Source organism: Saccharothrix sp., from assembly GCF_031180885.1.
Lineage (GTDB): Bacteria > Actinomycetota > Actinomycetes > Mycobacteriales > Pseudonocardiaceae > Actinosynnema.
This window is the reverse complement of the sequence record NZ_JAPSLK010000062.1, coordinates 1-46,441: the sequence shown is the minus strand read 5'-3', so window position 1 is coordinate 46,441 and position 46,441 is coordinate 1. Positions and strand designations below refer to the sequence as shown.

The 46,441-nt window shown below is 72.2% G+C and carries 39 protein-coding genes and 2 pseudogenes; 23 read left to right on the top strand and 18 right to left on the bottom strand.

Annotated features, from left to right (window positions below; all coding sequences use genetic code 11):
• Nucleotides 1–3 precede the first annotated feature (3 nt).
• Nucleotides 4–120 (top strand): annotated as a pseudogene (locus RIN75_RS37780) (helix-turn-helix domain-containing protein); the annotation flags it as partial.
• Between the two features lie 47 nt (nt 121–167).
• Nucleotides 168–315, top strand: a pseudogene (locus RIN75_RS37775) (ISL3 family transposase); the annotation flags it as partial.
• An 82-nt stretch (nt 316–397) separates the two neighbouring features.
• Here the strand turns inward: RIN75_RS37775 and RIN75_RS37770 are convergent.
• The 4 genes from RIN75_RS37770 to RIN75_RS37755 form a co-directional block, all read right to left on the bottom strand.
• Nucleotides 398–4,759 (bottom strand): cation-translocating P-type ATPase, encoded by a 4,362-nt coding sequence (locus RIN75_RS37770; protein ID WP_309116904.1) that lies wholly within the window; start codon nt 4,757–4,759, stop codon nt 398–400.
• Nucleotides 4,760–4,939: 180 nt separating this feature from the next.
• Nucleotides 4,940–5,290, bottom strand: coding sequence for a hypothetical protein (locus RIN75_RS37765; RefSeq protein WP_309116903.1), 351 nt, complete (start codon nt 5,288–5,290; stop codon nt 4,940–4,942).
• Between the two features lie 56 nt (nt 5,291–5,346).
• Entirely contained in the window at nt 5,347–5,997 is a 651-nt protein-coding gene (locus RIN75_RS37760) for a peptidylprolyl isomerase (protein ID WP_309116902.1), read from the bottom strand.
• A 95-nt stretch (nt 5,998–6,092) separates the two neighbouring features.
• Nucleotides 6,093–6,284: a hypothetical protein gene (locus RIN75_RS37755; protein ID WP_309116901.1), complete on the bottom strand. Its 192-nt coding sequence runs from the start codon at nt 6,282–6,284 to the stop codon at nt 6,093–6,095.
• Between the two features lie 280 nt (nt 6,285–6,564).
• Between RIN75_RS37755 and RIN75_RS37750 the strand changes: the two genes are divergently transcribed.
• From RIN75_RS37750 to RIN75_RS37740, 3 genes are all read left to right on the top strand, one after another.
• The gene (locus tag RIN75_RS37750) at nt 6,565–6,933 is read left to right on the top strand and encodes a hypothetical protein (protein WP_309116900.1); all 369 of its coding nucleotides are present in this window, start codon (nt 6,565–6,567) and stop codon (nt 6,931–6,933) included.
• An 82-nt stretch (nt 6,934–7,015) separates the two neighbouring features.
• Nucleotides 7,016–8,167: an alkaline phosphatase PhoX gene (locus tag RIN75_RS37745; RefSeq protein WP_309116899.1), complete on the top strand. Its 1,152-nt coding sequence runs from the start codon at nt 7,016–7,018 to the stop codon at nt 8,165–8,167.
• 111 nt (nt 8,168–8,278) lie between these two features.
• On the top strand, nt 8,279–8,818 hold the full coding sequence (locus RIN75_RS37740; RefSeq protein WP_309116898.1) for a hypothetical protein: 540 nt from the start codon (nt 8,279–8,281) through the stop codon (nt 8,816–8,818).
• A gap of 60 nt (nt 8,819–8,878) precedes the next feature.
• On the opposite strand, the gene RIN75_RS37735 is transcribed toward RIN75_RS37740, so the two are convergent.
• From RIN75_RS37735 to RIN75_RS37715, 5 genes are all read right to left on the bottom strand, one after another.
• A complete protein-coding gene (locus RIN75_RS37735; protein ID WP_309116897.1) occupies nt 8,879–10,264 on the bottom strand; it encodes a putative glycoside hydrolase in 1,386 nt (461 codons plus the stop codon).
• 302 nt (nt 10,265–10,566) lie between these two features.
• Entirely contained in the window at nt 10,567–11,187 is a 621-nt protein-coding gene (locus tag RIN75_RS37730; RefSeq protein WP_309116896.1) for a GNAT family N-acetyltransferase, read from the bottom strand.
• 39 nt (nt 11,188–11,226) lie between these two features.
• The gene (locus tag RIN75_RS37725; RefSeq protein WP_309116895.1) at nt 11,227–11,508 is read right to left on the bottom strand and encodes a helix-turn-helix transcriptional regulator; all 282 of its coding nucleotides are present in this window, start codon (nt 11,506–11,508) and stop codon (nt 11,227–11,229) included.
• The gene (locus RIN75_RS37720; protein WP_309116894.1) at nt 11,505–11,639 is read right to left on the bottom strand and encodes a hypothetical protein; all 135 of its coding nucleotides are present in this window, start codon (nt 11,637–11,639) and stop codon (nt 11,505–11,507) included. Before RIN75_RS37720 ends, RIN75_RS37725 begins: the two co-directional genes overlap by 4 nt.
• 61 nt (nt 11,640–11,700) lie before the next feature.
• A complete protein-coding gene (locus tag RIN75_RS37715; RefSeq protein WP_309116893.1) occupies nt 11,701–11,841 on the bottom strand; it encodes a hypothetical protein in 141 nt (46 codons plus the stop codon).
• Between the two features lie 143 nt (nt 11,842–11,984).
• Between RIN75_RS37715 and RIN75_RS37710 the strand changes: the two genes are divergently transcribed.
• The 3 genes from RIN75_RS37710 to RIN75_RS37700 all read left to right on the top strand — a co-directional run bounded on the left by RIN75_RS37710 (nt 11,985) and on the right by RIN75_RS37700 (nt 15,089).
• Nucleotides 11,985–12,608, top strand: a complete 624-nt coding sequence (locus RIN75_RS37710; RefSeq protein WP_309116892.1) for a phosphatase PAP2 family protein — start codon at nt 11,985–11,987, stop codon at nt 12,606–12,608.
• A gap of 289 nt (nt 12,609–12,897) precedes the next feature.
• Complete coding sequence (locus tag RIN75_RS37705) at nt 12,898–14,424, top strand: ATP-binding protein (RefSeq protein ID WP_309116891.1); 1,527 nt, start codon at nt 12,898–12,900, stop codon at nt 14,422–14,424.
• Between the two features lie 20 nt (nt 14,425–14,444).
• On the top strand, nt 14,445–15,089 hold the full coding sequence (locus RIN75_RS37700; protein ID WP_309116890.1) for a response regulator transcription factor: 645 nt from the start codon (nt 14,445–14,447) through the stop codon (nt 15,087–15,089).
• On the opposite strand, the gene RIN75_RS37695 is transcribed toward RIN75_RS37700, so the two are convergent.
• Nucleotides 15,079–16,035, bottom strand: coding sequence for a nucleotide disphospho-sugar-binding domain-containing protein (locus tag RIN75_RS37695; RefSeq protein ID WP_309116889.1), 957 nt, complete (start codon nt 16,033–16,035; stop codon nt 15,079–15,081). The two genes, RIN75_RS37700 and RIN75_RS37695, sit on opposite strands and share 11 nt — an antisense overlap.
• 170 nt (nt 16,036–16,205) lie before the next feature.
• Between RIN75_RS37695 and RIN75_RS37690 the strand changes: the two genes are divergently transcribed.
• Complete coding sequence (locus RIN75_RS37690; protein ID WP_309116888.1) at nt 16,206–17,093, top strand: hypothetical protein; 888 nt, start codon at nt 16,206–16,208, stop codon at nt 17,091–17,093.
• A gap of 373 nt (nt 17,094–17,466) precedes the next feature.
• On the opposite strand, the gene RIN75_RS37685 is transcribed toward RIN75_RS37690, so the two are convergent.
• The gene (locus tag RIN75_RS37685; protein ID WP_309116887.1) at nt 17,467–19,176 is read right to left on the bottom strand and encodes a BTAD domain-containing putative transcriptional regulator; all 1,710 of its coding nucleotides are present in this window, start codon (nt 19,174–19,176) and stop codon (nt 17,467–17,469) included.
• Between the two features lie 97 nt (nt 19,177–19,273).
• Here RIN75_RS37685 and RIN75_RS37680 point away from each other — a divergent pair, with 97 nt between their 5' ends.
• The 4 genes from RIN75_RS37680 to katG all read left to right on the top strand — a co-directional run bounded on the left by RIN75_RS37680 (nt 19,274) and on the right by katG (nt 23,096).
• Nucleotides 19,274–19,522 (top strand): DUF4242 domain-containing protein, encoded by a 249-nt coding sequence (locus tag RIN75_RS37680; RefSeq protein WP_309116886.1) that lies wholly within the window; start codon nt 19,274–19,276, stop codon nt 19,520–19,522.
• 11 nt (nt 19,523–19,533) lie between these two features.
• The gene (locus tag RIN75_RS37675; protein WP_309116885.1) at nt 19,534–19,890 is read left to right on the top strand and encodes a cupin domain-containing protein; all 357 of its coding nucleotides are present in this window, start codon (nt 19,534–19,536) and stop codon (nt 19,888–19,890) included.
• A gap of 523 nt (nt 19,891–20,413) precedes the next feature.
• The gene (locus RIN75_RS37670; RefSeq protein WP_309116884.1) at nt 20,414–20,842 is read left to right on the top strand and encodes a Fur family transcriptional regulator; all 429 of its coding nucleotides are present in this window, start codon (nt 20,414–20,416) and stop codon (nt 20,840–20,842) included.
• Nucleotides 20,843–20,861: 19 nt separating this feature from the next.
• Nucleotides 20,862–23,096 carry a catalase/peroxidase HPI gene (gene katG, locus RIN75_RS37665; protein ID WP_309116883.1) on the top strand — a complete coding sequence of 745 codons (2,235 nt, stop codon included), beginning with the start codon at nt 20,862–20,864 and terminating at the stop codon, nt 23,094–23,096.
• Between the two features lie 4 nt (nt 23,097–23,100).
• On the opposite strand, the gene RIN75_RS37660 is transcribed toward katG, so the two are convergent.
• The 3 genes from RIN75_RS37660 to RIN75_RS37650 all read right to left on the bottom strand — a co-directional run bounded on the left by RIN75_RS37660 (nt 23,101) and on the right by RIN75_RS37650 (nt 29,597).
• Nucleotides 23,101–24,999: a tetratricopeptide repeat protein gene (locus RIN75_RS37660; protein WP_309116882.1), complete on the bottom strand. Its 1,899-nt coding sequence runs from the start codon at nt 24,997–24,999 to the stop codon at nt 23,101–23,103.
• 415 nt (nt 25,000–25,414) lie between these two features.
• Nucleotides 25,415–26,305, bottom strand: coding sequence for an aminotransferase class III-fold pyridoxal phosphate-dependent enzyme (locus tag RIN75_RS37655; protein ID WP_309116881.1), 891 nt, complete (start codon nt 26,303–26,305; stop codon nt 25,415–25,417).
• 76 nt (nt 26,306–26,381) lie between these two features.
• Nucleotides 26,382–29,597, bottom strand: a complete 3,216-nt coding sequence (locus tag RIN75_RS37650) for a GH92 family glycosyl hydrolase (protein WP_309116880.1) — start codon at nt 29,595–29,597, stop codon at nt 26,382–26,384.
• A gap of 142 nt (nt 29,598–29,739) precedes the next feature.
• Between RIN75_RS37650 and RIN75_RS37645 the strand changes: the two genes are divergently transcribed.
• The 9 genes from RIN75_RS37645 (at nt 29,740) to RIN75_RS37605 (ending at nt 37,718) form a co-directional block, all read left to right on the top strand.
• Complete coding sequence (locus tag RIN75_RS37645; protein WP_309116879.1) at nt 29,740–30,132, top strand: GntR family transcriptional regulator; 393 nt, start codon at nt 29,740–29,742, stop codon at nt 30,130–30,132.
• Nucleotides 30,129–31,010 (top strand): ABC transporter ATP-binding protein, encoded by an 882-nt coding sequence (locus tag RIN75_RS37640; RefSeq protein WP_309116878.1) that lies wholly within the window; start codon nt 30,129–30,131, stop codon nt 31,008–31,010. The genes RIN75_RS37645 and RIN75_RS37640 overlap by 4 nt, the downstream gene beginning before the upstream one ends.
• Complete coding sequence (locus RIN75_RS37635) at nt 31,007–31,990, top strand: ABC transporter permease subunit (protein ID WP_309116877.1); 984 nt, start codon at nt 31,007–31,009, stop codon at nt 31,988–31,990. Before RIN75_RS37640 ends, RIN75_RS37635 begins: the two co-directional genes overlap by 4 nt.
• Before the next feature lie 22 nt (nt 31,991–32,012).
• Complete coding sequence (locus RIN75_RS37630; RefSeq protein WP_309116876.1) at nt 32,013–33,125, top strand: alpha/beta hydrolase; 1,113 nt, start codon at nt 32,013–32,015, stop codon at nt 33,123–33,125.
• Nucleotides 33,126–33,318: 193 nt separating this feature from the next.
• A complete protein-coding gene (locus RIN75_RS37625; protein WP_309116875.1) occupies nt 33,319–33,432 on the top strand; it encodes a keywimysin-related RiPP in 114 nt (37 codons plus the stop codon).
• 55 nt (nt 33,433–33,487) lie between these two features.
• Nucleotides 33,488–35,269 (top strand): lasso peptide isopeptide bond-forming cyclase, encoded by a 1,782-nt coding sequence (locus RIN75_RS37620; RefSeq protein WP_309116874.1) that lies wholly within the window; start codon nt 33,488–33,490, stop codon nt 35,267–35,269.
• Nucleotides 35,270–35,293: 24 nt separating this feature from the next.
• On the top strand, nt 35,294–35,551 hold the full coding sequence (locus RIN75_RS37615) for a lasso peptide biosynthesis PqqD family chaperone (RefSeq protein ID WP_309116873.1): 258 nt from the start codon (nt 35,294–35,296) through the stop codon (nt 35,549–35,551).
• On the top strand, nt 35,548–35,988 hold the full coding sequence (locus RIN75_RS37610) for a lasso peptide biosynthesis B2 protein (RefSeq protein WP_309116872.1): 441 nt from the start codon (nt 35,548–35,550) through the stop codon (nt 35,986–35,988). The genes RIN75_RS37615 and RIN75_RS37610 overlap by 4 nt, the downstream gene beginning before the upstream one ends.
• Nucleotides 35,985–37,718 (top strand): ABC transporter ATP-binding protein, encoded by a 1,734-nt coding sequence (locus RIN75_RS37605; RefSeq protein ID WP_309116871.1) that lies wholly within the window; start codon nt 35,985–35,987, stop codon nt 37,716–37,718. The genes RIN75_RS37610 and RIN75_RS37605 overlap by 4 nt, the downstream gene beginning before the upstream one ends.
• Before the next feature lie 245 nt (nt 37,719–37,963).
• Here RIN75_RS37605 and RIN75_RS37600 read toward each other — a convergent pair whose 3' ends face one another.
• Both RIN75_RS37600 and RIN75_RS37595 read right to left on the bottom strand, forming a co-directional pair.
• Nucleotides 37,964–38,788, bottom strand: coding sequence for a hypothetical protein (locus RIN75_RS37600; protein ID WP_309116870.1), 825 nt, complete (start codon nt 38,786–38,788; stop codon nt 37,964–37,966).
• Between the two features lie 265 nt (nt 38,789–39,053).
• Nucleotides 39,054–42,527 (bottom strand): S8 family serine peptidase, encoded by a 3,474-nt coding sequence (locus RIN75_RS37595; RefSeq protein ID WP_309116869.1) that lies wholly within the window; start codon nt 42,525–42,527, stop codon nt 39,054–39,056.
• A 192-nt stretch (nt 42,528–42,719) separates the two neighbouring features.
• Between RIN75_RS37595 and RIN75_RS37590 the strand changes: the two genes are divergently transcribed.
• Entirely contained in the window at nt 42,720–45,608 is a 2,889-nt protein-coding gene (locus tag RIN75_RS37590) for a M36 family metallopeptidase (RefSeq protein ID WP_309116868.1), read from the top strand.
• 114 nt (nt 45,609–45,722) lie between these two features.
• On the opposite strand, the gene RIN75_RS37585 is transcribed toward RIN75_RS37590, so the two are convergent.
• Nucleotides 45,723–46,196, bottom strand: coding sequence for a DinB family protein (locus RIN75_RS37585; RefSeq protein ID WP_309116867.1), 474 nt, complete (start codon nt 46,194–46,196; stop codon nt 45,723–45,725).
• Nucleotides 46,197–46,221: 25 nt separating this feature from the next.
• The coding region (locus tag RIN75_RS37580; protein WP_309116866.1) for a hypothetical protein at nt 46,222–46,441 on the bottom strand (220 nt) is incomplete at its 5' end.

Here is a 46,441-nt window from a genome sequence, read left to right as displayed (position 1 = left end):
CGGCTGCTGTCGGCCAGGCGTCAACTGCTGGCCGGCGACGCCACCGCCGCCCAGGTCGCCCACACCGTGGGATACACCAGCGCGACCCAGTTCAGCCGCGAGTACCGCGCCTTCTACGGACTCCCCCCGGTCCAGGACATCACCCGCCTGCGCACCGGCACCACGCCGACCGCCCCGGCACCTCCACCGGACCGACCGGGGCGATCAACGGACACCTCGAACACCTCCGCGGATCCGCCCTCGGGTTCCGCGACCTGACCAACCACATCGCCAGATCGCTCCTGAGAGACCGGCGAGTTCAGGCCGCAACGATAGCCAGCCCGCCGCGCGGAGCGCGGCCTGAAAGCAGCCGCTGCGCGACCAAAACAGGCGGCCACCTCCACCTTTGGAACACGAGCTAGTCGGCGGCGCGGATGAACGGGGAGAGCGCCAGGCCCAGGACGTTCGCGGCGGTGGCGCTGGACAGGGCGATGCCCCACCCGATCGGGCCCAACGGCGTGCAGCCGAAGAACTGGCTCACGCCCGGCGTCTGGATCACCGCGCCCAACGCCGCCGCCGAGCCGAAACTGGCCGCCAGCACCGACCGGTCGAGGCCGCCCGTGATCAGCGTCTGGCCCAGTTGCGTGCCGACCAACGCGGCCAGCGCGACCGTGCTCGCCCGCCGTGACCGGCCGGTAAAACGCGCCAACGTCCACGCCGCCGTCGCGCCCAGGGTCGTCGTCACGGCTCTGGCGGTGATGTCCCGGGTCAGGGCCGAGCCCAGGGACGTGGACGGGCCTTCCCGCAACAGGTCCGGCACCGACTCGCCGTCCGGGCGGCTCAGCGCGATGGCCATCGCGGGGGCCAGGTCGGTCAGCAGGTTCACCAGGAGCAGTTGCCTTGCGGTCAACGGCGAACGGCCGGTCAGCGCCGAGCCCAGCACGCTGAAGGCGATCTCGCCCAGGTTGCCGCCCAGCAGGATGGCCAGCGCCTCCCGGACCGACGCCCACATCGCCCGGCCCTCGACCAGGGCGGAGATGATGGTCTCCAGCCGGTCGTCGGTCACCACCAGGTCGGCGGCGGCGCGGGCGGCGGGCGTGCCGCGCCGGCCCAGGGCGATGCCGACGTCGGCCAGGCGGATCGCCGGGGCGTCGTTCGCGCCGTCGCCGGTCATCGCGACCACACGCCCAAGGCGTTGGTACGCCTCGATGATCCGGACCTTCTGCGCCGGGGTGCAGCGGGCGATGACGTCGACGGTGGGCAGCAGCGCGTCGAGTTCCTTGTCGTCCATGGCTTCCATGTCCGCGCCGCTGATGACGGTGACCTCGTCCGCCGACGCGTTGACCTCGGCGGCGATGGCCTCACCGGTGGCCGGGTGGTCGCCGGTGATCATCACGATGCGCACGCCGGCCTCGCGGAGGGTGGCCGCGGCCGGGGGCGCGCCGTCGCGGACCGGGTCGGACAGGGCGATGAAACCCAACGGGGACAAGCCATTCACGTCTTCATCGGTCACCGACGAGCCCTGGAATCCGGTCTTCTCCGCGACCGCCAGCACCCGGTGTCCCCGGCCGGCGAGGCGTAGAACCCGGTCCTCCAGGCGTTTGCGGGTCCGGGCGTCCAGATCGCACCTGGGCAGCACGACCTCGGGAGCACCCTTGACGCTCAACAAACCGCCGCGCCCCAACGTGGCGTGGTACCCGCGCGACGGCTCGAACGGCAGGACCTCCACGGCCTCCCAGCCACGTCGACCGGTCGTAGCGCGCACGCGAGCGCTCCGCGCGCCCTCCAAGACGGCGCGGTCGGTCTGGTGGACCAGGTCGGACGGGTCGTCGGCGGCGGGGGTGGCGCGGACAGCCGCCGCGAGCACGGTACGCAGGGTGTCGTCCAGCGCGCCGGGGGCCGCGCCGCGCCGGCCGTTGTCGACCCGGCTCATCTTCAGCCGGCCCTCGGTCAGCGTCCCGGTCTTGTCGAAGCACAAGACGTCGACCCGGCCCAGCGCTTCGATCGTGCGCGGGTTGCGGACCAGCGCCCCGTGGTCGGCCAGTCGACGGGCGGCGGCGAGTTGGGCGGCGTTGACCAGGAAGGGCAACCCCTCCGGCACCGACGCCACGGCCAGGTTCACCGCCGCGCCCATGCTCTGCCGCAGCGGGACCCCGCGCAGCAGCCCGGCCCCGACGACGGCGACCGCCGAACCCAGCGCGATCGGCAGCGTCTTGCGCGTCAAATCGGCGAGGCGCGCCTCCACACCGGTGTTGGGGGTGCTGCGGCGCGCGGCGGCCATGGCCCGGCCGACCTCGGTGGCGTCCCCGACCGCGACGACCACGGCCGTCGCCTCGCCCACGGCGATCGTGGTGCCTTCGTAGAGCATGGACGACCGGTCCGCCGGGTCCGCCGCGACGACCGGCGCGGGGTCCTTGGGCACCGGCAACGACTCCCCCGTCACCGACGACTCGTCCGCCTCCAGCCCGTCGCCGCTGATCAGTCGGCAGTCCGCGGGCACCACGTCACCGGCCGCGAGCCGCACGACGTCACCGGGGACCAGGTCGTCGCCGTTGACCTCCTGCTCGACACCGCCCCGGACCACGGTGGCGCGCACGGCCGAGCGCGCGAGCAGGTCCGCCAGCGCCCGCTCGGTGAACACCTGCTGCACGCTGCCGATCAGCGCGGACACCCCCACCACGCCACCGACCAGGGCCGCGTCGACCGGTGACCCCACCGCCGCCGACAGCGCCGCGCCACCGGCCAGGACGGGGGTGAGCGGGTTGGCCAGTTCGGCCAGGAACGCGCTGCCCAGGCTGGTGCCGACGGACCGCTGCCGGCTGCCGCGCGACCGCCTGCGCACCTCGGCGTCGTCCAGCCCGTCCGGGCCGGAGGCGAGCAGGTCCAGCACGGTGTCCGCGGGCATGAGGTGCCACGGCTGGGTGGCCCGCCGCTCGACCTCCGGACTGCCCTGCCCGACCCGCCGCGCCCGCCACACGCCGTCGAGGAACCCGATCGCCGACGCCGTGTTCACCGCCCGCGACGCGCCCTCGGCCGGCTGTGGTCCGCGCGTGGTCAACGCCCCGACCGCGCCGATGCCGCTCGCGGCCTGGGCCAGCATGATCCCGTCCCGGCTCACCCGTCGCGCCGCCGCCACCGCCTCCACCAGCAGCACCACCGCCGTCAGGTCGCCGCCGACCACCAGGTGCGCACCCCACGGCGGCGGCCCACCCGCCCGGTGCACGCCCACGCCGCAGTCCGACGCGCCCAGCGCTGTGCGGTGGTCGGACACCACCATCACCACGTGCCCGTCAGCCTGGAACCCGCGCACGGCGCCGACCAGTCCGCTGCCCGACGGCACGGTCGTGTCCGCGTACCGCGACGGACCTCCGGCGACGACCAGCCGCAGCCCCGCCTCCCGAGCGGCCACCACGATGGCGTCCACGATCGGCGGCGTCTCGACGTCCACGGCGAGCACCGCGTCCAGCCGGTCGCCCCGGGCGAGACCGAGGACGTCACCCTTCAGCTTGCGCTGTTCGCGGATGCCCTTGCGGCCCTTCAGGTCGAGCTGGTCGATCGGCCCCAGCACCCACTCGCCGTCGCGCTGGACCGCGGTCGGGTCGTCCGGGTCGAACAGCGCGAACGCGTGCCGGGCCGCCTCGGCGGGGTCCGTGTCGGGCAGCGGCACGAGATCGGTGAGCACCGACCGGCCGGACCCGAGGGCGGCTTCGTCGAGCACGAGCAGGTCCACCGCGTCCAGCCCGCGCAGCACCGAGCGCTCCATGACCAGGGTGCCGTGCCGGGCCAGCACCCGGCCCAGTTGGGCGGCGAACGCGGCCTGGGCGACCGAGGGTGCCTTGGGCAGGCTCGCGACGCCCAGCGCCATGGCCCGGCGCGGCCCGGTGAACGGCGCGGCGGCCACCCCCGCCAGCGCCCCGGCGGCCAGGGCGCGCCGGGCGTAGCGGTCGACCGGGCCTTCGGGGACGGGGGCGGGCCGTTCGACCACGATCGGGTCCGCCACGGCGTCCTCGGGACCCTTGATCAGCCTGCTCTCCAGGGCGCACCAGGCCCGCTCGTGGGCCTTGACCTCGCGCCACTGCTGGACGCGCTGGGCGATGTCGAGGAGGGTGCCTTCGCTGCGGGAGGCCAGGCCGTGGACGAGGGCGGCGAGGACGGAGGTGGCCGAGTCGGCGCGTTCACGGCCTTGGAGGCGGCCGGCGGCCAGTTCGCGCAGCTTGGGGTGCAGGTCGATGGCGGCGGTCAGGGCGGCGACCTCGCCGGGCAGCGGGGCCCAGGGGGCGACCTTCGTGATGGCGGCCAGGAGGAGGCCGGCGGCGTCGGCGGCCAGGGTGGGGACGAGCCGGGTGCCCTTGAGGCCGTCGGCGGGGTGGTGCAGCTCGTCCTCGACCAGCCGTTCGTCCTCGGTGGCCGGTTCGGCTTCGGCGCGGCGGACCAGCGCGATGAGGTCGGCGGTGCGCGGCGGCGGGTCCCCGACCGCGATGATCACCCGCGAGGACGGCGCGTTGACCCGCGCCCAGAGGACGCCGGGGTGCCGTTCCACCGCGCGTTCGACCCGTGCCGCGACCTGCTTGCCGCGGGGTCCGTGGACGCCGTGGACCTCGATGTGCAGGCGGCCGGGGCACGACCACACGTTGCGGCGGTCGCGGCGCAGGAGGGGCGCGCGGTCCAGCGGGGCCAGCGCCATGCCCACCAGGCCTTTGGCCAGGTCGCCCGCGGTGCGCACCGGATCGATGCCGAGGAGGTCCACCGTGCCGGGTTTCCCCCACGCGTGGGATCTCAAGCCACTCGTTCGGGGTCGAACCAGAACCGCATCCGGTGACGCCCGGCCCGGCGGCGGCGCGGGGGACGGCGGGGGCTGGGCGGCGCGAGGCTGGGCGGGGCGGCGGCGCGGCGCGGCGCGGCGGGGCGGGGCGGCCGGGCAGCGCGGTGGGGCGGCGGGTGGTGCGGTCGTTGGCGGGGTTTACAGGTCGCGGGTGGGCTCGTCGCCCGTGTCGCGCAGCACGACCAGTGCCGGGTGGTCGTCGGCGTCGAACTCGATCACCCCCGACTTCCCCGCCGCCAGCGCCCGGTCGATCTCCACCAACAACTCCAGCAGCAACTGCTCCGCCCGCTCCAACGTGTCGGCGTGCGCGACCACGTACTCCCGCGCCCCACCCCGCTGCCCGTTCGCGTCCCCCTGCAACTGCACCACCACCCCGTACGGCTTCGGCGGGTTGGCTGTCAGCAGCCGGGCCGCCCCGATGCGCAGCAGCAGGTCGGCCCGCACCAGGCCGCGGTCGTAGGTGGGGAGCCAGACGTGCGGCGCACTCATGATCGGCACTCTAGTGAGCACGCCCGACTCCCGCTGGCCACGAAAGGTGGACCGGTTCAGTGCGCCGGGGTGAACGCCCAGTGGATCCGGACCGGGTACTTGGGCGCGCCGTCCTGGGCATCACCCGCGATACCCGCCGCCACGATCCGGTCCAACGTGTCCATCCCGTGCACCACCCGCCCGAACACGCTGTAAACGGGCCTGATGTTCGCGTGCGAGTGCACGATGAAGAACTCGCTGCCGTTGGTGCCCGGCCCCTGGTTCCCCATCGCCACCGTGCCCCGCGGGTACGTCTCGGTCCCGGTCACCTCGTCGGCGAACCGGTACCCCGGACCACCCTCCTCGGCCCGGTGGATGTCCCCGCACTGCAACACGCCCAGCCGCGCGGAGTTGGTGAGCCGGAAGCACTGGGTGTCGTTGTAGAACGCGTGCCGGACCAGGTGGACGAAGTTGTGCGCGGCACACGCCGCGACCGACCGGTCCAGTTCAATCACCACCACGCCGTAGTTGGTGGCAAGCACAACACTGCCACCACCACGGGTCGAAGCGGCGGGCCGGGGCGGTTTGACGGGCTTGGCGGCGGGGTTCTCGGGAGTGGGGATGAAGTCGCAGTGCTTGACCGGCTTCGTGGGCGCGGGTTCGGCGGACGCGACGGGGGTGGCGAGTGCGGTGGCGATCAGGGCCAGGACCAACATCAACCTTCGCATGACCCCCGAGGCTAGCCCCCGCCTCAACCCCTGAATCCACCCTTCGTCCCACGCCCACCGGGCCGCCTCATACCTCGTGTGCGCCCCCAGCTTCGTCATCGCCGACGACAGGTGGTTCCGGACACCGCCGCCGACAGCAGGTACCACGCCATCGGCACGTCGACCCGCGTGCTCGCGTACGCCAGCGCCGCCACCGCGACGGCGAACGTCGCCAGGTGCTCGACGGTCCGGTGCTCGCCGCGCCCGACACCGCCCATCGCCTGCCCCAGGTACCGGACGTGCTGCACGCACACATGGGCACCGACGGCTGGCCACTGGTGATCAGCGTGCAACTCCTGGCCACACAAGGCTTCACCGTCTACGTAACAGTCACCACAAGCCTGACCGCCCGCCGCCAGGACCAGTACCTCAAGCGCCTGCGCACCGGAGCCGCCTCCGACGCCGTAGTCCTAACAGGAATCCTCCTACCACCCGTCCGTCCTCTTGGGACTAGCACAATCGTTGCTACTACTGGCAGTCAGCCTCACCCTGGGCGCCCCCGCACCACTCCGCCCAGACCTGCTCGCCTTGGCCATCCTGGGCGGCCTGGCGGTCAGCTGCGCAGCCGGCGTGGCCAGCAGCGGTGTCACCTCCACCGCCGAGCTGGCCCAGATCACCGCCGGCCCGTTCTTCTTCAGCCTCCTCGGCGGCGGCATCTGGGCCGCGGTGTCACCGGACCCCCGAGCACTGCTCGCACCCGGCGGCGGCGTCGCCGAACTGGTCACCGCCGTCTGGGCGCCCCCTCGCCCCCGCAACACTTTCCCTCCTCGCCCGGACCGTCGCCGGCAGCACCCTCTCCGCCCACGTCTTCCGCTGGGACGCCCGCTGAGAACCGTGAAAATTCCTCCGCAGGAAGAATCTTCACAAAAGATCAACACGGTTCCCGATCTGTTGTGAACCGGTTCACACTACGCTCCACCCACGGCCACCTCGACCCGTTCTGCTGTCCGGACATCTCGTCCGACGAGGAGGAGCAACCGTGGAACGTCGTACCTTCCTGCGCGCCGCCGTCGCCGGTGGCGGTTCGATGGCCTTCGGCTTCACGCTCTGGAGCGAGGCGCTGGCCTACCCGGCGCAGACCGGCCCGAGCCCCTACGGCCCCCTGCAGGCCGCCGACGCCAACGGCATCCAGCTGCCGCAGGGCTTCACCAGCCGGGTGATCGCCCGGTCCACCCAGACCGTGCCGGGCACGAACTACGTGTGGCACAGCGCCCCCGACGGCGGCGCCTGCTACGCCGACGGGACCGGCTGGATCTACGTGTCCAACGCGGAGATGTCCGCGCCGGCCGGTGGCGCGAGCGCGGTGCGGTTCTCCTCGACCGGCCAGGTCACCGGGGCATACAGCATCCTGACCGGCACCAACCGCAACTGCGCGGGCGGTGACACGCCGTGGGGCACGTGGCTGTCGTGCGAGGAGGTCGACCTCGGGTACGTCTACGAGACCGACCCGTTCGGCGTGAACCCGGCCGTCCGCCGCCCGGCGATGGGCCGGTTCAAGCACGAGGCCGCCGCGTGCGACCCGGACCGCAAGGTGGTCTACCTGACCGAGGACGAGAGCAACGGCTGCTTCTACCGGTTCGTCCCGACCACGTGGGGCGACCTGTCTTCGGGCACGCTCCAGGTGCTGCGCGAGGTCAACGGCGTGCTCTCCTGGGCCAACGTCCCGGACCCCGACGGCAGCCCGACCCGCACCCGCCGCCAGGTGTCCGGCGCGAAGGTCTTCAACGGCGGCGAAGGCGCGTACTACCGCAACGGGACGTGCTTCTTCACCACCAAGGGCGACAACCGCGTCTGGGCGTACAACGCGGTGGACAACACCATCGCCATCGCCTACGACGACAACCTCACGTCCAACCCGCCGTTGACCGGCGTCGACAACATCACCGGCGCCTCGGTCGGTGACCTGTACGTCGCCGAGGACGGCGGCAACATGGAGATCTGCGTGATCACGCCGACCGACGTGGTGGCGCCGTTCCTGCGGATCACCGGCCAGTCGTCGTCGGAGATCTGCGGCGTGGCCTTCAACCCGGCCGGCAACCGCCTGTACTTCTCCTCCCAGCGCGGCACCACCGGCTCCAGCAGCGGCGGCATCACCTACGAGGTCACCGGCCCGTTCCGCACGTCCCTCTGACCTGCGGGGACCCGAAGCGGGCGAGTGAAGGACCTCCCACTTGGCCGCTGCGCCGGTGAAAGACCAACCACTACCCTCACGGGCGGCCGTCCACCGAAAGGACTCCCTGCCATGCGCCCACTCCCCCTCCTCCGCGCCGCAACAGTCCTCGCCACCGCCGCCCTGCTCACCCTCGCCGGCACCTCAACCGCCACCGCGACCCCGACCACCGACCGCGTGCACCAGCCGACCGCCGGCACCCCTGTCACGGTCCTGGTCACCAAACTCACCCACGCCGAGGCCGCCGCGAGGTTCCGCGCCGCCGGCATCACGTGGTCCTCCAGCGGCAACTGCAGCGACCGCTACAACTCGACGTGCACCTCGTTCGAACAGATCAACCTGACGACGGTTCAAGGAGCCGAAACCCTGAAGCGCGCCAGCGGCTGCGCCCTGAACATCACGGGCGGAACGGAAACGGGCCACGCGAGTGGTACGTACAGCCACTGGAACGGGTACAAGCTGGACTACAGCTTGTACACGTGCGTGGGCAACTACATCAGGAACAACTTCACGTACATCGGCGGCAACAAGTGGCGCTCGGGCTCAGGCAACATCTACTACCTGGAGAGCAACCACTGGGACGTCACCTACTACAACTGCGGCGGCTGCTGACCACATAGGGACAAGCCCCCACATGCCACACGCACGTGGGGGCTTGTCATGGGTGTGCTGTCAGCAGGACTTGCGGAGGATTTCGCCCGTCGTACCCGGCAACGCCACCGACGACACCGACGACGACTTGGCGTTGGTGTACGACCCACCAAGGTCCACACCCACCGCCGGCGACCCCGTCCGACTGGCGTTCACGATCACCACACCACAAGCAAAATCCCGCCGAAAAACGTTGCCGCCCAACGACTTGTACGGTCCACTAGGCGCACCCAGGTCCCAGTCGTACTCCGGGTGCCACGGTGAAGCGTCGTTGTACCCGTCCGTCTGCGAGATCTCCGAGATCGCCGACAGGCTGCCACTCGCCATCAGGTAGCTCGCCAACGCGTACCGGAACGGCTGGTCGGCCCCCTCCGAGAAGTGCGGCTGCACCCAGGTGATCTTGCCGCGCGCCTCGTTGGACGCGATCTCCGCGACCTGGCGGCTCCAGCCCTCCGGGTACTCGGACAACAGGTCGCTGTCGGAGAAGGTCAGCCACCACTCGTCGAAGCCACCGTCCAGGTGCTCCGTGTAGGCGTCCCACGCTCCAGCGTGCAGGCGGGCGTTGGACAGGTTGGCCACCGTCTTCAGCCCCGCCGCCGTGAACTTCGCCCTGGTGTTGGCGAGCATCGACTTGTAAGCGTCCTGGATGGACGCGTTGGTCGGGTACTTCGCCGGGCACACGCCCGAGTGGTAGGCGTCGCAGGGGAACAGGGCGTTGTCCATGAAGATGCCGTCGAACACGCCCTTGCTGCTCGCGACCACGTTGTCGGCCCACGCGTTCTGGTACGCGGTGTTGCCCACGTCCATCTGCCAGTGGCCGGCATAGCCGCTGTACTCGAAGCGCTGACCGTTGGGGCTCAACAGGAACCAGTCGGGGTGGTTGCGGTCGGCGTCGCAGTAGCCGATGCCGGTCGGGAGCTGCGCGTCGTCGACACCGTTGCGGCAGGCGTAACTCCGGGTGGACGTCAGGTCCTTGTAGACGAACGTCTGGAGCTTCGGGTTGGCCGCCTTCAACTTCCGCGCCAGGTCGCCTTCCCACGCGTTGAGCACGACGAAGCTGCGCCGCTTCGCCTCGGTGGCGATCATCTCCTCCGTCACCGGCGTGCTGTTCATGTGCAGCCAGAACGACCGGACCCGGCCGTTCGCGGTCTGCGGGGCACTGGTCGACGTCGTCGTGGTGGGGACCGTGGTGGTCGTCGGACGCGACGTCGTGGTGCTCGCCGAAGTGCTCGATGACGTGGTCGTGCTGGTCGTGCTCGTCGTCGAAGTGGTGCTCACCGTCGTCGGCGCGGCAGTGCCGCTCGGGGGACCGGCGGGCGAGTCGGGCGCCGGGGCGGGGGACGTGGACAGGCCCGCCAGGGCGAGCACGGCCGCGACCAGCGCGCGGGCAGCCTGGAACCAAGGCATGGTGGGGACTCCTTGCGGGCGGCGGGCAGCAGGGCATGGCCGTGCCGCCGCGCGCCGCGGGGTACGGGGAGGTCGGGACTCCCGATCGGCGCGCGGTCGGGGAGGCGCGCCGCAGGGTTGTGTTGCGGTTCGGGGACCATTTCGGTTACGCGGGAGTCAAACCGTTGCGTTACCGGCAAGTCAAGTAAAGCGCGCCACAATTCATGAGAAAATCTTGCGATCCCCGCACGCAGCGTGGCGACTCGCTTCCGGACCGCGATCGACCGCGATTTCCAAGCCCTGCAAGAAGATCCGTTCACACTTCACAGGTCGGGCACGTGCGCGGCGACCACATCGGACTCGACGCGCCACCCCAGCGACTCGTACAACAGCCGCCCCTCGACGGTGCTGACCAACACGGCCACTCCCGCGCCGCGCCGCGCGGCGTCCACGCTCATCAGTCGCATCACGAGCCGCCCCAGCCCGCGCCGCCGATGCGCCGGCTCGGTCACCACCTGGTCGACCACCGCCGCACCGTCACGCACCGAGAACCGCCCACGCGCGGCCGGGTCGCCTTCCGGTCCCACCACGACGACCTCGCGGTACCCGCGCTCCCCCACCACCTCGACCCGGTAACCCTCTGGCACCGAACCCGCCTGACCAGCCCCACCCAGGGCAACGCTCATCAAGTACTCAGGCTCACCCGCCGACCACTCGGGACCAAGCAACGGCAGCACTTCCTCACGCGGCGCGCACACCTTGAGCCACGTGCCCGGCGTGGTCATCGCCGCGCGCTCGCGCACCGAGGACGTACCGGCGATCACGTACCGGACGCGGTGACCAGCCCGCCCGACGTCGACGCGGAACCCGTCGTGCTCCTCGACCGGGTCCGGGGTGTCCCGGCACAACACCCAACCCCGAACCCACTGCCGCACTCGCTCCACGGCACCACACTACGTGCCGCAAGATCACATTCCCACGCTTCAAGAAGTACCCAGTGCCCGGGCCAACAGCACCCGGCGGTTACGAGTAGCGGTCTTGGTGAAGATCGACTTCAGGTGGTCCTGCACGGTGTTCTCCGACAGGTGCATCCGCGCCGCCAGTTCACGCGTGCCCGCCCCACCCGGCAGCAGCGTCACCAACTCCGTCTCCCGCGCACTCGGCCCGAACGCCCGGGTGAACACCCCCAACCGATCCGCCGGTGAAGTCTGCTCGATCCCCACCGCGATCCCGCCGGACCCGATCCGCGCCGCACGCAGCGTCACCCACCCCCATCGGCCAGGTGCGCCCGCGCCCACGGCGGGTGGTCGTCCACACCGGCCTCGACGGCCAACAACTGGGCGGCCACGTTGTAAGCGCTCGCCGGGATCGGCGCCCGCCCCTCCGCCGGCGGCACCAGAACCCGCGCCCGCCCTGGTCGGCGAGCCGGCCACCCGCATCCTGCTCGACGCCGGGGCCTAACCGCGCCAGGGCAGCATGTCGATCAGCGGGGCCAACAACTCCCCGGCGGCCTCCCGCAGCGGCGGCACGAAGATCACCAGCGCCACCAACAACGCCACGTAGGGCGCGATCCCGCCACCCTTGCGCTTCGCCGCCACCGACCCCACCTCCCGCCCGACCCAGCATCGCACGGGCGTGGCGGACGTCGGAAGGCAGGTCGGCGCCCCTGTCGAACGGCAGGGGCGGGGACGCGACCGGGGACCGACGCGCGCTGGAGTCGATCTTCCATACCGTCCGGTGCATGGCGAGAAGCTTTGCGGCAGAACGAGTTTCGGTCGAGGACGTGCCGGACGTCAGCGCCGAGTGGTACCTGGACCTGGCGGGGGTCGGGGCCGGGTGGCCCGCGGTGGTGCGGGTGGGGGCGGCGATCGCGACCGAGGCGGTGATCGGGGTGTTCGCGGTCCTGTTCCTGGTGGTGTGGTGGCGGGCGCGGGGTCGGGACGCGGGGGTGATGGCGCGGGCGTTGGTCGGGCCGGTGGTGACCGTGGTGGCGTACCTGGTCAGCGAGGCGGTGAAGGGGGTTTGGCGGGAGGAGCGGCCGTGCCGGGTGTTGGGGGAGGTGGTGACGGTCGTGGCGTGTCCGGAGGTGGGTGACTGGTCGTTCCCGAGCAACCACGCCACGATCGCGGGCGCGGCGGCGGTCGGGCTGGCGTGGTCGGGGTGGCGGGTCGGGTTCGTGCCGGCGGCGGTGGCGGCGGCGTCACGGGTGTTCGTGGGGGTGCACTACCCGCACGACGTGGTGGCCGGGTTGGCGCTGGGGGCGGGGATCGGGTTGCTGGTGCCGGTCGTGGCTCGGCTGGTGACGCCGGTGGTGGTCCGACTGCGGGCGGGCGGTGCGGGCGCGGTCCTCCTCGGCGGGAGGTAACGCCAGCTACGCAGATGATGGCGCCAGCGGACGCACGGCGCAGGCGGCGGCGCGGGCGCGCGGCCCAGACCGGGCGGGCACGCCGCGCGGACGGGGCGGGCACGCCGCGCGGACGGGGCCGGCACGCCGCGCGGACGGGGCCGGCACGCCGCGCGGACGGGGCCGGCACGCCGCGCGGACGGGGCCGGCACGCGGCGCTGCTCGGCGGGAAGTGACCCCGGTCCGCGGGTGGTGCGGTGGGGGTGGTTGGCGCGGGCGAGGGGCTGGTTGGTGGGAGATGATGCCGGGTGTGCGGGTGATCTTGTGGGTGGTGGTCGGGGCGCTGCCGGTTGGGTGGGGTGTGGTTACCGCGCGGCCCGGGCGGGTGGCGTTGTGGGAAGCCGGGGTGTGGGTCCTGGTGCTCGCGGTCTCGGTCCTGGTGGCGCGGCGGCGGCCGGTCGTCGCGCTGGTGGTCATGGGGGTGGCGTGGGAGGTGGCGTTTCTCGCGCGGGCGACCGTGGACAGCACGGTCGCGGCGGGGTTGTTGGCGGTGGGGCTGGTCGTGGTGGCGTTCCTGGCCGGGCGACACGCGGTCGACGGTGAGCGGGGTGCGGTGGCGCTCGTGCTCTTGGCCGCCGGTGCGGCGACGGCCACGGTGGTCACCACAAGCGCCGGGGACGCCGCCGTGGCTGCCGCGTCCGGGATCGCCGCGTTCGCCGCCGTGCCCTGGACGGTCGGCCGGTACCGCCGCCAGTACACCGCGATGGTCGAAGCCGGCTGGGCCCGCGCCGAACAACTCGAACGCGAGGTCGAACACACCCGCGACCGCGAACGCGCCCGGCTCGCGGCGGAGATGCACGACCTGGTCGGGCACGAACTGGCCCGGGCGGCACTCCTCGTCGGAGCGCTGGAAGTCGCGCCGAGCCTGCCGGCCGACCACCGGGAGGCGGCACGGACCGCCCGGGGTGCGGTGACCTCCGCCGCCGAACGCCTGGCCGACGTCGTCGGGCTGCTGCGGGCAGGCGACCGGGACCCGGCCGGATCGGTGGAGGACGTGGCGGAGGTGGTGGCACGGGCGCGGCGGTCCGGGCTGCGGGTGGAACTGACCGGCGACGGGATCGGCGGCGGGATGGGCGAGGTCGACCCGGTCATCGCGCAGACGGTCCACCGGGTGCTCACCGAGGCCGTGACGAACGCGATCAAGCACGCACCGGGGGCTCCGGTCGAGGTGGACCTGAGCCGGACCGACGACGGACTCTCACTTCACATCACCACACGAACCACAGGAAGCACATGGACCACACTCGCCACAGATCCCACTAATGCTCCCGGTACCGGGCAGGGGTTGGTCGGGCTTGCCGAGCGGGTCTCGTTGGTAGGAGGGACGTTCGAAGCCGGGCCGGGAGAACGTGGGTTCGAGGTCTCCGCGCGCCTGCCGGCCAAGCCGGTCACCAACGCGCTCCCCCACCGCCACCGGGTCGAGGTCGAGCGGCAGGTGCGGCGTAGTGCGCGGCGGACCGTCCTCGCCACCTCAGGCATCGCCGCCGGCATCGTTCTGGCCGTGATCGCATATATCATATATGACGCCGCCACCTCGGTTCTCGAACCTGCCGAGTTCGCCCGCCTCGAAATCGGGCAACCGCAATCCGAAGTGGTGCTGCCCCGGCGCAACCGGGTCGACTCGCCTGACGACGTGCCACCACCACCCGAAGGCGCCACCTGCCGGTACTTCAGCACGCACGCCAACCCGTTCGACGACCGCCGCCTCGACCTCTACCGCGTCTGCTTCCGGGACGGCCGACTCGTCGACAAGGCCCTCCTCCGACGCGGCCGGTGACGACCGGCGATGATGCCCACGTGATCAGGGTGGTGCTGGCCGACGACGAAGCGGTCGTCCGGCTGGGTGTGCGGGCTGTGCTGGCGGCGGCGGAGGACGTGGAGGTGGTTGCCGAAGCGGGCACCGGGCGGGCCGCGGTCGAACTGGTGCGCGAGCACAAGCCGGACGTGGCGGTGCTGGACATCCGGATGCCCGAGTTGGACGGGTTGGACGCCGCCGCCGAGATCCGTGAGCTGGGCACCGGCACCGCGTGCCTCATCCTCACCACCTTCGCCGACGACGCCTACATCTCCCGTGCGCTGAGCGAAGGCACCAGCGGGTTCGTGCTCAAGACCGGCGACCCGAACGACATCATCGCCGGCGTGCGGGCCGCCGCGACCGGCGCGGCCTACCTGTCGCCGCTCGTCGCCAAGCGGCTGGTGGACCACCTGTCCGGGCGCGGTCCCCGGCTGCACGCGGGCGAACGCGTCGCCGGGTTGACCGCGCGGGAACGGGAAGTGCTGGGACTGGTCGGAGCGGGGCTGTCCAACGCCGAGATCGCCGCGCGGCTCAACGTCGTCGAAGGCACGGTGAAGGTCTACGTGGCCACCGTCCTCAAGCACCTCGACGTGCGCAACCGCGTCCAAGCGGCGATCGTGGCCTACGAAGCCGGGCTCATCCCGTGAGGTCGGGGAGCCGGGCAGCGACCTCGTCGGGCGACGGCATCCGGGCGACCTCGTCGGCGATCGCGCGGGCCGCGTCGCGGTAGTCGTTGCCGGCCAACAGCTTCCACGTCAGATCAGCGATCGCGTCCGGGTCGTCCAGCACGAGTCCCGCGCCCGCCGCGCTGACCGCCTCGGCGTTGGCGAACTGGTCGGCCCCCTGCGGCAGCAGCAACTGCGGCACGCCGGCGGCCAGCGCGCCGAGCGTGGTGCCGCTGCCGCCGTGGTGCACGGCGACGTCCACGTGCGGCCACAGGTCGGCCTGCGCCACCCAGTCCCGCACGGTCACGTTGTCCGGCACGGCCCCGAGCTGGTCGGGCCGCACCCGGCCGGCCGCGACGACGACGTGGGCGTCCAGCGCCGACAACCCGCGCACGGCGGCGGTCAGCAGTTCCGGCGTGCCGAACGCGGTGCCGAGGGTGAGGTAGACCAGCGGACGGCCGTCGCGCAGCACCGGGCGGGCCGGTTCCGAGAAGGCGACCGGCCGCAGCACCACCCGCTCCTCCACAAGAAAATCCTTGTCCTGCAAAGAAGGCGGGCAGATGTCGAAGTGCACACCACCGGACGGCCGCTCCAACCCGATACCCTCGGGGAACATCCGCCCGAACCCGTGCCAGACCCCGGGAACGCCCGCCTCCCGCGCCGCCTCCGCCGCGCCCGGCACACCCCACTCGTGCACGACGAGGTCCGGTTCGAGCCGCGCCAGGTCGGGGGCCAGGTCCTCGGCGTAGATCTCGTAGAACGCGTCCGCCGGGCGGAAGGGCCGCAGGCCGTGCGCTTCGAGCGGGGCGTGCACCGACTCACCGGCCGCGAAGTGCACCTCGTGGCCGGCCGCGCGGGCCGCGATGGCGAGGGGGACGAGCGGGTAGGTGTGGCCGACCGACGCCAGGCTGACGAAGAGCACGCGCATGGCCGGGGAATCTACGCCGGCGGGCAAGCCCCGGGGCACGGTCCGTTACAGCGCTTTCGCCCACTCGCCGGCCCACACCGTCAACGGCCGCAGGGCGCGGTTGGGCTCACCCTTGGCCGCCCCCTTGACACCGGGCGCATACTCACTTGGTCTAGACCAAAGGAGTCGCCGTGACCCGCATCCTGGACCTGGACCGCGACGCCCTGGCCGCCCTGCGCGGCCGGGACCTGACCGCCGCCGTCGCCGAGAGCGAGGGCCGCACGGTGGTCGCCGAGGTCTTCGCCGACCGGGCCGCGCTCGCCTTCTCCCCCACCGGCCCGGCCGTGCACAACATGGAACTCATGGCCGCTTTCGGCGCGGACGTCCTGATCCTCAACATGATCGACCGCGTCTGGGACGGCGAACGCTTCCACTTCCCCGGCCTGGGCACCGTCCCGGACCTGGCCGCCCTCGCCGACCGCGTGGGCCGGCCCATCGGCGTCAACCTGGAGCCCGGCGACGTCCCCCGCCTGCGCCGCGCCACCACCGACTCCGCCCGTCGCCTCGTCGACTCCGGCGCGGCCCTGCTCACCCTGACCGCCAACCCCAGCACGGCGGGCACCTTCACCGGCCTCACCCGCGCGACCCGCGAACTGCGCACCGCGCTCGGCCCCGGCGCAGCCCTGTGGACAGGCAAAATGCACCACGCCGGCCACCGGGAACGCATCACGACCAACCGCCTCACCGCCCTGGTCGACGCCGGCGCGGACGGCGTGATCATCCCCTTGCCGGGGACCCTGCCCGGTGTCACCCGGGAATCGGCAGCCGAGGCGGTGGCCGCCGTGCAGGACGCGGGCGCGGTCGTGATGGGCGCGATCGGCACCAGCCAGGAGGGCGCGCACACGACCGTCGTGCCCCAACTGGCGTTGACGGCCAAGGAGATCGGGGTGGACGCCCACCACATCGGCGACTGCTTCCTGCCCGGCATGGGCGACCCGGAACTCCTGTACGCCTACTCGGTCGCGATCCGAGGCCGCCGCCACACCTGGACCAGAATGGCCCTCAACACCCGCCGCTAGACCCCGCGGCGACGCGCCGAGGCGTTGCGACGCGCAGCGGCCGCTTTTCGCCGCGCCAGCGGCGCCATATGGGCTATCAGCCACAGGAAGGGCCTCGGTTCGTCCCCCGTACGGCCCGGGCGCAGCCCAGCCGCGCTTTCCCCCTCTTTGCAACCACGCTTCACCGGTTGCGAAGAGGAGCGAAGGGTGGTTGCCTCCGGCAGGCCGTACGGGGGACGAACCGACGCCCTTCCACCCCCGGGGGCCTGCCGCGCGGCGAGCGCCGCTTTTACGCTTTCAGCTTTTGATCTTGAGAGCGCGCCGGCGCGTACGTCCTGAGAGCGCGCAGCGCGTTCAAGAGAGCGAAGCACGTTCCTCCTCCAGCAGCGCAGGCCTAAACGCTGGACCCGGCCGCCACCCGACACCGGCGTTCCTCCAACGGCCGCCCGAGGTCGGCGAACTGCTCCGCGGCCTCCAGGAACAACGCCGCCGCCTGCGTCGTCTGCCCGGCCGCCCGCCGCAACTCCGCCCGCACCTCCCACAACGCCGCCGTCCACGGCCCGCCCTGCCACAGCCCGCTGATCCGCTCCGCCTCCGCCACGTGCCGCCGAGCCCGACCGAGGTCGTTGGCCCGCGCACACGCCCGCGCCGCCTCGGTCCGGAACCCCATCGAGCACGGGTCGCACACGTGCTCCGACGACAGCAACCGCTCCCCCTCCCGCACCGCGCTCAACGCGTCCACCAGCCCGCCCGCCGCCAGCACCCGCAACCCGTGCACCCGGATCACCAGGTGCGACCTGATGCCCGAAGCCCGCGCCAACGGCATCGCCCGGTCCAGCAACGCCACCGCACGAGCCCGGTCACCACGACGAACGAAGACTTCCGCCGCCCGCTCCAACGCGATGCTCTGCGCCGACGCGCACCCCGCCTGCTCCGCCTCCACCAACGACCGGGCCAGGTGCGTCGAGGCGTCCTCCAGCTTCCCCGACAGCAAAGCGAACTCGCCCAACAACAAGTGCGCCAAGGCACAACCCGCCGTCGACCCGGCCTCGGTCGCGATCCCGAGCAGGTCCCGCCCGAACGCCTCCGCGCCCTCGTGCCCCTCCGGCCCGTACAGGTAGAACTCCTGGAAGCACAGGTGCGCGTCGAACACCGCCGACTCCAGCTCGGTCGACCGCCGCACCGAATCGACGAACTCCCGCCGGAACTGCTCGTGCCAGGTGCCCCGGGCGTAGGCGACCAGGGCCAGCAACGTCGACGCCTCCCCCAGTTCGTGCCCGAGGTTCGCGTCCAGCGCCAGCGCCCGCGCCCGCTTGGCCAGCCGCTCCGCCTCGACCAGGTTCCGCCGGCCCCACGCGACCAACCCGTTGGCCAGGGTCACCGCCACCGTCTGCGCCACCGACGGCGGCTCCACCCCCTCCGCGAGCACCGACTCGTAGAGCGCGACGGTCTCGGCGTCCGGGCTCACGCCGATGCGTTCCCGCAACGCCCGGCGCAGCCGTTCGAACTGGCGCAACGCCTCGCGCCGCCGCCCGGCCGCGAGGTGCTGCCGCATCAGCGCGCGGTGGGCTTCCTCGTCCGTCTCGTCCCACTCCAGCAACCGCGCCCAGTCCCCGGCTGCCCGCAGCAGGGCGAGGTACCGGGTGCGGACCTTGGTCCGCCGCTCCTCCACCCACCACTCGTAGCGGTCGTCGGGCAGCAGGTCACCGGTGTACAGGTCGGCCGCGGCGGCGCACTCGGCCGCGTCACCCGAGGCCAGGGCGGCGTCCGCGGCCCGGTCGAACCGCTCCAGGTCGCAGTCGAGCACCGCGCCGGGCCACAGCGCCAGCACGTGGCCGGTCAGCGCGATCGCGTCCGGGGACCCCAGCGCGCGGCGGGCGTAGTGGACGGCCTTGCGGAGGTTCGCGCCGGCCGCGTCGGCGGGCAGGTCCGGCCACAGCAGGTCCATCGCCTGTTCCCGGTGCATCCGGTGCCCGGCCTCGATCGCCAGGAGCTTCACCAGGTCGGCGGCTCGCCTGCTGCGCCAGGCGTCGGTGGGGACGGGCCTGCCGTCGACCGCGACGCCGAACCCGCCGAGCACGCGCACCCGGCAGGTGGCCTGCATGGCGCCACCGTACGCCGGGGCGTTCGGGAACGCTCGGGGAACGCCGAGCCGCCTAGCGTCGCCCCCGCACGCGACCGACAACCCCGAGGAGGGCGCGATGCTGTTCATGGACGTGCACAGCCATCTGCCCGAAGGCGCCACCGCCAGTGACGTCGCCGAGGCGCACGCCGCCGACCTGCGCACGCAGGACCAGTACGGCGTGAAGTACCTGCACTACTGGGTGGACGACCAGGCGGGCAAGGTGTTCTGCCTGGTGGAGGCCCCGGACGCGGAAGCCGCGCACCGAGTGCACCGCGAGGCCCACGGCCTGGTCGCGGACGAGATCTACCCGGTCACCCAAGGATAGGGATGAGGACGATGAGCACACTCGCGGCCAAGAACCTGGGATCTCCGGAAGAGGTCCGCCGTTTCCCCCACGGCCACGTCGACCTCGTCACCGTCGGCGACACGGTCGCCGGCAAGGCCGAGTTCGAACCGGGCTGGCGCTGGTCGAACGACGTCAAGCCGATCGCCGGCACCGAATCCTGTCAGGCCATGCACACCGGCTACGTGATCTCCGGCCGGATGCACGTGCGCATGGACGACGGCACCGAGGCCGAGGCGGGTCCCGGCGACGCGGTCCTGATCGAACCCGGCCACGACGCGTGGATCGTCGGCGACGAGAAGTGCGTGATGCTCGACTTCACCGGTCTGACCAACTACGCCAAGCAGTGACCCGCGCGGTGTGGCCCCCGGCCCTGGCGCCCGGGGGCTGCACTTCGCGTTGCCGGGCGATCGCCGCGGGCGAACGCGAACCAGACGAGCAGGGCCGCGGTGAAGAGCCCGAGGGACGCCTGCGACCACAACGGCCGCGAGGCCCGCGCTCGACCGGGGCCGCCCCACCGACGGACTCGACCCGCCACCCCACGGCCGGTCCCGCCCCCCACGGCGCACGGCCAACCAGCCACGGCCCACCGCCCCACTGTGCCGTCCCCGCGTCCCACGGTGCCGGCGCGCTCTGTGCCTGAGGTGACATCACGGGGTCCGACCGGGCTGTGGTGGTTCGGCTGCATCCGCACTCCTCGCGTGTTCCGGCGACACGGACCCGCAACCCATCGTGATCGTTGATCACCGCAGGTCACCCAGGGTGGCCGGTTGCTCCCGGCACCCCACCCCGTCCCCACCCGAAGCCGCTGTTCAGACAGGGTTCACCAACCCAAACTTGATTGATTCCAGAAAATGCGCAAGACTGCGGACCGTGCCCACGGCCTCCGACTTCGAGCAGATGCTGCGCCGCGCCTCGCTGCGCGTCACCAGCCCGCGGATGGCCGTGCTGTCCGCGGTGCACGAGCACCCCCACGCCGACACCGACTCGATCATCGGCGTCGTCCGCGACCGCCTCGGCACGGTGTCCCACCAGGCCGTCTACGACGTCCTGAAGGCGCTGACCGGCGCCGGGCTGCTGCGCCGCATCGAGCCACCGGGCTCAGTCGCCCGCTACGAGGCGCGCGTCGGGGACAACCACCACCACGTCGTCTGCCGGTCCTGCGGGGTGATCGCCGACGTCGACTGCGCCGTCGGCCACGCGCCCTGCCTGACCGCGTCCGACGACCACGGCTTCGCCATCGACGAGGCCGAGGTCGTCTACTGGGGCACCTGTCCCGCCTGCAAGTCCGCAATCAGCTGAATCCCCCGGAAGGATGCCCGTGTCCGACAGCCCGAACGCCGTCATCGGAGAGCTGAACGAGGAGGGTGCCGCTGGGTGCCCCGTCTCCGCTGGGCGCTTCAACCACCCGACCGAAGGCGGCAGCAACCGCGACTGGTGGCCCAACCAGCTCAACCTGAAGATCCTGCGCAAGCACCCCGTGGTCGCCAACCCCATGGGCGGGGACTTCGACTACGCCGCGGAGTTCCTCAGCCTGGACCTCGACGCCCTGGCGAAGGACGTCGACGAGGTGTTGACGACCTCCAAGGACTGGTGGCCCGCCGACTTCGGCCACTACGGGCCGTTCATGATCCGCATGGCGTGGCACAGCGCGGGCACCTACCGCGTGCACGACGGCCGCGGCGGCGCGGGCGCGGGCATGCAGCGCTTCGCCCCGCTCAACAGCTGGCCGGACAACGGCAACCTGGACAAGGCCCGCCGCCTGCTGTGGCCGGTCAAGAAGAAGTACGGCCGCAAGATCTCGTGGGCCGACCTGATGATCTTCGCGGGCAACCGGGCCCTGGAGACCATGGGCTTCAAGACCTTCGGCTTCGCCGGCGGTCGCGCGGACGTGTGGGAGCCCGACGAGGACGTGTACTGGGGCCCGGAGCGCACCTGGCTCGGTGACGAGCGCTACTCCGGCGACCGCGACCTGGAGCACCCGCTCGCCGCGGTCCAGATGGGCCTGATCTACGTCAACCCGGAGGGCCCCAACGGCAACCCGGACCCGCTGGCCGCCGCCCGCGACATCCGCGAGACCTTCGGCCGCATGGCGATGAACGACGAGGAGACCGTCGCGCTGATCGCCGGCGGCCACACCTTCGGCAAGACCCACGGCGCGGCCGACCCGAACCAGTACGTCGGCCCCGAGCCCGAGGGCGCCCCGCTGGAGGAGCAGGGCCTGGGCTGGAAGAACACCTTCGGCTCCGGCAAGGGCCGCGACACCATCACCAGCGGTCTGGAAGTGACCTGGACGCCGACCCCGGCGCAGTGGAGCAACTGGTTCTTCCACAACCTGTTCGAGTACGACTGGGAGCTGACCAAGAGCCCGGCCGGCGCCCACCAGTGGACCCCGAAGGACGGCAAGGCCAAGAACACCGTCCCGGACCCCGAGGACGGCAAGCTCAACCGCACCCCGGGCATGCTCACCACCGACCTGGCGCTGCGCTTCGACCCGGTCTACGAGCGGATCTCCCGCCGGTTCTACGAGAACCCGGACCAGTTCGCGGACGCCTTCGCCCGCGCCTGGTTCAAGCTCACCCACCGCGACATGGGCCCGATCCAGCGCTACCTGGGCCCGCTGGTGCCGCAGGAGGAGCTGCTCTGGCAGGACCGCGTCCCGGCCGTGGACCACGAGCTGGTCGACGCCGCCGACGTGGCCGCGCTCAAGCAGCAGATCCTGGCCACCGGCCTGACCGTGTCCCAGCTCGTCACCACCGCGTGGGCGTCGGCCTCGACGTTCCGCGGCAGCGACAAGCGCGGCGGCGCGAACGGCGCCCGGATCCGGCTGGAGCCGCAGCGCGACTGGGAGGTCAACGAGCCCGAGTCGCTGTCGATCGTGCTGCGCGCGCTGGAGGGCGTGCAGGAGAGCTTCAACAGCGCGCAGACCGGCGGCAAGAAGGTCTCGCTGGCCGACCTGATCGTGCTCGGCGGTGTCGCGGCGGTCGAGCAGGCCGCGAGCGCCGCGGGTGTGTCGGTGACCGTCCCGTTCACCCCGGGCCGCACCGACGCCACCCAGGAGCAGACCGACGTGGAGTCGTTCGCCGCGATGGAGCCGACCGCGGACGGCTTCCGCAACTACCTGGGCAAGGGCAACCGCCTGCCGGCGGAGTTCCTGCTGGTGGACAAGGCGAACCTGCTCACCCTGAGCGCGCCGGAGATGACCGTCCTGGTCGGCGGCCTGCGCGTGCTGGGCGCCAACCACAAGCGCTCCGAGCTGGGCGTCCTGACCGGCACCGCGGGCACGCTGACCAACGACTTCTTCGTGAACCTGCTGGACATGGAGACGGAGTGGAAGCCGACCTCGCAGGACGCGGAGACCTTCGAGGGCCGTGACCGCGCGACCGGCGAGGTCAAGTGGACCGGCAGCCGGGTCGACCTGGTGTTCGGCTCGAACTCCGAGCTGCGCGCGGTGGCCGAGGTCTACGCCTCGGACGACGCGAAGGAGAAGTTCGTCCACGACTTCGTCGCCGCGTGGACGAAGGTCATGGACCTCGACCGGTTCGACGTGGCCTGATCCGCTACGGGCTCTGGGTCGGCTCGGCCGACCCAGAGCCCTTCGGCTCCGCGAGCTTGCCCCATTCGGCCGCTTCGTGCGGACGGCCTGCCTTGAGCAGCAAGTATGCGGCGAGCCGGGCGGCGCGGCCGTCCCCTTCACCGTGCCGGCGGCGCAGCCACGCCACGGCCTCGTCCACATGCCCCAGGCGCAGCAGCGACGACATCAGCGCGTGCGTCGACTGCGGATCTCCAGCCTCCGCGGCGCGGCGGTACCACGTCACGGCCTCGTCGAGCCGTCCCGCGTGCCGCAGCATGTCACCTCCCAGTCGCGCGGCGGTCGGGCCGAGCGCACCGAGCCACCGCAGCGCCTCGTCTTCCCGGCCCAGCGCCACCAGCAACTCCGTCGCCGTGTGCAATGAGATGGCGTCACCCGCGTCCGCCGCGAAGCGGTACCACGTGACGGCCTCCTCGGCACGACCGGTCTTGTGCAGCAGGTCCGCCGCCCCGCGCGCCGCACGCGGGTCGCCGCCGACCGCACGCTCGCGCAGCCACGCGATCGCGTGGTCGGCGCCGTGCGCGCGCCGGAACTGGTCGGCCGCGATGAACAGCGCGTCCGCGTCGCCGGCCTCGGCCAGCCGAGCGTAGATCCGTGCGGCGTGCGCCGGGACGGACGCTCTGCGCGCCGCCAAACCGATCCGCGGCAGGTCCTCCAACGGGGCGTGTGCCGTCAACGCCTCCCACACCCCGTCGGGAACGGCCCGATCGCCGCCGGCCTGTTCGAGGTAGTCCGCCACCCGGTAGCGGTGCCCGTCCGGCTCGGCCCGCCCGGGACGGGCACGCACGCGGGTCAGCGGTCCACGACTTCCCCGGCAGGGCGCACCCGTGTACCGCAACGCGTCGGCCAGCCAGTCGTCCGGCAGCAGGTCCCACTGGTCGTCGACGATGTAGTGGGGCGCAGCGGACTGCAGGTACTCGTGCGACAGGAGCACGCCGTGCCCCAGTCGGCGGGCGTCCAGCGCCGCGTCGACCACCGCGCGTGCCGCGACCGGCGCGTTGTCGTAGCGCTCCAGCAGCGCGGGCACACCGGCCAGGTACTGGGTGATCCGACCGTCCTCCGCGTACGACAAGGCGTGCGCCAGCCGGGGGTCGCGCCAGGCGGTGGACCGCAGCGTCCCCAGCGCGGAACCGTCGAAGCTGTCCGGGACCGGTATCCCGCTGTCCACCAGCAACGCCCTGGCCTGCGCGTGCATGTCCGGCTTGGGGCGATCGCCGTCCTGTTCGAACGAGGGCGTGGTGGTCAACTCCGCCCAGTACTCGGGCCAGATCGTGCCCAGGACGACCACCGGCGCGCGTGCCGGGTCCCGCAGCAGGGCGCGCAGCCGGGCGGAGACCTCCTCGCCGAGCGAGCTCCCCGGCGTCAGCAGGTAGTGGTGGGTTTCGTTGAGCCACACCAGGGTGCGCGGGCTCAGGTCGCCCACGGCGTCGACCACCGACTCGGGACGCCCCGGCTCGATGGGGTGCCACACCCGCCAGTCGTCCGGCAGCATCTGCAGCACTTCCCAGCAGGCCCGCGTCTTGCCCGTCGACGAACCGCCGACCAGGACGGCCACCGCGCTGCGGCCCGTGTCGACCACCTGGCGGACACGGGCGCGCAGGACTTCATCGTGGGCGCGATCCACGTACGACGGCAGCCGACCACGGGCGCCTGGCACCTCGATGGCGGGGTGCACCTCCAGGTCGCCCGGGTCGTCGATCTCGCGCACCGGGCGTCCCGGCGTGCTCGGCGCACGGGCCGGTGCCGGGTACTCGACACGCAGGTCACCGTGGACGTGCCCGGCCTGGACGACGGGCCCCGCCGTCGTGCCGGTGGTAGCGGTGAACGAGGCTAAGCCGGGTTGATCGCCTTCGCCGACAGGCTCCACCCCGGCAGGCTACCGCCTCCGCGGCTGATCCAGGTCCTCGGCCGCCAGGGCTTCGTCCAGCACGGCGAGCCCGGTGGCCGCGTCGGTGTCGGTGATGTTCAGCGGCGGGCGATGTGGACGCGGTTGCCCAGGACCAGGGTCAGCACATCGCGGTCGCGGCACGTTCACACGAAGGCGTTCATGGCGGGCGTGCCCAGTGGTTCCTTGGTGTCGCGGTCGGACACGAGTTCCAGTGTCCACAGTGCACCGATACCCCGGACACGCCTACACAGCGGTGTTTCTCGGCGCTAGTCGGGTCAGGCCGGGCTTCAGGACTTCCGTGCCCAATCGGGCCGCCGCTGCGACGATGTCCTCCTCGTGCATGGCGGTGATCGCGCCGACGGCGGCGGGCACGCGAGTGGGTGGCCGCTGTAGGTCAGGCCCGCCGGGTACGGGCGTTCGTGTGAACACACGGTAAATGTGGTCGTTGACCAGGACGCCGCCCAGCGGACATAAGCCGATTCACGCCCTTCGTGAACACCAGCAGGTCCGGGGTCACGTCCTCATGGTCGGACGCGAACCACGCCCCGGTGCGGCCGAAGCCGGTCAGGACCTCGTCGGCGATGTGCACGATCCCGTACCGCGTGCACAGCTCCCGCACCCCGCGCAGGTGGCCGCGCGGCGGCACGACCACCCCGGAACTGCCGGTCACCGACTCCAGCACCAGCGCGGCGATCGTGGCCGGCCCCTCCTCCAGGATCACCTGTTCGCGATGCGCCAGCGCGCGCTCGCCCTCCTCCTCCGGCGTGGTCACGCTGAACGCTGACCGGTACGGGAACGGGCCGAAGAAGTGCACCACCCCGGCCGTCCCGGTGTCCGACGCCCAGCGGCGCGGGTCGCCGGTCAGGTGGATCGAGGTCGCGGTGGAGCCGTGGTACGAGCGGTATGCGGACAGGACCTTAGGGCGGCCGGTGACCAGGCGCGCCATCCGGACCGCGTGCTCAATGCCCCCCGTGCCGCCGGTGGTGAACAAGATTTGCCCCAACCCCTCCGGCGCCACCTCGACGATCAGCCGCGCCGCCTCGCCCCGGACGTCGTTCGCGTGCGCCGGGGCGAGCGTGCACAGCCGGTCGGCCTGCGTCTTGGTGGCCGCCACCACCGCCGTGTGCTGGTGACCGAGGTTGGTGAACACCAGCTGCGAGCTGAAGTCCAGGTAGCGGCGACCGTCGACGGCCACCACGTGACTGCCCTCCTCGGCGACGATCGTGAGCGCGCTGCGCGGACCCTGCGCGACCCAGGGGTGGAAGACCAGTTCGTCGAGGTCCATGACGCCCGGTGTCGGACCACCCCTGGGACCCCAGCCGGTTCAAGCCCGGCCAGTTCAGCCAGTTCAGCCGGCCAGTTCAGTTCAGTGTCAGCGCGTAGACCTCCACGCGGGGATCGGCGGGCAGGGTCAGCGAGCGCACGGACTTGGCCGGGTCGAGGGCCGCGGCCAGGCCGAACAGGCGTACCGGAGGACCGTCCACGCCCTTACCGGCCTTGATGCGGTGGGGCATGTCCAGGACGACGGTTCCGCCCGAACCCGCCCAGTCCCCCACAGTGATCGGCAGCTCGGCAGTGGTGCCATCGGTGTACCGGACGGCGACGGCCGTGGTGACGGGACCGTTGTGCGATGCCGCCACGAGGTTGAGCGTCCCGTACTGGCCGGTGGGCAGCAGTACCGCTTGGCCGCGCGCCTCGACGAAGTTGGCCGCCGTCCCGGTCGGGTCCGGCGCCAGGTAGGTCACCCCGTTCCAGGTCACCGGGCCGGTGGGCAGCAGGGCCGCGTCGTAGCTCCAGCCCTGGCCGTCGAAGTCGCCCGAGGCGGGGGCCTCGACGGTGGCCGTGCCGTCGTGGTTCAGCTCCCGCGTCAGGTCGACCGCGCACGGGTCACCCACGCAGGTCGCCGCCGGCCGCACCTCGACGGTCCCGGTCCGGGTCACCGTGTTCGGTCCGCGCACGACGACCTCGACCGGGTACGTGCCGACCGGCGTCCCGGCGGGCACGGTCACCGTCAACGGCACCGTCCGTTGCACGGGCAGCCGGCCCGAGACCAGGACCATCGGCTGGACGCGGGACACCTGCCAGCCCGCCGGAGCCGCGGCCTCGACCGACACCACCACCGCGCCCGGCGACTGCGCCAGGACGTCCAGCGGGAACGTCACCGTCTGCGCGGTGTCCGAGGACGGCAGGACCGCCGCGTTGCCCCGCAGCGACGCATCCACGTGCCGGCGGTCGTCGGGGCGAGCCCGGTTGACGGACGGAGGCTCCGCGCCCCGCCCCGTGCCCCAGGACGACGGCTCAGTACTCAAGCGGTGGGCCAGGGTGCCGCCGCGTGCCACGTCGTCCCAGTCCAGCCACGTGCGCCGGACGTCCCGGCCGTTCAACGACACGCTCCGCACGTACCGGTTGGCGTCGGAGGCACCCGGCGCGGTGATCTTCAACGAACGCCCGTGTCCGGTGTGGACGGTCGCGGCCGGGAACTGGGGGCTGGACAGCGCCAGGAAGTCGCCGCCGCTCATCGTCGGGTACAGGCCCAACGACGAGAACACGTACCAGGCGGACATCGTGCCCAGGTCGTCGTTGCCGGTCATGCCGTCCGGGCCGGTGGTGAACAACGTCATCGCCGCCCGCACCACCGTCGCGGTCTTCGCGGGCGTGCCCGTGGACAGGTAGAAGTACGGGGCGAGCAGGTCGGGTTCGTTGTTGGGGTTGTAGGTGGGCTTGCCGTAGTAGTCGTAGGGCTGGGTGATCCAGTCCTCGCGGACCGTGCGCGCCGGGTCGGCCAGCAGCTTTTCGTAGGCGAAGAACGCGTCCAGCCGGCGTTCAGTGGCCGCCCGGCCGCCCATCAGCTCGACCAGGCCGTTGGGGTCCTGCGGGACCAGCCACTGGTACTGGAACGCGCCACCCTCGTGGAACTGGTGCGCCGCGTCGACCGGGTTGTACGGCGACAGCCACGTCCCGTCCACCGTGCGGGGGCGGAAGTGCTCGCCGTCCCACAGGTTGCGGAACCACTGGCCGCGCCGCTCGAACATCCGGGCGTCGGCGTCGTGGCCGAGTCCGCGCGCCATGACCGCCAGCGCCGCGTCCGCCGCCGCGTACTCCATCGTCGCCGACGCCGGGTGGACGCAGTCATTGTCGCCGCCCTTGTGCCGGCAATCGGTGCCGAGCTTGAGGCCGGACGGGATGTAGCCGCGTTGCGCGTAGTACTCCACGCCGGACCGGCCGTTGTACGGCGAGTCGGCCGGCGGGACGGTGGTGGCGTTGCGCTTGAGCAGGTCGTAGGCCTCCTGCTCGTGGCCGTCGAGCAGGCCCCGGGACCATGCCTCGACCAGGAACGGGGTCACCGGGTCACCGGTCATGATGTTGGTCTCGCTGTTGGCCAGCGCCCAGCGCGGCAGCCAGCCGCCGTCACGTCCGGCCGCCACGACCGACAGGGCCACATCCCGCGCCACTTGGGGTTCGAGGAGTTCGAGGAGTTGGTTCTGCGGCCGGTAGGTGTCCCACAGCGACAGGTTCTGGTAGGGCGTGAACCGTTGTGCCACATGGGTCTTGCCGTCGAACCCGGCGTAACGGCCGTCCACGTCCCCGGCGAGGTTCGGGTGCAGCAGCGAGTGGTAGAGAGCGGTATAGAACGCCACACGGCGCTCGGGGGTGCCGCCGTCGATCTTGATCTGGTTCAGGCGATCCACCCATGAACGGTGAGCCTGGGCGCGGACGGCGTCGAAGTCGTAGGAGTCGCCGGTCTCGGCCGCGAGGTTGCGGCGCGCGCCCTCGACGCCCGTGTAGGACAGGCCGACCTTGAGCACGACGTCCGGGTCTCGAACCGCGTCGAAGGTGACCCACGCGCCGTTGCCGCCGGGGCCGGACGCGTCCGGCACGCCGGGTGACTTCGTGGTGCCGCGCCAGGTGCCGAAGCTCGTGAACGGCCGGTCGAAGCTCGCGGTGAAGTAGACCGTGTGCTCGTCGTGACCGGCGCAGAACCGGCCGGCGCGGACGCGGCCCTCCAGCGTGCGGTCACCCACGACGTGGATCTCCGAGTCGAGCACCTGCTGGTTGGCGCGGCCGGTGTTGAACAGGACGTTCGCCTGGCCGGCGGGGAAGGTGTAGCGCTGCCAGCCGGTGCGCGGCGTGGCGGTCAGCTCGGCGTCGACGCCGTAGCGCTGGAGGCCGACGCGGTAGTAGCCCGGGGTCGCCTCCTCGTCCTCGTGGGAGAACTTCGAGCGGTAGCCCGCGATGTCAACGTTGTCCACCGCGCCGGTCGTCGGCATGACCGGCAGTTCGCCCGCGACACCGCAGCCGACCCCGGACAGGTGGGTCTGGCTGAAGCCGAGGATCGAGTCCTGGAGGTAGTCGTAGCCGCCCTGGCCGCCGGTGTCCGGGCTGACCTGGACCATGCCGAAGGGCGTGCTCGCGCCGGGGAACGTGTTGCCGAAGTTCTGCGTGCCGATGAACGGGTTGACCAGGGTCGTCGGGTCGGTCGTGGGCTCGCCGCGCGCCGGTTGGGCGGGCAGCAGCAGGGCCAGGGCCAGCCCAGAAAGAACGGGCACGGCGGTCGTGCCGCGTCGGAGGAGTCGCATCGGCAGGGGCCTCCTTGGGTGACAACGTTGTCAGACAACAGCGCTCCCCTCGACCTTGGCCCATGCGCGGCACCGCGTCCAGTGGCGGAGTCAGTGTCATTTCCCTATAGTGCTAGGAAGCTAGATAAATGGAGGTGACCCCGTGATCCAGTTCCACCTGGACGCCAGGTCCGGCCTGTCGCCCTACCAGCAGCTGGTCCAGCAGGTGCGGCACGCGCTGCGGCTCGGGCTGATCCGGGAGGGCGACCAGCTGCCCAAGGTCAAGGACGTCGTCGCGGACCTCGCGATCAACCCCAACACCGTGCTCAAGGCCTACCGGGAGCTGGAGCACACCGGACTGGTCGCGGCGCGGCCGGGCGTCGGGACGTTCGTGACCGCGTCCGCGCCCGGCGTGCCGCTCGCGACCCTGGCCCCGCTGCGCCAGGACCTGCGGCGCTGGCTGGCCAAGGCCCGTCGGGCCGGGTTGGACGACGAGAGCATCGAGGCGCTGTTCGCCGCCACGTTTCGCACCGAAGCCGGAGAGGACATAGCGTGACCGCTTTGCGGGCCCAGGGCCTGGGCAAGAAGTACAAGCGCACGTGGGCGTTGACCCGCTGCTCGCTGGAGATCCCCGCCGGGCACGTGACCGGCCTCGTCGGTCCCAACGGCGCGGGCAAGTCGACGTTGCTCAACCTGGCGTCGGGCATGCTCGAACCGACCACCGGCACCATCGAGGTGTGCGGCGGGGTGCCCGGCAGCGGGCCGGCGCAGCTGGCCAAGGTCGGCTACGTCGCCCAGAACACCCCGGTCTACCCCGGGCTGACCGTCGAGGAGCACCTGCGGCTGGGCGCGCGCCTCAACCCCGGCTGGGACGACGGCTTGGCGCGCAAGCGGATCGAGCGGATCGGGCTCGACCCGGGGAAGGCCGCGGGCAAGCTGTCCGGCGGGCAGCGCGCCCAGTTGGCGCTGACGCTGGGCATCGCCAAGCGGCCGGAACTGCTGCTGCTCGACGAACCGGTCGCGGCGCTGGACCCGTTGGCGCGCCGGGAGTTCCTCAAGGACCTCATGGAGTCCGTCGCCGAGCACGGGCTGTCCGTGGTGATGTCCTCGCACCTGGTGGCGGACCTGGAACGGGTGTGCGACCACCTGGTCGTCCTGGTCGAGTCGCAGGTCCGGCTGGTCGGCGACGTGGAGGACCTGCTCGCCTGTCACCACCGGCTGACCGGACCGCGCCGCGACCTCGCGACCATGCCGTCCGACCAGCACGTGGTGTCCGCCGAGCACACCGACCGCCAGACCACGGTCGTCGTGCGCACCGACGGGCCGATCCTCGACCCGGCGTGGTCGGTGGGCGGGCTGAGCCTGGAGGACCTGGTCCTGGAGTACATGAGCAACCCGGCCGAGAGCCGGCCCGCGCTGGAGGTCCTGCGATGACGTGGTTGGCGTGGCGGCAGTTCCGGGTGCCGGCGCTGTCGGTGTGGGCGGGGTTGGCGGCCGTCGCGGTGGTCCTCGCGATCACCGGCCCGCGCCTGGTCGGCCGCACGAACTACTCGGACGTGGACGTGCTCTTCACGGGCACGCTGCTCGCGGTGTACGCGCTGCCGGTCGTGATCGGTGTCTTCTGGGGCGCGCCGATGGTGACCCGGGAGTTGGAGACCGGCACGCACAACCTGGTGTGGAACCAGAGCATCACCCGGACCCGGTGGCTGGCGACGAAGTTCGGCGTCGGCGTGCCGGTGGCGGTGGCGTCGGCCGGGGTGTTGAGCTTCGCGGTGACCTGGTGGGCCGCGCCGATCGACGCGTTCGCGGAGAAGGAGGACGACCAGCTCGCCCGGATCATGCCCGAGGTGTTCGCCGGGCGCGGGGTGGCTCCGGTCGGGTACGCCGTGTTCGCGCTGGTGCTCGGGGTGGCGGTCGGGATGGTGGTGCGCCGCACCGTCACCGCGATGGCGTTGACGCTCGTGCTGTTCGCCGCCGTGCAGGTGGCGGTCCCGTTCCTGGTGCGCCCGCACCTGCTGCCCGCCACGGACGAGTCGGTCGCCATCACGGCGTCGAACATCCGGCAGATCAACGGCAACGAGTCCGGTGTGCTGGAGTCGGTGAAGGTGGCCGCGCCCAGTGACGCGTGGGTGTTGACCAACGAGACCGTGGACTCGTCGGGCACCCCCGTGCACCCGCTGCCCGAGGTGGTCCACAAGTGCCTGCCCAAACCGGGTTCGGGTGACGCGTTCCCGGAGCGCGGGACCATCGGGAAGTGCATGGCCCAGTTGACCGAACTGGGCTACCGCCAGCACCTGGTGTACCTGCCGGGCAGCAAGTTCTGGCCGCTCCAGTGGGTGGAGCTGGGCCTGTTCCTGGTGTTGTCGGCGCTGCTGGGCTGGTTCTGCTTCCGCCGGCTGCGCCATCTGTCCTGACCGCGCGAACGAGAGGAAACCCATGCGCGGCACCATCGTCGCCACCGCGGTCGCCCTGGCCGTGGCCGTGGCACCCGCCATCGCCCAGGCCGAACCCGGAGGCACCGAGCCCATGGCGTTACCCGCCCCGACCGGCCCGCTGTCCGTGGGCAGCAAAACCTTGCACCTCAAGGACTCCACGCGCGCCGACCCGTGGGTGCCCACGGAACGCCGTGAACTCATGGTGTCCCTGTTCTACCCGGCGCTGCCCACCGGCGGCCCGCGCACGCGGTACATGACGGCCGAAGAGTCCTCGGCGATGCTCACCGAAGGCGGCCTGACCGACCTGCCGCCCGACTTCCTCGCCCGGACCAAGACCCACTCGGCGGCCGACGCCCGCCCGTTCCCCCGCCCGCGGGGCCGTCCCCTGGTGGTCCTCTCCCCCGGCTACACCAAGCCCCGCGCCACGCTCTCCGCGCTGGCCGAGGACCTGGTCAGCCACGGGTACGTGGTCGCCGTCGTGGGCCACACCTACGAGAACTACGGCACGAGCTTCCCGGACGGCCGTTTCGCCGGCTGCGCGTCCTGCGAGGTCGACCACCTGCCGGAGTTCTGGGTGAAGCTCGCCCAGGGCCGCGCCGCCGACGTTTCCTTCGTGCTGGACGAACTCCTCAAGCGACCCGGCCTGGTGGACCCGGACCGGATCGCCATGGGCGGGCACTCGGCCGGTGGCGGCAGCGCGCTGACCGCCATGCTCGCCGACCCGCGCATCAAGGCCGGCTTCGACATCGACGGCCGCGTCCACACGCCGTTGAAGGACGACACCTTCACCCGCCCGTTCCTGTTCCTCGGCAGGTACCCGCCGAACGTCCCGGTCCCGGCGTGCTCCGGCCCGTGGGAGCCCGACTTCGCCAAGATGGCCGGCTGGAAGCGGTGGCTGTCCGTGACCGGCGCCCAGCACGCGTCGTTCACCGACTTGGGCCTGTTCGCCGACCACCTGGGCGTGGACGTCGGCGCCACCCTCACCGGCACGCGCACCCAGGCCATCACGCGGGCGTACGTGGGGTCGTTCCTGGACATCCACCTGCGCCACCGCCACCGGCCGCTGCTGGACCAGGCCTCTCCCCGCTATCCGGAAGTCACTTTTTGCGGCTAGGGCCGGAAGTCCCTATTTGCGGATAAGCGGTCGTGAACAGGCGTTCGACACCGCGGCGGCGGCTGTTCGGGCGCCTGTCACCTCATCGCGTGACCCGCGGGCCCAACCGTATGAATCGGACGCCGCGAGTGGTACTCCGGTGGGGCCGTCCACGTGGCACGGAAGGATTCCCCCGCAAGGAAAGGACATCGGCATGAAGAAACGCGTGTACGAGGCGCCGGTCCTGATCGACTGCGGCGCGTTCAAGACCGCGACCGGCTTCCTCGGTCGCCGTGGCCGCGACCACATCGTGCTGAGCAAGCACTGACCGTCACGTCCACACGGACATGACAGAACCCCCGGAAACCGAAGGCCGCGGTGCGGTGGGCTTCGCAGTCTTCCCCGACTGCGACGGGGCCGTCACCGCGGCCCGATCTGTGGGTGGGCCACGGACCTGGGCACATCCGTCGGGGCGGCCGTGGCTGACGTCCGACCTGCCCCCGGACGCGGTGACCGTGGCCGAGGCAGGCGACACCCGGTTGGCCGTGATCGGGTGCTGTCCGGTGCAAGAACTCCGCCGGCACGCCGAACGCGTGCACGACCTCGACGACGTCGACCGGGTGGCGCGACGCCTGCCCGGCAGCTTCCACCTCGTGGCGTCGGTCGGCGGACGGGTGCTGGTGCGGGGCACCGCGTCCGGTCTGCGGCTGGTGTTCCACACCCGGGTCGGAGGCGTCACCGTAGCCGCCGACCGCGCGGACGTCCTGGCCCGCCTCGCGGGAGCGTGCGTGGACGAGCGCCAACTCGCCGTGCGCCTGCTGTTCCCGGTGCCGCACCCGCTGGCCGACGTCCCGTTGTGGCGCGGTGTGCGCCAACTCGACCCCGCCCACCACCTGGTGCTCGAACGGGACGGCAGCACCCGCAGCGGCCGGTGGTGGTACCCGCCGGAACCGGAACTGTCCCTGGCCGCCGCCGCGGAGCCCGCGCGTCGCGCGCTGGTCGACGCGGTCGAGGCGCGCACCGCGGCGGGCGGTGTGGTCAGCTGCGACCTGTCCGGCGGTCTGGACTCCACCTCGATCTGCTTCCTCGCCGCACGTGGCGGGGCCTCCGTCATCGCCTTCACCTGGCCCACCCTGGACGAGGCCGACGACGACCTCCGGTGGGCTCGACGGGCGGCGGCGCACCTGCCCGGCCTGCGGCACGACGTGCTGCCCGCCGACCGGTCACCCCTGGTGTACGCGGGTCTGCGGGAGGCCGACGACGTGGTGGACGAGCCCACCATCGGCGTGGTCGACCGCGCCCGTGTGCTGGCCCGGCTGCCCGAACTCGCGCGCAGCGGCGCACGACTGCACCTCACCGGCATCGGCGGCGACCACGTCGCCTGGGGCTCCGACGCCTACTACCACACCCTCATGCGCACCAGGCCGTTCCTGGCGCTGCACCGGCTGCGCGGCTACCGCTCGCTGTTCCGCTGGACGCGCCAGTCGACCGTCCGCGCACTGCTCGACCACCGTTCGTATGGTGCCTGGTTGGCCGACAGCGCCGACGAGTTGCGCGCCCCCGTCCCGGATTCGGCGACGACCGGGCTGGGCTGGGGGATGCCGCCCAGGGCGTTCCCGTGGGTGACCGACGAGGCGGTCGACCTGGCCCGCGAGGCCCTGCTGGCCGCCGCGCCGTCCGCCCGACCGCTCGGGCCGACCCGTGGTCTGCACTCCGACCTGGAGCAGATCCGGGCCACCAACCGCATCGTCCGGCAGTGGGAGCAGATCACCGCGCGCCAGGGGCTGCCGATCAGCTCGCCGTTCATGGACGACCGGGTCATCGAGGCGTTCCTGGCCGTGCGGCCCGAGGAACGGATCACGCCGTTCGACTACAAGCCCGTCCTCAAGGCGGCCATGCGCGGTGTGGTTCCCGACGAGTGCCTGGAACGCAGCACCAAGGCCGAGGCGACCCTGGACGCCGCGCAGGGCCTGCGCGAGCACCGCGGCGACCTGCTCGCGCTGTGGGAGGACTCGCGGCTGGCCGAACTCGGGCTCGTCGACAAGCGGCGGCTGGCCGATCTGGCCGTCCGACCGTCCACACCGGACCTGCGGGAGGCCACGTTCTACGCCGCCGTCGGCTGCGAGGTCTGGCTGCGGGCGCTGCGCCGACCCGCCGTCCTGTGAGCGTTGCTGTGAAAGGAGAGCGGCATGTCCCTCCACCTGCGAACCGGGGTCACCACGGCGGACACCGAGTACGGCGTGGTGCTGCTCGACGAGGACACCGGGCACTACTGGCAGCTCAACCCGACCGGCGCGGTCGTGGTGCGGATGCTGATGGACGGCCGCGGCGCCGAGGACGCGGTCAAGGCGCTGACCGAGGAGTTCGACGTCGACGAGGCGCGGGCCGCCGGGGACGTCGCCGCGCTGGTCGAGAGCCTGCGGTCGGCCGGGCTGGTGACACCGTGACGACACCGGGAGCCGTGGTCAGGTCTCCCGACCGGGTTCCCCTACCCCGGCGGGTGGCGGCGCTCGTGGCCGTCGCGGTGGCGCAGCTCCTCGCCCGCCTGGCACCGACAGGCATTCGGAAGGTCCTGGCGTTCCTGCGCCGGGGCGCCGCTCCCGCCACCTACGCCCAGGCACGGCGAGCGCGGGCGGCGGTGGTGGCGGTCAGCCTGACCTGCGCCGGGCCGGAGGGGTGCCTGCCCCGGTCGCTGGCCACCGCCCTGCTGTGCCGGATGACCGGCCGCTGGCCGGTGTGGTGCACGGGGGCGCGCCGCAGCCCGCCGTTCGGGGCGCACGCGTGGGTGGAGGCCGAGGGCCGCATGGTCGACGAGCCCGCACCCGACGGCTACTTCGTCCGCCTCGTCGCCGTGGAACCGGTCAAGTCCAAGTCGGGGCCATGACCACACGGGTCGCCCGGGTCCGGGACCTCCTGGCCTTGGTCCGCGGTCACCGACGGGCCGTGACCGGCGCTGTCCTGCTGACGCTGACCGGGGCCGCGTTCAGCCTCGCCCAGCCGCTGCTGGCCCGGGAAGCGGTCGCGCAAGCCGGGAGCGGCGCGACCCCGTGGCGGGTCGCCGCCGCCCTGGCCGCCCTGTTCGTCGCGCAGGCGCTCGTCGGCGCGTTCGGGCGGTACCTGCTGGAGCGCACCGGCGAGGGCATCGTGCTCGGGCTGCGCCGGACCTTGGTCGGCCACCTGCTGCGGCTGCCCATGCACGTCCACGACGAGCGCCGGACCGGCGACCTGGTGTCCCGGACCGGCGCCGACACGACCGTGCTGCGCGACGTCGTGGCCCAGTCCTTCGTGGACCTCGCCACCGGCCTGGTCACCACGGCCGGGATCGTGGTGCTCATGATCTGGCTGGACCCGGTGCTGTTCGCCCTGGTCTTCGGCACGGTCGCGGTCGCCGGGCTGGTCGTGGTCGGGGCGGTGCGCGGCATCCGGGCGTCCAGCGAACGGGCGCAAGCCGGCGTCGGCGCGATGCTCGCCGACCTCGACCGCGCGCTGGGCGCCATCCGGACCGTGCGGGCGAGCCGTGCCGAGCGGCGGGAAGCCGAGCGGATCGGCGCGCAGGCCGAAGCCGCCTACCGGTCCGGTGTGCGCACCGCCAAGCTGGCCAGTGTCGCCGACCCGGCGGTTGAGCTGGCCGCCAACGGCACCCTGCTGCTGGTCCTGCTGGTCGGCGGCGTCCGCGTGGCCCAGGACCCGGCCACTCTCGGTGACCTCGTGGCGTTCCTGCTGTACGCGTCCTACCTCGCCGTGCCGCTGGCCTCGACGTTCCACGCCATCACCACCATCCAACGCGGGATGGGGGCACTCCAACGCGTCTGGGACGTCCTCGCCCTACCGCTGGAGGACGACCGCCCAGGCGCCACCCCGCCACCGCCGGCGCCCGGAAGCCCCGTCCTGGAGTTCCGCCACGTCCGGTTCCGCTACCGGGACCGCCTGGTGCTCGACGACGTGTCCTTCACCGTGCCCCCCAACTCGCTGGTCGCGCTCGTGGGCAAGTCCGGCGCGGGCAAGTCCACCGCGTTCGCCCTGACCGAACGCTTCTACGACCCCGAGAGCGGTTCGATCCACCTGGAGGGCCACGACGTGGCGCGGCTGGGCCGGTCGCAGTGCCGCTCCCGCCTGGCCCTGGTCGAGCAGAACGCCCCGATCCTGCACGGCACCCTGCGCGACAACATCACCTACGCGGCCCCCGACGCCACCCCAGCCGACATCGACCGGGTCGTGCACACCACCAACCTGACCGATCTCCTCGACCGCCTACCCGCCGGCCTGGACACCGAGGTGGGCGACCGGGGCTGCCGCCTGTCCGGCGGCGAACGCCAACGCGTCGTCCTCGCCCGCGCCCTCCTCACCCGCCCGGCACTGCTGCTGCTGGACGAACCGACGTCCCACCTGGACGCGGTCAACGAAGCCGCCGTGACCGAGGCGATCGGCCGGATCAAGACCGAATGCGCCCTCCTCGTGATCGCCCACCGCCTGTCGACCGTGCGCGACGCCGACCTGGTCGTCGTGCTCGCCGAGGGCCGAGTGGTCGCGCACGGCACGCCCGCCGAACTCCTGCACACCAGCCCGACCTACCGAGACCTCACCGGCACTCCGCTCACCGGCATGCGCCACTAGTGGTCGCGACCGTTGGTTGGTCGGGGGTTGTTGCCAAGCACTCGACTGCGCTTGCGGCCTCTACCTCAACGACGCCACCGCCTGCTTCACCGGCCACCTCCCCGACGGCACCACCAAGCCGCTGTTCCGGCTGCGCCACGGTGAATCCGCAACCACCCGGGGCTTCGCCATCTACGGCGCCGGCCACGACGACTACGAGGACTCCGTCCTGCCCAGCGGTGACCACGCAGGCACTCCGCAGGAAGTCACTCCCCGCCTCCTCCCCCGCCTCCCCCGCCTCCCCCGCCTCCGCCACCGTCACCTCCGCCGCCTCCGCCATCGCCGCCGGCACCCCCGAAGTCCCCGCCCCAGTACCCTCCGTCGCCGCCGCCATACCCGTGGCCGCCCGTCCGGGTGCGGGGCCGCGGCTCGGGAAGGTCGAGAGCCTCCCTGATCTTGGCGTGGGTCGTGCCGAGGAAGTCGGCGACCCAGCGGACATTCCGGTCGTGCCGTTCGTAGAGCACACGCACCACGACCTGGCTCCTCAACCGCGCGGCGACGCGAAGGCGCTCCCGCTTCGTGGCGGGCTCCCGGGCGGCACGGGCTTCGGCATAGGCATCATCGAGCAGGGCGAGGAAGTCGGCTCCGTGCTCTTCGCGGTAGGCCGCGTAGAAGCGTTGCGCTTCCGCTCGCACCGCCTCTTCGACAAAACGCCGCCGGTCGGGATCATCCTTGTACTCCCACCGCCTGCGTTCCCGCTCCTCGGCCGCGAACCGCCGGCGGCGACCGGGCCACCACGGCAGCCGGGGCAGCACCAGGGGGTGCGCGGCCACCCACTCCGCGTCCGCCCGCGTCCGGGCGGCGTCCTCCACATCCCAGCGCTGCCAGGTCAGCTCGGACACCCGCGCCTCGGCCTTCGCCACCGCGGCTGCTTCACGGGCGGAGACCCTTTCCCGGCGCTGCATCACTTCGCGATCGGCCTTGTACAACACGCGGAGTCGCTCGTCGGTTTCCCGGGCCAGTTCCCGGGCGAACTCCTCGCCGGGGATCACCGGGATTCCGTCGTCGCTGAACAAGTACTCGCCGACCATGCCACCATCTTGACCGGAGATCGTCCAGCACGCTATCGCCCGAGCACACCACGGCGGCGGTCGTCAGGGAGCGGACGCGCAGAACTTCACCTCCAGCACAGACCCGGCCAATGAGGGTCGAACACGAGTACGCCCGCGGTGGAACTAACGGTCGCGACCACTGGTCCGTCAACGCGGCCTCACGCTGCACGCCTACACGGCCCGCAGACCGAGCGCCGGTGCCGGGCTGCGCTCCGCCGGGGTGGAGCGCAGCCCGGCCGCGTCCCTAGGCGCGCAGGCGGTAGGCGTGGTGGACGGTTTGGTCGACGGTGTTGCCGTCGGTGTCGGTGGCGACGACTCGCAGGGAGACGAAGTCACCTGGTTTGCCGCCGCGCGGGACGAAGGATCGGATCGGGACCCAGGTGGTGCCGTCGTCGAAGGACGCGTAGGCCTTCAGGTCTTTGATCGTGGCCTTTCCGGCGCCGGCCTGGCGTGTGACGGTGAAGCGGGCCGGCAGTGGCACGTTGGCCTTGGCGCTGTTGCAGATGTCCAGCGGGATTGTGTAGTCGACCTCCAGGAGTGGGAGTGGGCCGTCGGTGGTGCCGGTGCTGGTGAAGCCCCAGGTGGTGCTGACCCGGGAGGACAGCGTTGTTTGGGGTGCGTGGCGCTCTGCCGTGACGGACAGTTCGTAGCGGGCCCGGTCGGTGGGGACGGTCCAGTCGGCCTGCCAAGGGTTGCCGTGGATGCCCAGCGAGGTGCCGTCGCGTTTGAGTTCCAGGGTGCCGGACGCGCGGCGGCGCCACGATTCGACTGCCGTGCTGGTGGCGAACGGGGAGACCTTGGCTTCGATGGTGTTGCCGGATCGGGTCACGCCGCCTCCGCCGGCCCAGGGCACGAGTTGGGTTCCGCGGAGGCGCGGTGCCACCACGGCGGCGTTCCACTGGGTGCGGTACCGGTGGCCTGGGCGGTAGGTGACGGCTTCGTAGTCCGACCAGTTGCCGGCTTCCCGGTCGCGGACGTCGGTGCCGAACATGCGGCCGATCGAGTGTTCGCGGTACCAGCCGATGCCGTTGCCCGCGCTGTAGTACTCGGTGCGGGTGACGGGGGCGACGACCACTTCGTCGAGCAGGACGCCGGAGTTGTAGATCGAGCCGTTGCCGGTCGGGTAGACGCGGTGGCCGACCATGCCGTCGGCACCGGTGGAACGGTACTGGGCCTTGACTTCCGCCAGGTCTGCCTTGCGCACCTGGTAGGTCTTGCCGGCGGGGAGTTGGCCGTGTTCGGGGTGGAACAGGTGGTAGCTGACGGGTGCGGTGTCGATGGCCTTGATCGTCACCTCGCGGCCGATGTGGGCGACGAGGTCTCCCGCCTCGTGGTCGGACGCGTTGAGCACGGGTAGTGCTGTTTGGTGCTGGAAGGGAAATCCGCTGGGGCCGAGGACCAGGACGGCAGCGGCTCCGGCGTCCTTGAAGCGTTGGGCGAGGGTGTATTCGTCTTCGCCGGTCGCGTCGACCACGACGAGGGCGCCGGTGACGTCGCCGTCCGGGCGGGCGGTGCGCAGGCGGTGGGTGCCCGGGGTGAAGTAGCCGCTGCCGCCGAAGTAGCGCAATGGCAACAGGTGTTCTGTCAGAGACACACGGGGTTGGGCGGCTTTGAGGAGGGTGAGGTAGTCGAGTTGAGGGAGCGGGTCGCCGAAGGTCAGTCCGTGAACGGGCGTGGTGCCTTGGACCGGGCCGCTGACGCTGGTGATGTTGTCGGGTGCCAGCGGTAGGCGGAGTTCGGCCATGCGGTGCAGGGGTTGGACGGTCGGGTCGTCGAGGGCGACCGTGATCGGCTTGCCCTGGCGGGCGTCGAGGGTCAGGGTGACGTCCTGGGTGGTGGAGATCCGGCCGGCGACCTCCGTGACCGAAACGGGTGTGTACCAGCTCGCCAGCGGGGAGAACTCGTGGATGCGGCCCAGGATCGCGTAGTCGGACACGGGCAGGCTGGCGGACCCGCCGCCCTCCGCGTCGAAGCTGACCACGGTGCCCTGCCCGGTTTTGAGGTCTACGGCGACCACGTATCCGGTGAGCGGGGGTTTGCCGTCGCGGCTGATCGCCTTGACGCTGAGCGTGTGGCGTTCCTCCTGGACGTACGCGCCGACGGCGGTGGTGATGTTGATGCCGTCGGCCGTTGCCTTGACTGTGCCGTAGAAGGAGCCGTTGCCCTTGCGCGGGTCCAGGTGGACTGTGGCGGCAGCACTGCCGTGCGCGGGAATGTCCACTGTGGACGGGATGGTGAAGTTGCCGCCCAGGTCGTGGGTCAGGGTGAGGGTGACGGGCTGGTCGCTGTCGTTGCGGTAGGTGATGGTCTTCTCGAAGGTCTTGGTGTGGGGCCATGGCAGGAGACCGAAGGACAGGCTGCCCACGTCGGCGCGGACCTGCTGGGAGATGGCGCGGCTCACGTCGAGCAGGCCGGTGCCGACGTTGGCGGAGGCGTCGGCGACGGGTTTGGCCGAGGCCATGAGCTGGGTCTTCAGCTCGCGTGCGGTCCAGGTCGGGTTGCGTTGGGCCAGGATGGCCGCTGCGCCGGCGACGTGGGGTGAGGCCATCGACGTGCCGGTGAGGCGGGCGTGCAGGTCGTCGACCGCTTCGTCGGGCAGTGTGTCCTTGGCGCGTGCGGCGACGATGTCCGTGCCGGGTGCGGCGATGTCGGGTTTGACGGCGTGGTCGCCGAAGCGGGGGCCGCGTGAGGACCACTCGTTCAGGACGCCCTGCTTGGTGAGGTTGGCGACCGCCAGCGCCTCGTCGGCGGCGGCCGGGCCGGAGACCTTGCGGCGGGTGCCGAGGTTGCCGGCGGCGACGACGAACAGGGCGCCGGTCTCGGCGGTGAGCCGGTTGACGGCTTGGGACAGCGGGTCCGTGCCGTCGCTCTGGTCACCGCCCAGGCTCAGGTTGACGACCTGCGCGCCGACGTCGCGAGCGGCCCACTCCATGCCCGCGATGATCGCGCTCTCCGGGCACCCCGTGTCCCGACCGCACACGCGGCCCACGGCGAGCTTCGCGCCCCTGGCGACACCCCGGTGGCGGTCGCCGCGGCCGGCGATGGTGGCGGCGACGTGCGTGCCGTGGCCGTTGTCGTCCTGGATGCCCTCGCCGGTGAAGTCCCGCGCCACCGCGACCGCGTCGGCCAGCTCGGGGTGCTGCTGGTCGTAGCCGGTGTCGAGGACGGCGACCGTGACGCCCGCGCCGTCGTACCCGGCCTGCCAGGCGGCCGGCGCGCCCACCATGGGCACGCTCTCGTCCAGCGCGAGCTTGGCCTTGCCGTCCAGCCAGACCTTCTCGGTGGAGAGGGTGTTGGTGCCCCGTTGCGCCCACCACCGCGCGGCCTCGGCCTTCGGCACCGCATTGGCCGCCCGCAGGGCGTTGCCACCGGCCAGCAGGGGGATGCGGTCGGTGCGGGCGTCGTCGTAGCCGAAGTCGAGCAGGGCGGTCACGTCGAAGAACCGGCGGTCGAGACGGTCCTGTTCGACGTCGTCGAGGGCGTCGGCCGGGATGACGTACTGGTGCTCGTCCCGGACGTACTGGACGAACTGCGTCCCGGGCCGGCCCTCGACGCCGACGGGGTTGCCCCGGCCGTCCACCGAGACCCGGTCGCCGGTGATCAGGGTGATGGTCCGGACGCCGGTGTCCGGTCGGGTCTGCGGGTCCGCCTGCGCGGTCACCGGGCTCGACAGCCCGACGACCAGCGCGGCGGCGACTAGCAAGCGTGCTCTGCGCACGGATCCTCCCCAGAAAGGTCACTGCACTGGTGATTACGCCGCTCGGGTGGTCGTGGTTGCCTCGTGCCCGGGGCGGGCTGCGGCGTTTGACCGTGCGGGTGCCGTACGAACGGGCCTTACTGCGCCGTGCGCGTGAACGGAAAGCTCAATGCGGGTTGATCCCCATCGGGCTCGCAGGAAGGCGTTCACGAGATGCGGAGACGGGCTTTTCGGCGGGCCGTAGTGCTCGCTGCCACGTGGGTGTTGGCGGTCGGGGTGGTCGTGGAGGGTGGGGCGTCGGCCTCGCCCGCCGTGGTCGAGCCGGACGTCGGGCAGAGTGGTTCGGCTGTGCAGGGTGACACGGCTGAGCACTTGGATCTCGACAACCGGCCCGGGGCGGCGCAGCCCAGTGAGCGGCAGCGGGTGCTGGCGGGTGAGGTGGGTGGCACGGTCCGGTGGAACAAGTACGGTGCGCCGGCGACGCTGGTGCCCCGGCCCGAGGCGCGCTTGAGGGTGGCGGGTGACCCGGTCGCGGTGGCTCTCGGGTACCTCAGTGCCAACCTGGAGGTGTTCGGGCTCGCGCAGGACGCCGTGGACTCGATGGAAGTCCTGGTCAACCGGCCGATGGGGCAGGGCGCCTACGTGCTGCTGCGGCAGCGGTTCGGCGATGTGCCGTCTGTGCTGGACGGGTTGGCCGCGTTCGGGGTCCGTGACGGGGCGGTGGTGTACCTCAGCTCCACGTTGAGCCCGGTGCGGGCCGCGCCCGAGCCTGCGACGTTGTCGGCCGAGCAGGCGGTGGCGGCGCTGGGGTTGGGGCCCGCCGTGCGGGTGCGGCTGGGTGCGGTGCCCATGCCGGAAGGGCCGGCGCGGACCGCGTACCAGGTGGTGCACGTGGGTGCGGAGAGCGGTTCCACCAGCTACGTCGACGCCCGGACCGGTGAGCTGCTGGTCCGCGAGGACCTGGTGGACCACCACGCCGACAACGCCGAGTGGGACGTCTTCCCGGCCAACCCGCCCGCCGACTACTCCTCGCACGACAACCGGGTGCGGTGGTGTGCCGACCTGGTCAGCGGGTGCGAGCGGTCGGTGCGCACGGCCGATCGCGGGTTGCCGTGGGACGTCGACCCGGTGGCCGGCACCGCCAGCACGACCTCGTCGGGCAACTCCGGTCGGAGCACGGAGAAGTGGGACGACCTCGCCGGCGGCACGGTGGGCACCCGGACCTCCGCGCCCAGCACCGACCGGCACTACACCTACCCGTGGACGAACCAGTGGCACGAGGAGCGCTGCGACCCGGCGGTCTTCGCCTCCGCCCGGCAGAACGACATCGACGCCGCGCTGGCCAACCTGTTCGCCATGCACAACCGGATGCACGACTGGTCCTACCACCTCGGTTTCACCGAGGAGACCTGGAACATGCAGGCCGACAACGGCGACCGGGGCGGCCTGGGCGGTGACGCCGAGCGCGGCAACGCGCAGGCGGGCGGACGGCTGGGCGGCGCGCCGCCGAACTTCCCGTCCCGCAACAACGCCAACCAGATCACCCCGCCCGACGGCGTCCCGCCGACCACCAACATGTACCTGTGGCAGCCCACGCCCGGCGGCTTCTACGCGCCCTGCGTGGACGGCGACTACGACATGTCCGTGATCGGCCACGAGTACGCCCACGCCATCAGCGGCCGGCTCGTCGCGGGACCGGACTCCGGGTGGTCGGGCGCGCAGGCGGGCGCGATGAACGAGTCGCACTCGGACCTGTTCGCGATGGAGTACCTGTTCGAGTACGGCTTCCGCCCGCGCGGCGACACCCCGTACGTGACCGGCGGGTACGTCACCGGTGACGCGAAGGCGGGCATCCGGAACTACGACATGAGCCGCAGCCCGCTCAACTACAGCAACATCGCCTACGACCTGGTCGGCCGGCAGGTGCACGCGGACGGCGAGATCTGGAGCGCGACCAGCTTCGACCTGCGCAAGGCGATGATCGCCAAGTACGGCCTGGGCACCCCGGCCACGCAGCGGGCGTGCGCGGACGGACAGCTGCCGGTGGAGCAGTGCCCGGGCAACCGGCGGTGGGTGCAGCAGGCGTTCGACGCGTTGCTGCTCACCGCGAACGGCGCGGTCAGCTACGTGGACATGCGCGACGCCACCCTGGCCGCCAACGAGATCCGGTTCGGCGGCGCGGACGTGGCCGAGCTGTGGACCGAGTTCGCCCGGCACGGGCTCGGGCGCGACGCGGCCAGCGCGGGCCCGGACGACGCCGACCCGACGCCGAGCTTCGCCTCGCCGCACGGCCGCAACGCCACGCTCCGGCTGGCCGCCGTCCCGGGCGCGCGGCTCTACGTCGGCGAGTACGAGGCGCGGACCCGTCCGGTCGCGGACACCGACCCGGCGACCCCGCTGCCCGACGCGGTGGAGGTCGTGCCCGGCACCTACGACCTCGTGGTGGTCGCGGACGGGTACGGGACCACGCGGCTGCGGCGGACCGTGCACGGCGACACGACCGTCCACGCGCTGCCCTCGCGCAACCTCGCGTCCCGGGCCCTCGGCGCGACCGCGACCGGCGACGGGGTGAACGCCGACAAGCTCATCGACGAGACCGAGGCCACGAACTGGGCCTCGGTCGGCGCACCCGTGGCGGGCAAGGGCGTGGTCGTCGACCTCGCCGGCAACCACCCGCAGCTGGTGCAGCGGGTGCAGGTGAGCGCCCTGTTGCGCCCGGCGGTCGAGGGTGACCCGGACGCGGGCGGGCAGAACCGGTTCACCGCCGTGCGGCAGTTCGAGGTGTTGGCGTGCAACACCGCCCGGGGCTCCGCGTGCACGGACCCGGCGGACTTCCGGGTGGCCTACACCAGCCCGACCAACGCGTTCCCGGCGGACGTGCCCCGGCCGACCGCGCCGGACCTGAAGCTGCGGTCGTTCCGGATCCCGCCGACCGTGGCGACCCACCTGATGGTCCGGGTGCTGACCAACCAGTGCACGGGCGCGCCCGAGTACGCCGGGTCGCAGCACGACGACCCGCGCTCCACCAGTGACTGCACCACCGGCAACCCGGCGGTCGCGCAGACCGTCCGCATCGCGGAGTTCCAAGCGTTCCACTTCTGACCCTCCTCCTCGTGGGCGGCTGCCCGGAGGAGGGCAGCCGTCATCGCAACAGCGGGGGCCCGCCTGCTTCAGCGGCAGGCCCGTCGTACCGACGCGTGTTCCGGGGCCGGGCTGTCATCGCGGCCCCAGGCCTGTTGTGCCGTCGAGGAGTTCGCGCGCCACGTCGAGGTGGCCGGCGTGGCGCGCGGTCTCCTCGATCATGTGCAGCACGACGTCCCGGAACTCGGCGATCTGGTCGGCGAACGGCGTGGGGTGGCGGCCCACCGGGACCGCGGTCAGCGGTGTGGCGGCCAGGACGGCGTCGGAGAGCGCGCACTGCTCGCGGTAGAACGCGAACACCTCCTCGACCGACCGGGACGTGGTCATCGGCAGGTCGCCGCCTTCGGGCAGCGGCTCGGCTCGCCCGGTGACGATCTCCTGGAACCAGTGCCGCTCGGCGTGCCCCAGGTGCTCCACCATGCCCAGCGGGGTCCACCCCGACGGCAACACGGCGGTGCGCAACGCGGCTTCGTCGAGCCCTTCCAGGATCGCCTGCACGCTCGTGCGCTGCGCCGCCAGGAACGCGGCGAGCGCCTCCTTCTCCCCCATCACAGCCCCCCTTCGATCTTGGACCTCACGGTACCCAGGGGGTACGACAAATCCCGGGCTCGGCGAGCGGAGCAGCGGCGAGCGGGCAGGCGGCGGGCGGGCTGGCAGCGGGCGGGCTGGCAGCGCGCAGGCAGGCAGCGCGCAGGCAGGCAGCGCGCAGGCAGGCAGCGCGCAGGCAGGCAGCGCGCAGGCAGGCAGCGCGCAGGCAGGCAGCGCGCAGGCAGGCAGCGCGCAGGCAGGCAGCG

What these genes read in the sequence shown, in the direction of transcription:
- RIN75_RS37630 (WP_309116876.1), top strand. Translation starts at nt 32,013, where the DNA reads ATGCGCGGCACCATCGTCGCCACCGCGGTCGCCCTGGCCGTGGCCGTG.
- RIN75_RS37710 (WP_309116892.1), top strand. Translation starts at nt 11,985, where the DNA reads ATGGCGAGAAGCTTTGCGGCAGAACGAGTTTCGGTCGAGGACGTGCCG.
- RIN75_RS37675 (WP_309116885.1), top strand. Translation starts at nt 19,534, where the DNA reads ATGAGCACACTCGCGGCCAAGAACCTGGGATCTCCGGAAGAGGTCCGC.
- RIN75_RS37625 (WP_309116875.1), top strand. Translation starts at nt 33,319, where the DNA reads ATGAAGAAACGCGTGTACGAGGCGCCGGTCCTGATCGACTGCGGCGCG.
- RIN75_RS37590 (WP_309116868.1), top strand. Translation starts at nt 42,720, where the DNA reads ATGCGGAGACGGGCTTTTCGGCGGGCCGTAGTGCTCGCTGCCACGTGG.
- RIN75_RS37655 (WP_309116881.1), bottom strand. Translation starts at nt 26,305, where the DNA reads ATGGACCTCGACGAACTGGTCTTCCACCCCTGGGTCGCGCAGGGTCCG.
- RIN75_RS37765 (WP_309116903.1), bottom strand. Translation starts at nt 5,290, where the DNA reads ATGAGTGCGCCGCACGTCTGGCTCCCCACCTACGACCGCGGCCTGGTG.
- RIN75_RS37585 (WP_309116867.1), bottom strand. Translation starts at nt 46,196, where the DNA reads ATGGGGGAGAAGGAGGCGCTCGCCGCGTTCCTGGCGGCGCAGCGCACG.
- RIN75_RS37760 (WP_309116902.1), bottom strand. Translation starts at nt 5,997, where the DNA reads ATGCGAAGGTTGATGTTGGTCCTGGCCCTGATCGCCACCGCACTCGCC.
- RIN75_RS37695 (WP_309116889.1), bottom strand. Translation starts at nt 16,035, where the DNA reads ATGCGCGTGCTCTTCGTCAGCCTGGCGTCGGTCGGCCACACCTACCCG.
- RIN75_RS37615 (WP_309116873.1), top strand. Translation starts at nt 35,294, where the DNA reads ATGTCCCTCCACCTGCGAACCGGGGTCACCACGGCGGACACCGAGTAC.
- RIN75_RS37740 (WP_309116898.1), top strand. Translation starts at nt 8,279, where the DNA reads ATGCGCCCACTCCCCCTCCTCCGCGCCGCAACAGTCCTCGCCACCGCC.
- RIN75_RS37685 (WP_309116887.1), bottom strand. Translation starts at nt 19,176, where the DNA reads ATGCAGGCCACCTGCCGGGTGCGCGTGCTCGGCGGGTTCGGCGTCGCG.
- RIN75_RS37600 (WP_309116870.1), bottom strand. Translation starts at nt 38,788, where the DNA reads ATGGTCGGCGAGTACTTGTTCAGCGACGACGGAATCCCGGTGATCCCC.
- RIN75_RS37680 (WP_309116886.1), top strand. Translation starts at nt 19,274, where the DNA reads ATGCTGTTCATGGACGTGCACAGCCATCTGCCCGAAGGCGCCACCGCC.
- RIN75_RS37735 (WP_309116897.1), bottom strand. Translation starts at nt 10,264, where the DNA reads ATGCCTTGGTTCCAGGCTGCCCGCGCGCTGGTCGCGGCCGTGCTCGCC.
- RIN75_RS37605 (WP_309116871.1), top strand. Translation starts at nt 35,985, where the DNA reads ATGACCACACGGGTCGCCCGGGTCCGGGACCTCCTGGCCTTGGTCCGC.
- RIN75_RS37635 (WP_309116877.1), top strand. Translation starts at nt 31,007, where the DNA reads ATGACGTGGTTGGCGTGGCGGCAGTTCCGGGTGCCGGCGCTGTCGGTG.
- RIN75_RS37650 (WP_309116880.1), bottom strand. Translation starts at nt 29,597, where the DNA reads ATGCGACTCCTCCGACGCGGCACGACCGCCGTGCCCGTTCTTTCTGGG.